Annotated in this window: 44 protein-coding genes and 1 pseudogene; 31 read left to right on the forward strand and 14 right to left on the reverse strand. The window is 63.0% G+C overall.

Annotated elements, in window-relative coordinates; genetic code table 11:
* The first annotated feature begins 159 nt into the window (after positions 1-159).
* Positions 160-360, forward strand: a complete 201-nt coding sequence (locus AX725_RS21320) for a hypothetical protein (protein ID WP_167348216.1) — start codon at positions 160-162, stop codon at positions 358-360.
* Positions 306-1,826 (forward strand): lipopolysaccharide biosynthesis protein, encoded by a 1,521-nt coding sequence (locus AX725_RS14630; protein WP_060978774.1) that lies wholly within the window; start codon positions 306-308, stop codon positions 1,824-1,826. The genes AX725_RS21320 and AX725_RS14630 overlap by 55 nt, the downstream gene beginning before the upstream one ends.
* Before the next feature lie 15 nt (positions 1,827-1,841).
* Here AX725_RS14630 and AX725_RS14635 read toward each other — a convergent pair whose 3' ends face one another.
* Positions 1,842-2,312, reverse strand: a complete 471-nt coding sequence (locus AX725_RS14635; RefSeq protein ID WP_060978775.1) for a low molecular weight protein-tyrosine-phosphatase — start codon at positions 2,310-2,312, stop codon at positions 1,842-1,844.
* 123 nt (positions 2,313-2,435) lie between these two features.
* Between AX725_RS14635 and AX725_RS14640 the strand changes: the two genes are divergently transcribed.
* The 5 genes from AX725_RS14640 to AX725_RS14660 all read left to right on the forward strand — a co-directional run bounded on the left by AX725_RS14640 (position 2,436) and on the right by AX725_RS14660 (position 8,549).
* Positions 2,436-4,040, forward strand: a complete 1,605-nt coding sequence (locus tag AX725_RS14640; RefSeq protein WP_060978776.1) for a spinster family MFS transporter — start codon at positions 2,436-2,438, stop codon at positions 4,038-4,040.
* Positions 4,041-4,221: 181 nt separating this feature from the next.
* A complete protein-coding gene (gene pgmG / locus AX725_RS14645) occupies positions 4,222-5,607 on the forward strand; it encodes a phosphoglucomutase/phosphomannomutase PgmG (RefSeq protein WP_060978777.1) in 1,386 nt (461 codons plus the stop codon).
* Positions 5,608-5,619: 12 nt separating this feature from the next.
* Entirely contained in the window at positions 5,620-6,648 is a 1,029-nt protein-coding gene (gene galE, locus AX725_RS14650; RefSeq protein ID WP_060978778.1) for a UDP-glucose 4-epimerase GalE, read from the forward strand.
* A 2-nt stretch (positions 6,649-6,650) separates the two neighbouring features.
* Positions 6,651-7,472, forward strand: coding sequence for a class I mannose-6-phosphate isomerase (locus AX725_RS14655; protein ID WP_060978779.1), 822 nt, complete (start codon positions 6,651-6,653; stop codon positions 7,470-7,472).
* Between the two features lie 12 nt (positions 7,473-7,484).
* A complete protein-coding gene (locus AX725_RS14660) occupies positions 7,485-8,549 on the forward strand; it encodes a mannose-1-phosphate guanylyltransferase/mannose-6-phosphate isomerase (protein ID WP_066113823.1) in 1,065 nt (354 codons plus the stop codon).
* A gap of 60 nt (positions 8,550-8,609) precedes the next feature.
* Here the strand turns inward: AX725_RS14660 and AX725_RS14665 are convergent, their stop codons facing one another.
* A complete protein-coding gene (locus AX725_RS14665; RefSeq protein ID WP_066113825.1) occupies positions 8,610-9,968 on the reverse strand; it encodes an O-antigen ligase family protein in 1,359 nt (452 codons plus the stop codon).
* Between the two features lie 389 nt (positions 9,969-10,357).
* On the opposite strand from AX725_RS14665, the gene AX725_RS14670 reads away from it, so the two are divergent.
* From AX725_RS14670 to fcl, 14 genes are all read left to right on the forward strand, one after another.
* Positions 10,358-10,723, forward strand: coding sequence for a MarR family EPS-associated transcriptional regulator (locus tag AX725_RS14670; protein ID WP_081097162.1), 366 nt, complete (start codon positions 10,358-10,360; stop codon positions 10,721-10,723).
* An 81-nt stretch (positions 10,724-10,804) separates the two neighbouring features.
* On the forward strand, positions 10,805-11,992 hold the full coding sequence (locus AX725_RS14675; RefSeq protein WP_066113829.1) for a DegT/DnrJ/EryC1/StrS family aminotransferase: 1,188 nt from the start codon (positions 10,805-10,807) through the stop codon (positions 11,990-11,992).
* A gap of 2 nt (positions 11,993-11,994) precedes the next feature.
* Entirely contained in the window at positions 11,995-12,651 is a 657-nt protein-coding gene (locus AX725_RS14680; protein WP_066113834.1) for an acetyltransferase, read from the forward strand.
* A gap of 112 nt (positions 12,652-12,763) precedes the next feature.
* Positions 12,764-13,810: a dTDP-glucose 4,6-dehydratase gene (gene rfbB, locus AX725_RS14685; protein ID WP_066113840.1), complete on the forward strand. Its 1,047-nt coding sequence runs from the start codon at positions 12,764-12,766 to the stop codon at positions 13,808-13,810.
* Between the two features lie 102 nt (positions 13,811-13,912).
* Positions 13,913-14,797: a glucose-1-phosphate thymidylyltransferase RfbA gene (gene rfbA, locus AX725_RS14690; RefSeq protein WP_066113845.1), complete on the forward strand. Its 885-nt coding sequence runs from the start codon at positions 13,913-13,915 to the stop codon at positions 14,795-14,797.
* 127 nt (positions 14,798-14,924) lie between these two features.
* Complete coding sequence (locus AX725_RS14695; RefSeq protein ID WP_060978785.1) at positions 14,925-16,472, forward strand: lipopolysaccharide biosynthesis protein; 1,548 nt, start codon at positions 14,925-14,927, stop codon at positions 16,470-16,472.
* A gap of 48 nt (positions 16,473-16,520) precedes the next feature.
* A complete protein-coding gene (locus AX725_RS14700) occupies positions 16,521-17,450 on the forward strand; it encodes a glycosyltransferase family 2 protein (RefSeq protein WP_060978786.1) in 930 nt (309 codons plus the stop codon).
* A 109-nt stretch (positions 17,451-17,559) separates the two neighbouring features.
* Positions 17,560-18,897, forward strand: a complete 1,338-nt coding sequence (locus AX725_RS14705) for a hypothetical protein (protein WP_060978787.1) — start codon at positions 17,560-17,562, stop codon at positions 18,895-18,897.
* Positions 18,898-19,045: 148 nt separating this feature from the next.
* Positions 19,046-19,903 (forward strand): glycosyltransferase, encoded by an 858-nt coding sequence (locus AX725_RS14710; protein ID WP_066270733.1) that lies wholly within the window; start codon positions 19,046-19,048, stop codon positions 19,901-19,903.
* A gap of 195 nt (positions 19,904-20,098) precedes the next feature.
* Positions 20,099-20,746, forward strand: coding sequence for a class I SAM-dependent methyltransferase (locus tag AX725_RS14715; RefSeq protein ID WP_197417975.1), 648 nt, complete (start codon positions 20,099-20,101; stop codon positions 20,744-20,746).
* 33 nt (positions 20,747-20,779) lie between these two features.
* On the forward strand, positions 20,780-21,685 hold the full coding sequence (locus tag AX725_RS14720; protein WP_060978789.1) for a glycosyltransferase family 2 protein: 906 nt from the start codon (positions 20,780-20,782) through the stop codon (positions 21,683-21,685).
* Positions 21,686-21,693: 8 nt separating this feature from the next.
* Positions 21,694-22,455: a glycosyltransferase family 2 protein gene (locus AX725_RS14725; protein WP_060978790.1), complete on the forward strand. Its 762-nt coding sequence runs from the start codon at positions 21,694-21,696 to the stop codon at positions 22,453-22,455.
* Complete coding sequence (gene gmd / locus AX725_RS14730) at positions 22,452-23,573, forward strand: GDP-mannose 4,6-dehydratase (RefSeq protein WP_060978791.1); 1,122 nt, start codon at positions 22,452-22,454, stop codon at positions 23,571-23,573. The genes AX725_RS14725 and gmd overlap by 4 nt, the downstream gene beginning before the upstream one ends.
* Positions 23,574-23,585: 12 nt before the next feature.
* Positions 23,586-24,554, forward strand: coding sequence for a GDP-L-fucose synthase (gene fcl / locus AX725_RS14735; RefSeq protein WP_081097055.1), 969 nt, complete (start codon positions 23,586-23,588; stop codon positions 24,552-24,554).
* A gap of 84 nt (positions 24,555-24,638) precedes the next feature.
* On the opposite strand, the gene AX725_RS14740 is transcribed toward fcl, so the two are convergent.
* From AX725_RS14740 to nusG, 5 genes are all read right to left on the reverse strand, one after another.
* Positions 24,639-25,847, reverse strand: coding sequence for a hypothetical protein (locus AX725_RS14740; protein WP_060978793.1), 1,209 nt, complete (start codon positions 25,845-25,847; stop codon positions 24,639-24,641).
* A gap of 64 nt (positions 25,848-25,911) precedes the next feature.
* Entirely contained in the window at positions 25,912-28,053 is a 2,142-nt protein-coding gene (locus tag AX725_RS14745; RefSeq protein WP_167348217.1) for a GumC family protein, read from the reverse strand.
* A gap of 11 nt (positions 28,054-28,064) precedes the next feature.
* Complete coding sequence (locus AX725_RS14750; protein ID WP_082730829.1) at positions 28,065-28,769, reverse strand: polysaccharide biosynthesis/export family protein; 705 nt, start codon at positions 28,767-28,769, stop codon at positions 28,065-28,067.
* Positions 28,770-28,928: 159 nt separating this feature from the next.
* Positions 28,929-30,407 (reverse strand): exopolysaccharide biosynthesis polyprenyl glycosylphosphotransferase, encoded by a 1,479-nt coding sequence (locus AX725_RS20985; RefSeq protein WP_066043514.1) that lies wholly within the window; start codon positions 30,405-30,407, stop codon positions 28,929-28,931.
* Positions 30,404-30,931, reverse strand: a complete 528-nt coding sequence (gene nusG / locus AX725_RS14760; protein ID WP_157759172.1) for a transcription termination/antitermination protein NusG — start codon at positions 30,929-30,931, stop codon at positions 30,404-30,406. Before nusG ends, AX725_RS20985 begins: the two co-directional genes overlap by 4 nt.
* A gap of 511 nt (positions 30,932-31,442) precedes the next feature.
* Here nusG and AX725_RS14765 point away from each other — a divergent pair.
* The 7 genes from AX725_RS14765 to AX725_RS14795 all read left to right on the forward strand — a co-directional run bounded on the left by AX725_RS14765 (position 31,443) and on the right by AX725_RS14795 (position 37,518).
* The gene (locus AX725_RS14765) at positions 31,443-32,885 is read left to right on the forward strand and encodes a UbiA family prenyltransferase (RefSeq protein WP_060978798.1); all 1,443 of its coding nucleotides are present in this window, start codon (positions 31,443-31,445) and stop codon (positions 32,883-32,885) included.
* Positions 32,882-33,289, forward strand: a complete 408-nt coding sequence (locus AX725_RS14770; RefSeq protein WP_060978799.1) for a GtrA family protein — start codon at positions 32,882-32,884, stop codon at positions 33,287-33,289. The genes AX725_RS14765 and AX725_RS14770 overlap by 4 nt, the downstream gene beginning before the upstream one ends.
* A complete protein-coding gene (locus tag AX725_RS14775; RefSeq protein ID WP_060978800.1) occupies positions 33,289-34,623 on the forward strand; it encodes an FAD-binding oxidoreductase in 1,335 nt (444 codons plus the stop codon). Before AX725_RS14770 ends, AX725_RS14775 begins: the two co-directional genes overlap by 1 nt.
* A 2-nt stretch (positions 34,624-34,625) precedes the next feature.
* Entirely contained in the window at positions 34,626-35,354 is a 729-nt protein-coding gene (locus AX725_RS14780) for an SDR family oxidoreductase (RefSeq protein ID WP_060978801.1), read from the forward strand.
* Between the two features lie 196 nt (positions 35,355-35,550).
* Positions 35,551-36,231, forward strand: coding sequence for a TetR/AcrR family transcriptional regulator (locus AX725_RS14785; protein WP_066112666.1), 681 nt, complete (start codon positions 35,551-35,553; stop codon positions 36,229-36,231).
* 264 nt (positions 36,232-36,495) lie between these two features.
* Positions 36,496-36,828: a hypothetical protein gene (locus AX725_RS14790; RefSeq protein ID WP_060978803.1), complete on the forward strand. Its 333-nt coding sequence runs from the start codon at positions 36,496-36,498 to the stop codon at positions 36,826-36,828.
* 66 nt (positions 36,829-36,894) lie between these two features.
* Positions 36,895-37,518 (forward strand): TetR/AcrR family transcriptional regulator, encoded by a 624-nt coding sequence (locus tag AX725_RS14795; RefSeq protein ID WP_060978804.1) that lies wholly within the window; start codon positions 36,895-36,897, stop codon positions 37,516-37,518.
* Positions 37,519-37,533: 15 nt separating this feature from the next.
* Here AX725_RS14795 and AX725_RS14800 read toward each other — a convergent pair whose 3' ends face one another.
* Positions 37,534-38,319 (reverse strand): Coq4 family protein, encoded by a 786-nt coding sequence (locus AX725_RS14800; protein ID WP_060978805.1) that lies wholly within the window; start codon positions 38,317-38,319, stop codon positions 37,534-37,536.
* A gap of 391 nt (positions 38,320-38,710) precedes the next feature.
* Here AX725_RS14800 and AX725_RS14810 point away from each other — a divergent pair, with 391 nt between their 5' ends.
* Together AX725_RS14810 and AX725_RS14815 are read left to right on the forward strand one after the other, a co-directional pair.
* A complete protein-coding gene (locus AX725_RS14810) occupies positions 38,711-39,400 on the forward strand; it encodes a helix-turn-helix transcriptional regulator (RefSeq protein WP_060978807.1) in 690 nt (229 codons plus the stop codon).
* A 136-nt stretch (positions 39,401-39,536) separates the two neighbouring features.
* Positions 39,537-39,908, forward strand: a complete 372-nt coding sequence (locus AX725_RS14815; protein WP_060978808.1) for a VOC family protein — start codon at positions 39,537-39,539, stop codon at positions 39,906-39,908.
* A gap of 92 nt (positions 39,909-40,000) precedes the next feature.
* On the opposite strand, the gene AX725_RS14820 is transcribed toward AX725_RS14815, so the two are convergent.
* The 5 genes from AX725_RS14820 to AX725_RS14840 all read right to left on the reverse strand — a co-directional run bounded on the left by AX725_RS14820 (position 40,001) and on the right by AX725_RS14840 (position 44,762).
* Entirely contained in the window at positions 40,001-41,404 is a 1,404-nt protein-coding gene (locus AX725_RS14820; protein ID WP_066045979.1) for an efflux transporter outer membrane subunit, read from the reverse strand.
* Complete coding sequence (locus AX725_RS14825) at positions 41,401-42,333, reverse strand: efflux RND transporter periplasmic adaptor subunit (protein ID WP_230962332.1); 933 nt, start codon at positions 42,331-42,333, stop codon at positions 41,401-41,403. The genes AX725_RS14820 and AX725_RS14825 overlap by 4 nt, the downstream gene beginning before the upstream one ends.
* Before the next feature lie 50 nt (positions 42,334-42,383).
* On the reverse strand, positions 42,384-43,091 hold the full coding sequence (locus AX725_RS14830) for an ABC transporter ATP-binding protein (RefSeq protein ID WP_060978810.1): 708 nt from the start codon (positions 43,089-43,091) through the stop codon (positions 42,384-42,386).
* Positions 43,088-44,224 (reverse strand): ABC transporter permease, encoded by a 1,137-nt coding sequence (locus AX725_RS14835; protein ID WP_060978811.1) that lies wholly within the window; start codon positions 44,222-44,224, stop codon positions 43,088-43,090. Before AX725_RS14835 ends, AX725_RS14830 begins: the two co-directional genes overlap by 4 nt.
* Before the next feature lie 61 nt (positions 44,225-44,285).
* Entirely contained in the window at positions 44,286-44,762 is a 477-nt protein-coding gene (locus AX725_RS14840) for a PaaI family thioesterase (protein WP_060978812.1), read from the reverse strand.
* A 226-nt stretch (positions 44,763-44,988) separates the two neighbouring features.
* Here AX725_RS14840 and AX725_RS14845 point away from each other — a divergent pair, with 226 nt between their 5' ends.
* Positions 44,989-45,438, forward strand: coding sequence for a PaaI family thioesterase (locus tag AX725_RS14845; RefSeq protein WP_060978813.1), 450 nt, complete (start codon positions 44,989-44,991; stop codon positions 45,436-45,438).
* A 39-nt stretch (positions 45,439-45,477) separates the two neighbouring features.
* Here AX725_RS14845 and AX725_RS20990 read toward each other — a convergent pair.
* Positions 45,478-45,697: pseudogene (locus tag AX725_RS20990) on the reverse strand (cytochrome P450); the annotation flags it as partial.

A 45,697-nucleotide genomic window follows, 5' to 3' on the forward strand; every position in this document is an offset into this window, starting at 1 on the left:
CTTCATCTAAACCTACAATGTCAAAGATCTCACCGACAAAAACAGCGGACAACCAGTGTGCCCCGATCTTTAAACCGAGGGATTGGCTATCCGAAGATGTTGGCGACCGGTGGAAGTGCGATGCGTCAGCGCCGCGTCCCGTCCGGTGAGGCGTCATCTATGGCCGACATCGATTCGGGTCAAACCCTTTTTGCAATTTTATTTCAATTTTTTTGGGGCAATGCGTCTGCACCCCGAAAAATCCGGGGTTTTGGCATCCGGCCCCCGGGTGCCTATAACAGCCCTTCAGGGGAACATGGACGTTTATGGTCGAAGATACAGCTGCGGGAATCGCTGATTCAGGATTCGCCAACCGCGTGAGATCCGCGGTTTTCTGGCGTTCCGGCAGCCAGATCGTCAGTCAGGTGGTGATGTGGACCACGACGCTGGCGGTGATTCGGATTCTCGACCCGTCCGATTACGGCCTGTTCGCCATGACCCAGGTGGTGATGGTGATGCTGGCCTTTCTCAACGGCTATGGCTTTGCCAGCTCGCTGATCCAGCAGGAGCAGATCGACACCTTCCGGGTGCGCCAGGCTTTCGGGCTGCTGCTCATCCTCAATCTCGGCATTGCCGCCGTCCAGTTTGCCGCAGCGCCGGCGATCGCCGCTTATTATGGCCAGCCTCATGTGGCCGAGCTGCTGCGCTGGCAGACGGTGATGTACCTCGCGACGCCCTTCATGGCGGTGCCCGAAGTGCTGATGAGCCGCGCGCTCGATTTCCGCAGGCTGGCCATCGTCAATTTCATCTCGGCCTTTGTCTGCGCGATCACGTCGATCGCATGCGCTTTGGCCGGCTGGGGCGTCTGGACGCTGGTCGCCGCGCCGACATCGATGGTGTGGAGCCGGGCGATCGGCCTGTGCATCGCGCAGCGATTCGTCGTCTGGCCCAGCTTCGACTTTCGCGGCACGCGCAGCATGATCGGTTTCGGCAGCGCAATGCTCACCAGCCATCTGTTGTGGAGCCTCCAGACCCAGGCCGATGTGCTGATCGCCGGGCGCGCGCTCGATCCGCATGCGCTCGGCCTCTATGCCGAGGCGCTGTTCCTTGCGCAGATGTTCTCCTCCAAGGTCATTCCGCCGCTCAACGAGGTCGCCTTTCCCGCCTATTCGCGGCTGCAGGCCGAACCCGCCCGGCTGAAGGCAGCCTTTCTCAAGGCCATCGGGCTGATCATGTTGATCTGCTGTCCGGTCTATGCCGGGCTGGCGGTGACCGCGCCTGAAGCCGTGTACACCCTGTTCGGGCCCAAATGGGTGGAGATGGTGCCCCTCGTCCAGCTGTTCGCGCTCGCGATGCCGTTCATGACGCTGCATGTGCTGATCGCCCCGGCGGTCAATGCGCTGGGCGCGCCCCGCATCACGGTGCGATGCTCGGCCTTTGGCGCGGCCTTCATGCCCTTGATGTTCCTGATCGGGGTGCGCTTCGGCGTGACCGGCCTGGCCCTCGGCTGGGTGATCGGCATGCCGGTCGTGCTGCTGTTCTGCCTGTGGCAGTCGTGTCCGGTGATCGGCGTGCGCGTGCGCGACGTGCTGATTGCATGCCTGCCGGGGGTCGGCGCGGCCGCCGCGATGGCCGCCCTGGTCTGGATGATGCGCATCGGCCTCAACGGCACGCTCGACAGCAGCCTGCCCGAGATCATGGCCCGGCTGGCGCTGCTCGCCGCCATCGGCGTGCTCAGCTATGGGCTGCTGCTGCGTGTGCTGGCGCCGCAGATGCTGAGCGATGCGATCGCGCTGTTGCGCCGCCAGCCGCCCGTCATCGCAGAGGAAGAGATCGCCGCCGCCTGACCAGCCGCGATGCGCTCACCGGCGGATGCCGAAGCGCGCGAGCACGGCATCGGCGATCGCTATCGCATCGGCCCAGGTCGCATCGAAGCCCGACGCGTCGCCATAATAGGGGTCGGCGACCGGCTGCCCTTCGCGTCCGGGCACCAGATCGAGCGCAAGGCAGAGCTCGGCGGGCGAGCTCGCCGGGGCGATCCGGCGCAGGCCAGCGAGATTGTCGTGATCCATCGCAAGGATGAGGTCGAACCGCTCGAAATCGTCCGCGCTCACCTGGCGTCCGCGCAAGCCCGAAATGTCGACGCCATGCGCGCGCGCCACCGCGATCGCACGCGGATCGGGCGGGTCGCCGCGATGCCAGCCGCCGGTGCCGGCCGAATCGACCGTCCAGCCCAGATCGAGCTGATGCACCCGGTGCCTGAGCGCGCCATCAGCGAGCGGCGAGCGGCAGATATTGCCGAGGCAGACGAACAGGATCGATGGCGTCTTCACTCACTGGCCCCTTTCCCGCAGCTGACCGCTTCCGGTCGTTTGACGCTTGCGTCACTTCGGGGCTCTGCTAGCCAAGGGCAAGGACGCACACAAGAGACGCCGAAATCGGGGAGAGACACGCGCATGGCTGGGCCGAACGACAATCAGGACACCGCCGCGCCGGGTATCGCGCCCGCCACATCGGCCTCGCCTTATGCCTGGTACGGGCTGTTCATCCTCTTCCTCGTCTATGTGCTCAATTTCATCGACCGGCAGATCATCACCATCCTCGCGCCCGACATCAAGGCGGACCTGGGGCTGGATGATGCCGATATCGGCTTTCTCTACGGCACCGCCTTTGCCGTGTTCTACGCGCTGTTCGGCATTCCGCTGGGACGGCTCGCCGATAGCTGGCACCGGGTGCGGCTGCTCACCGTGGGCCTGGCCATCTGGTCGGCGATGACGGCGGTATCCGGCTTTGCGAAGAACGGCCTGACCCTGGGCCTCGCGCGCATGGGCGTCGGCATCGGCGAGGCCACCGCGAGCCCTTCGGCCTATTCACTGATTTCGGACATGTTCCCCAAGCGCATGCGCGGCACCGCGCTCGCGATCTATTCGGCGGGGCTCTATTTCGGGGGCGGCATCTCGCTGATGATCGGCGGCTTCATCGTCGCAGGCTGGAACAATGCCTATCCGGGCGGCGGTCCGCTGGGCCTGGTCGGCTGGCAGGCGGCGTTCCTAGCCGTAGGCGTGCCCGGCCTGCTGCTCGCCGCCTGGGTCGCGACGATGCGCGAGCCGGTGCGCGGGCTGGTCGACGGGCTGCCGACGCCGCCGTCACCCGAGCCGTTTCGCGGTTTCTTCCAGGAGCTTTTCGCGGTCATTCCGCCGTTCACGATGATCGCGGCGGCGCAGCGCGGTGCCGCAGCCTTTGCCGTCAATATCGGCGCGCTGGTGCTGCTGGGGCTGATCGCAGCCGGCATGATCGCGCTCACCGGCGCGACGCTGCAATGGCTGTGCATCGCCATCGGCTATTATGCCGTGTTTTCCTGGGCAAGTTCGCTGCGCGCGCGCGACAAGGCGACCTTCGCGCTCATCTGGGGATCGCCCGCCTTCCTGTGCACGATCCTGGGTTATGGCTGCGTCGCCTTCCTGTCCTATGCCACCACCGCGTTCGGACCGACCTATGCCGCACAGGTCCTGGGCGAGGACACCGCGAAAATCGGCTTCTGGATCGGCGGCTTCGGCGCGCTCGGCGGGTTCCTGGGCGTGATCCTGGGCGGTCGCATGTCCGACTGGCTGCGTGCGCGCAGCGAATCGGGGCGGATCATGGTGATCGCCTTCGGGCTCATCACCCCGGTCTTGCCCGTGATCCTGGCCTATACCACCGCCAACGATCCGAATTCGGACGCCGATTTCATCCGCTTCACCGTCTTCGCCTCGCTTGCCAACATGTTCGCCAGCTCGGCGCTGGGAGCAGCTGCCGCAACGACCCAGGATCTGGTGATGCCCCGCATGCGCGGCACCGCCACCGCGACCTTCTTCCTGGCGACCACGCTGTTCGGCCTGGCGCTCGGCCCCTATCTCGCCGGGCAGATGTCGGTGATCTCGGGCAGCCTGTCCACCGGGGTGCTCTCGATCCTGGTGATCGTGCCGGTTGGCCTGACCCTGCTGTTCTTCGCCTGGCGGATGGTGCCGCTGGCCGAACGCACCGTGGTCGAGCGCGCGCGGGCGGCTGGCGAGCCGGTGTGACGGAGCGCCCCCGAGGTCATGCCCGGTCCCACCGGATCGGACCCGATCGCCTGTGGTGCCACATATAACCGTGTTGAATTCCGGAGGAGGCAACGGTAACGACGCTGCTCCATGGCCCGTTCAGGGTTGAATTCTGGGCAGCCCGACGCTGCGCAGCACAGTTCGGGAAGCTGACCGATACATGACCCATGCCTTTCACCCCACCAGCCTGCGCGAATACGACATTCGCGGGATCATCGGCGAAACGCTTGGCGAGGCGGATGCCTATGCGATCGGACGCGGCTTTGCGACGCTGATCGCGCGCGCGGGCGGCAAGTGCGTGGTGGTCGGCTATGACGGCCGCGTCAGTTCTCCGGTGCTCGAAGCGGCGCTGATCAAGGGGCTGAACGACAGCGGTATCGATGCGATCAGCGTCGGTATGGGCCCCACCCCTATGCTCTATTATGCCGAGTCAGTGCTGGAAGAGGCGGATGGCGGCATTCAGATAACCGGCAGCCACAACCCCGCCAATTACAATGGCTTCAAGATGGTCTTTCAGGGCCGCCCGTTTTTCGGCGTGGATATCCGCAAGCTGGGCGAGATGGCGGCAGTCGGCGACTGGGCCGAGGGCACCGGCAGCGCACGGCAGGTCGATATTCTCGATCGCTATGTCGACCGGCTGGTCGAGGATTTCGGCGGCACCGCCGCGCGCATCGGCTGGGACTGCGGCAATGGCGCGGCAGGACCTGCGGTCGAAAAGCTGGTCCAGCGCCTTCCGGGCGAACATTTCACGCTGTTTACCGATGTGGACGGCAATTTTCCCAATCATCATCCCGATCCTACCGAGGAAAAGAATCTCGCCGATCTGAAGGCACTCGTCGCGGAAAAGCAGCTCGATTTCGGAGTGGCTTTTGACGGGGATGGTGACCGGATCGGGGCGATCGACGGCCAGGGCCGCGTGATCTGGGGCGATCAGCTGCTCAGCATTTACGCCGAAGTGGTGCTGAAAAACCTGCCCGGCGCGACGATCATCGCCGATGTGAAGGCCAGCCAGGCGCTGTTCGACCGTGTGCGCGAGCTCGGCGGCGAGCCGCTGATGTGGAAGACCGGGCACAGCCTGATCAAGTCCAAGATGAAGGAGACTGGCTGTCCGCTCGCGGGCGAGATGAGCGGGCACGTCTTCTTCAAGCATCGCTATTACGGCTTTGACGACGCGCTCTACGCCGCAGTCCGCCTGATCGAGGCGCAAACGCTGCTCGGCAAGAGCGTGACCGAGATGCGCGGCGCAATGGCGCCGATGATCAACACCCCCGAAATGCGCTTCCAGGTCGACGAGACGCGCAAGTTCGCGGTGGTGGACGAGGTGCTCGAACGCCTCTCGGCCGCCGGTGCCAATGTGAACGCGACCGATGGCGCACGCGTCAACACCGAGGACGGCTGGTGGCTGCTGCGCGCATCGAACACGCAGGACGTGCTCGTCGCGCGCGCCGAAGCGCGCAGCCAGGAAGGCCTCGACCGGCTGATGGCGCAGATCGACGATCAGCTTGCGGCCTCGGGCCTCGAGCGCGGTCCCCAGGCGGGGCATTGAGGAGTTTCGATCATGGGTAGCGAAGCGGTCAGCGCATTCAAGACCCGTCATGCGGTGCTGGTCACCGGTGGTGCGGGCTATATCGGCAGCCATGCCGTGCTGGCGCTCAGGGATGCGGGCTGGAAGGTCGCGGTGATCGACAATCTCGTCACCGGCTTTCGCTGGGCGGTGCCCGTTGGCGTCGCATTCTACGAGGGCGACATTGCCAATGGCGAGCTGGTCGCGCGGATCATCGCCGAACAGCAGATCGGTGCGATCCTGCACTTTGCCGGATCGATCATCGTGCCCGAATCGGTGAGCGACCCGCTCAAATATTACAGCAACAACACGGTGAAGAGCCGCGCGCTGATCGAATCGGCGGTGCACGGCGGGGTGAAGCATTTCATCTTCTCCTCCACCGCTGCGACCTACGGCACGCCCGAAGGCGATGGGCCGATCCCCGAGAACGCCCCGCAACAGCCGATCAATCCCTATGGCACATCGAAGCTGATGACCGAGTGGATGCTCCGCGATGTCGCCTTCGCGCATGACTTCAACTATTGCGCGCTGCGCTATTTCAACGTGGCGGGGGCCGATCCGCAGGCGCGCACCGGCCAGTCGACCGCAGGTGCGACCCACCTGATCAAGGTCGCGGTCGAAGCCGCGCTCGGCAAGCGCGACAGCGTGGCAGTGTTCGGGACCGATTTCGACACCCCCGACGGCACCGGGGTGCGCGACTATATCCATGTCAGCGATCTGGCGAATGCGCATGTGCTCGCGCTCGAGGCGCTGATCGAGAATCCGTCCGAGAGCCACCGGCTCAATTGCGGCTATGGCCATGGCTATTCGGTGCTCGAGGTGCTCGACGCGGTCGACCGCGTCACCAATCTGAAGATCGAGCGCGTGCTGTCCGACCGCCGCGCCGGCGACCCCGCCGCGCTCACCGCCGACAGCAGCGCGATCCGCGCGCGCTTCGGCTGGCAGCCTGCCTTTGACGATCTCGACACCATCGTCACCCATGCACTGGCCTGGGAACGCCGCCTCAGCGAACGGGCTGGATGAGCATGGCAGCGCTGTCTGCCTGCAAGCTTGCCACGCGCCAGGTCGAAAAGCCCTGGGGCCGTGCGGTGCTGCCTGCCCCGTTCCGCAACCCGGGCAGCGAGAAGATCGGCGAGATCTGGTTCGAGGCGGAAACCGGCCCGGCGCTGCCGCTGATGGTCAAATATCTTTTCACCAGCGAGAAGCTGTCGATCCAGGTGCACCCCAGCGATGCCGAGGCGCAGGCCATGGGCCTGGCGAGCGGCAAGGAGGAGTGCTGGCTGGTGCTCGATGCCGAGCCGGGCGCGTGCCTGGGCATCGGCACGCTTCGCCCGCTCGGAGCCGACGAACTGCGCGAGGCCGCGCTGTCGGGCGAGATCGAGGCGCTGATGGACTGGAAGCCGGTCGCGCGCGGCGATTTCTACTATATACCGGCAGGGACGGTGCACGCGATCGGAGCGGGCGTGAGCCTGATCGAGGTGCAGCAGAATGCCGACATCACCTATCGGCTCTATGATTACCGACGCCCGCGCGAACTGCATCTCGACGATGGCGTCGCGGTCTCGCGCGCCGCGCCCTATCCCGCCCAACTGCATCGCAGGGTCGATTTCGCGGCCGACCAGCTGCTGGTCGATGGGCCGTTATTCTCGCTGCTGCTCACCGGCGATGCCGCGGCGCGGCTGGACGGCACGGGGCCGCTCACGGTGATTCCGGTCGAAGGCAGCGTTCGGGTCGAGCAGCCCGAGGGCTTGCTGACCGTCGACGCGGGAGAATGCCTTGCCATCGATCCCGACAGCCGCTTTACCGCCAGCCCGGGCGCGCGGCTGCTGCTTGCGCGCGCGCATTGAAGCGAGACCCCCATGACCCAGATCATCCCCGTCATCCTGTCCGGCGGATCGGGCACGCGGCTGTGGCCGCTGTCGACCGACCAGAGCCCGAAACAATTTCTCGCGCTCGCGTCTGACCGGACGATGTTTGCCGATACGCTCGCGCGTGCCGGCGATTCGACCCGCTTTGCCGCCCCGCTGATCATCGGGGCCGAACGGCATGCCGCGCTGATGGAAGCCGAGCTGGGCGGCGAGGCGCACGAGGGGGCACGCATCATCCTCGAGCCGAGCGCGCGCAACACCGCGCCGGCGATCGCGCTCGCCGCGCTCGCCGCGGGCGGGGGCGATGCGGTGATGCTGGTGATGCCGAGCGATCATGTGATCCTGGATCTGCCTGCCTTTCTGGCCGCGGTCGATACCGCGCTTCCGGCGGCGCGCGATGGCTGGCTGGTCACTTTCGGCATCGAACCCACGGGTCCCGAAACCGGCTTTGGCTATATCAGCATGGGGGACGGGCTTGAGCATGTGCCCGGTGTGCGCAGGGTCGATCGCTTCATCGAGAAACCGGCGCGCGACAAGGCCGAGGCGATGCTGGCCGAGGGCGGCCATGCGTGGAACGCCGGCATCTTCCTGATGCGCGCCGACCGGTATCTGGCCGAGCTGGCGCGCCACGCCCCGAGCATGGATGCCGAAGCGCGCGCGGCGCTGGCGGGCGCGGACCTGACGGCGCGTCTGATTCGCCCGGATGCCGAGCGGTTCGCCGCCTGCCCGTCGGATTCGATCGACTATGCGGTGATGGAGCGCGCCGAGCGTGTCGCCATCGTGCCCGTCGCCTGCGGCTGGTCCGATGTCGGCAGCTGGGATGCCCTGGCGGAGATCGGCAGCGCCGATGCGGACGGCAACACCGTCGCCGGCGATACTGTGCTGATCGACACCCGCGGCTGCCACGTGCATGCCGACGGAATCACCGTGACCGCATCGGGGATCGAGGATCTCATCGTCATCGCCAATGGCAGCCATGTGATGATCGTGCCCAAGGGCCGGTCACAGGACGTCAAGAAGATCGCCGAAGCGCTGAAAGCACGCAGCCAGGCCTAGAGCAGGCTCGCGCGCGGAGAGAAGATGCCGGGGGGATCGCTCGCTCCGGCCGGCATCGCATCAGCCTGACGAGCGGCCCTCGCCCGATCCGGCGCGCACCGCCCTGGCATCCTGGACCACCGCCAGGAACAGCCAGACCAGCACCGCCTGGAAGATCGGGGTGCGCGCGGGATAGTCGACCAGCGACGCCGACCCGATAATGGCGAGCACAGCCAGGCAGAACACCGCCAGCGCCTGATGCTCGCGGCTGCCCAAAAGGGTGCGGACGAACCGGGCCAGCCAGATCAGCAGCCCAGCCAGCAGCAGCGCAGCCGGAATGCCGCCTTCGATCACGATCTGGACCCAGTCGTTATGGGCGTGGTTGAGATAGGATCGGGCCAGCAGATCGTCGGGCTCGTAAAGGCGGTACACGGTGTCGAAGGATCCGAATCCGGTGCCCAGCAGCCAATGGTTGCTCACCATGGTCTGGAAAACCGGCCAGGTCTTCCAGCGCAGATCCTCCATCGAATTGCGGCCCATCAGGTCCTGGAAGGCGGGCGTGCGCTCGAGCCACAAAAAGGCGACGACGATCAGCAGGACAACGAGTGCAAAACCGGCCGTCGCTGCGTAAATCGCCTTTCGGCTGGTTTCGGGCACCTTGACCTTGGCCTTGCCCGAGCCGCGCGAGCGCACCGTCATCCAGCCCATGAGGCCCGATGCAATGATGGCGAACAGGGTCGCCATCAGACCCGCACGCGACGCGCTGATCAGCACCGTGAACAGGATGATCAGAAACACCGGGACGAAGGCAAGCTTCATCCATACCGGACGGTGGATCGGATTGTGATCGAGAAACAGCCGCGTCACCGCGAGCAGCGACAGGGCAGAGAACACCGCCGAATGGTTCTCGTTGGCGAACAGCCCGACCGGCGTATCGATGTTGGTGATGGAATAGAGATACAGGAAGCTGCGCGAGCCGCCGACCACCTGCAACAGGCCGAAAAGCGCGTTGACCAGACCGAGACCCGCGATGATGGTGAGCAGGACGCGCGAGTTGAGCTTCATCGACACGGCGAGCAGCAAGGCGCAGACAGGCACGATCAGGCTGAGCAGCGAATTGAGGCCGCGAAACGGTGCCAGCGAGATCGGACGCCACACGTCGGCATTTCCGGCGAGCCTGTCGAGCGCGACGATGGTCTCGCGATCGGGCAGCCCCTGCCACAAGCCCGGGGGCAGCGGCACGAGCTGAACGACCATCCACACCAGCAGCCCGCCCAGGAACAGCAGCACGATCCTGGCGGGCGCCAGGTCATCAAGCCGGATGTAATATATCGCGGGGATCAGCAGAAGCGCCGTCATCGGTCGCAGCATCGCCAGCTGAGCCGGGTCGGCACGCGAACTGCCGCCCAGCAGCGCCAGCACAACCAGGAAAACGGCCATCCAGAACCATTGCAACTGGGTTGCGCTGGCAGACGATCGCGACCTGCTGTGACGCATCGACTTGCGCGGCGAGGAAATGGATTGATTCAAGATCATGCGCTCCGGAAGGCTTGCTTGCGCCGCTGATAGGCGAGTTCAACAATTTGAAAAAGGGGGCAATGTCACCGCTGCGACCGATCGAGCCCGGGCCCGGCACAAGCGGCGTGCACGATTGGAGCCCCGGCACCGAACCGATCCGATATACCGGTTTTTGCCGAAGCGCGCGCGGAATCGGCTTGCCAAAGGCGGGCTTGGCGCTATGGGTTCAAAATTGAACATAGCGGCGCGACCCAGATGCGCGCCGCCCGATCAACCGGCGGACCCTTCGGGTCGCGCCGTGCGGTAGCTATATGCACACATCCGAACTCGTTTCCAGCCCCGCCAGTCAGCGCCGCGAAGATGCAAGGCTCCGCGTGCTGCGCCTGATCGCCACCAATCCGGAAATCACCCAGCGGGAGATGGCGGAGAAGCTGGGCATCAGCCTGGGCGCGGTCCATTACATGGTGCGCGCGCTCGCAGAGCGCGGCCTCGTGAAATGGGACCGGTTTTCCCATGCCGAAAGCAAGCGCGGCTATGCCTATGTGCTCACCCCCAAGGGCCTTGCAGAAAAGGCTGCGATCACCGCCCGTTTCCTGGCGCGCAAGCGACTGGAATATGCCGCGCTGCGCGCCGAGCTCGAGGAATTGGCGGCGGAGCTCGACAATGACCGCAGCTGAGCCCGGCGCGCGCGCCTGACATCGGACATCCTGTTTACCCCAGCCCGACTCTCACCATCCTTTCGGAAGATATCAGCGATCATGACCCTTCAGAAAACCATTCGGTCTGCTTCGGATCTCGCGCTCCACGGAGCGCCGCCGGCCTTTGCCGCGCCCATTCCTGTCGGCAAGCCCAATATCGGCGATCGCGCAGCCTTCATGGCCCTGGTCGATGGCATCTTCGATCGCGGCTGGCTGTCGAACAACGGGCCGATGGTCGAACAGTTCGAACAGCGGGTCGCGCAGGAACTGGGCGTGAAGCACTGCATCACGGTGTGCAACGGCACGATCGGGCTGGAAATCGCGATCCGGGCGCTGGGCCTGACCGGCGAGGTCATCGTCCCGTCCTATACCTTCATCGCCACCGCGCATGCGCTGTCCTGGCTGGGCCTGACCCCGGTCTTTGCCGAGGTCGATCCCGACACGCACAATCTGGACCCGGATGCGATCGCCCATCTGATCACGCCGCGCACCAGCGGTATCCTGGCGACCCATTTGTGGGGCCGCCCCTGCGATGTCGATCGCCTGCAGGCCATTGCCGACGAGCATGGGCTCAGCCTGATGTTCGATGCCGCCCATGCCTTTCTGTGCAGCCATGGCGGCCGGATGATCGGCGGCTTCGGCCGCGCCGAGGTGTTCAGCTTTCATGCCACCAAGTTCTTCAACTCGTTCGAGGGTGGCGCCATCACCACCAACGACGATGCCCTTGCCGAACGGATGCGGCTTATGCGCAATTTCGGCTTTGCCGCGCTCGACAATTCGGTGATGCACGGCACCAACGGCAAGATGTCTGAAATCTGCGCCGCCATGGGGCTGGTCAATCTCGATAATGTCGGCAAGGTGGTGGAAGCCAACCGCGCGAATTACCATGCCTATCGCGCCGCATTTGACGGCATCGACGGCATCAGCGTGATCGACCCCAGCGAAGAGCCCTTCAATTACCAGTATATCGTGGCGGAGGTCGACAGCACCTTCCCCTGCACGCGCGACACGATCGTCCAGGCGCTGCAGGCCGAGAACATCATGGCGCGGAAATATTTCTGGCCGAGCTGCCACCGCATGAAGGCCTATAGCGAGAGCGAGACCTATGCAGGGCTATCGCTGCCCCGGTCCGAACTGGTGGCAGATCGCGTCATCGTCCTGCCGACGGGCACGGGCCTGCCGGCGGGCACGATCGATGTCATTCGCGATGTCTGCATGGCACTGGCGCGGCAAACGGAGGAGGTTTGATCATGTCGGAGGTCGAGAAGAAGGCATTGGTCGGCATTTTTGGTGCCGGAGGCTTCGGGCGTGAAATCATGCCCTTTGCCCGCCAGAACTGGGCCGACCGGGCGGAGCTGGTCTTTGTCGAGACGCATGCGCGCGAAGGCCTGGTCAACGGACACCGGGTCATCAGCCTCGAGGACTATGCGTCGAGCCCGCATGCGGAGAAATATTTCAACATCTCTGTCGCCGATTCCAAGGCGAGAGAGCGTCTTGCCGGCGAACTCGTCGCTGCGGGCGGCCAGCCGGTATCGCTGATCTCCCCCAATGCGATCCAGTATGACGAGAACGAGATCGGCATCGGCGCGATCATTTGCCCCAATGTCATCATCACCTCGAACGCCAGGATCGGCAAGTTCTTCCAGTGCAACCTCGCCAGCATCGTGGCGCACGACTGCGTCATCGGTGACTATGTCACCTTTGCCCCCGCCGTGCAGTGCCTGGGCAATGTGCATGTCGGCGACCATGCCTATATCGGCACCGGCGCCATCATCAAGCAGGGCGCGACGGGCGAGCCCCGGCGGATCGGCGAAGGGGCGGTCATCGGCATGGGCGCCGTCGTGACCAAGGATGTTCCCCCCTTCACCACCGTGGTCGGAAATCCGGCCAAGCCGATGGGCAAATAGGCCCTATCACTCCCCTTCAGGCTAGCCGCCCGCCATGCCGGGCGGCGCCCCCAGAGCCATTCGATCATCATTCCCCGAGCCGGGCGTGGTGAACCATCAAGGATATGTTCGCATGAAAATCATAGTCACCGGCGGCGCGGGCTTTATCGGCTCGGCGCTGATCAAGCTGATCCTGGCAGAGACCAGCGATACCGTCATCAATGTGGACAAGCTGACCTATGCGGGCTGTCTCGAGACGCTCGAACCGGTCGCGGGCAACAACCGCTACATTTTCGAGAAGGCCGATATTGCCGACCGCGCCGCGATGGAGCGGATCTTCAGCGAGCATCAGCCCGATGCCATCATGCACCTGGCGGCCGAAAGCCATGTCGACCGGTCGATCCATGGCGCGGCCGATTTCGTCCAGACCAACCTTGTCGGCACCTTCATCCTGCTCGAGGTGGCGCGCGCCTATTTCAACGCGCTACCCGACGACCGCAAGCAGGCTTTCCGGTTCCACCATATCTCGACCGACGAGGTGTTCGGCGATCTGGAACCCGATGCGCATCCGTTCACTGAGGAAACGCCCTATCATCCTAGCTCGCCCTATTCGGCGACCAAGGCCGGATCCGATCATCTGGTCCGCGCATGGTTCCGCACCTATGGCCTGCCGATCGTCGTCACCAACTGCTCGAACAACTACGGGCCGTACCAGTTTCCCGAAAAGCTGATCCCCCGCATCATCCGCAATGCCCTGGAAGGCCGCCCGCTGCCGGTCTATGGCGACGGATCGCAGATCCGCGACTGGCTTTATGTCGAGGATCACGCGCGCGCGCTTCATCTCGTACTGACCCGGGGCGAGCTGGGCTCGACCTACAATATCGGCGGCAAGAACGAGAAGAAGAACATCGAGGTGGTCCACCAGATCTGCGATCTTCTGAACGAGCTGCGCCCGGTGGCCGGTCATGACTATCGCTCGCTGATCACGTTCGTCACCGATCGGCCCGGCCACGACCGTCGATATGCCATCGACTGCAGCAAGATCGGAAGCGAGCTCGGCTGGGAGCCGCGCGAAACCTTCTCGACCGGCCTGCGCCAGACCGTGCAATGGTATCTGGATAACGATGACTGGGTGGCGATGATCTGCGCGCGCCAGGAAAAGCAGGACCAGTTCCTGTAAGCCGTCGAGGCAACAGCCGCGCCACCCCTGCGATCTCGCCCCCGGCCCCGCCTTGCGTCGGCACAACCGGGCAGACCAACCAATTCCCCTGTGGAGACACCCATGTCGAATGAATCAGGCACCAAAGGCATCATCCTGGCCGGAGGATCGGGTACGCGCCTGTATCCGCTGACCGAGAGCATCTCGAAGCAGCTCTTGCCGATCTATGACAAGCCGATGATCTATTATCCGCTCTCGGTGCTGATGCTCGCAGGCATCAATGACGTGCTGATCATTACCACGCCCGAGCACCGTGCGTTGTTCGAGAAACTGCTCGGCGATGGCAGCCGCTTCGGCATCACGCTCACCTATGCCGAGCAGCCCCGGCCCGAAGGCCTGGCCCAGGCCTTCGTCATCGGCGAGGAGTTTATCGGCGACAGCAATGTCTGCCTGATCCTGGGCGACAACATCTTCTACGGCCAGAATTTCTATCCGAAGCTCAGTTCCGCCATGGAGCGGCGCGAAGGCGCGACGATTTTCGGCTATCGCGTCGCCGATCCGCACCGCTTTGGCGTCGTCGAGTTCGATGCCGACCGCAAGGTACTCTCGATCGAGGAAAAGCCGGCCGAGCCGCGATCGGATTATGCGATTACCGGCCTGTATTTCCTCGACAATGCCGCCGCCCGTATCGCCCGGAATGTGCGGCCTTCCGCGCGCGGCGAGGTGGAGATCACCAGCGTGTTGCAGGACTATCTCGATCGGGACCAACTGAATATCGAGCTTCTCGGCCGCGGGTTTGCCTGGCTGGATACCGGCACGTGCGAAAGCCTGTTGCAGGCCGCGCAATTCGTCGAGGTGATCGAACAGCGCCAGGGCTACAAGATCGCCTGTCTCGAGGAAATTGCCTGGCGCAAGGGGTGGATCGACAACGAGCGACTGGGTGCGATGGCCAAGGCCTATGGCAAGGCGCCTTATGGCCAGTATCTGCAATCGCTGCTGAACGAATAACTTTTCTCGCTCGGCCAGCGCCGGTTCTGATCGCGCCATGAAGCTGCCCGGCCGGCGGCAGGCGCCTGCCCCATTGCCGCGTCCGGCGGTTGATGGGCGTGCCAAACGTTTTTGAAGTCACCCCCTTATGCTCTTGCGCAACACCATCGCCAACTATGTCGGCCAGGCCTACAACACGGGCTGCGGCATCATCGTGGCGCCGCTGTACCTGCTCTATGTCCCGCCGGAAGAGTTCGGCCTGATCGGTCTGTTTCTGATCCTCAATTCGACCATCTACCTGCTCTCGTCCGGCCTGGTGCCGGTGCTGGCCCGGCAGGCGGCGATCTTCAAGGTCAAGGGCAGGGCTCATGCCGACGAGTTCTTCAACCTGCTGCGCGGGATAGAATGGCTTTCGGTGGTGCTTGCGGTCGTCACTCTCGCCGTCTGTCTGATCGGCGCCGACTGGTTCCTCAACCAGTGGTTGAAATCGGACAAGCTCGATCAGGACGTCGGCATCTATTCGTTGCAGATCATGGGGTTCATCCTGGCCACGCGCTGGGGCATCTCGGTCTATTCCTCCGGCCTGGCAGGGCTCGAGCGGCAGGTCACGCTGAACCAGATCAACGTCCTGTTCACGACCCTGCGCTGGCCGGGCGGGCTGGCGCTGATGGCGAGCGGGCTGTTCGGCATCATGGATTTCTTCACCTATCAGGCCATCGTCTCGCTCCTGGAACTGGCCCTGACGGCGGCCCTTTTCTACCGCGCAATCCCGGCCAGACGCCGCGCCGATTCAGGTGACCGGGTCGCAGCGCCTGAAGAACGCGTCGCCTTCATGACGACGATCCGGAACAACCTGTCCTTCACGCTGGGCACCTTCTACACCGTCATGGCCTGGGCGATGCTGACCCAATATGACAAGATCCTCGCGTCGCGATCGATGTCGCTGGAGCTGTACGGATATTTCGCCTTTGCCATTCTCGTGGCCAATGGCGCCGACCGCATCGCACAGCCGATCGGCCAGGCCATCCTGCCGCGGCTGACCATCTATGTGAACGAGGGCGATGAGGAGCGCGCCAATGCGCTCTATTCGCAAGCAACCCAGTTCATGGCGATCGCCTCGCTTTCAGTGGCGGTCATCTTTGCCTTCTTTGCCCAGCCGGTGATTTTCGCGGTGTCCGGCAACAGCGCCATGGCCGACGGCGGCGCGGTATTCCTGGCATGGTTCGGCCTGGGCTCGGGGGTTTTGACATTGTCCAGCCTGCTGCTGATCCTGCAGAATGCCTATGGCCATATCCGGGTCCATATCCACGCCTCGACGCTGTCGATGGTGGTGCAGGTTCCGCTGATCACCTTCATCGCGCTGCATTTCCAGGCTTATTGGATAGGCATTGCCTGGGCGACGATGCGGGTTCTGGTATTCGCCATCACCGCTCCGATCGTGCACCTGAAGTTCAGTGGCATTCCGCTGTCGCGCTGGCTGTTGCGCGACATCGGCCTGCCGCTGCTGGGCGCCGTGATTGCCGGACTGGCGTGCCTGGCTGCCGACAGTCTGATGCTGCAGGGCGATCCGAACCGCTGGGTCGTGGTGGCGAAGGTCGGCGTCTATTCGGCCTTCGTCATCACCACCGCGTTCGCCTTTTCCGACGAGGGCCGACGGATGATCGCGCGGCTGATGGCCCGCACGATACGCGCCTGACCCTCCGCTGCGCGCTGACCATGGCCGCCCGCTTCTGAAAGCTTTTCGATGACACCCGCACCCCAAGACTGCGAGCCCGATCTGATCACGATCGTCTGCCTCAGCTTCAACACGCGCGACTATATCGCCCGCTGCTTCGATTCGCTGATGGCGCAGCAGACCGATTATCGGCTCCAGATCGTCGTGCACGACGATGCCTCGTCGGACGGCAGCCAGGACGTCATCCGCGACTATGCCGATCGCTTTCCGGACATCTTCACGCCGGTTCTGCAACCGTCCAACCGGTGGTCGCAGGGCTTCTGCCCGCTTCAGGCGTGCGCGCCCCATATCAGAGGGGCGTTTGTCGCGATCTGCGAGGTGGACGATTACTGGACCGAAACCGACAAGCTGCAGCAGCAGGTGGAATATCTTGTCGGATCAGGCCGGAATTTCGTCGGCACCCAATGCCAGTCGTTCACGCACAGCGAGAGCCTGGGGCCCGCCTTCCCCAAGGCCGACGGCTCCGGCCCCGTCACCATCATCCCGGGATCGCACATCTTTGCGATGCGCAAGTACATCCACACCAGCACCTTTGCGATGCGGCGCAGCCTGTTCGACAAATGGGCCGCGGCCTTTACCCGCCAGGTCGTGTCGGCGGACCTCACCATCCTGCTGACCGCCTGTCTGGTCGATGACGGCCTGGCGATGCAGAACCGGGTGACCTCGCGCTATCGCATCCACGAGGGCGGAGCCTGGACGGGCAGCACCCGCGCGCAGCGCTATGCGCGATATGCGATCACCTGGCAGATCATCCTCGAATCGCTGGGGGCAGAACTGCCGCCCCGCTATCTGCGCCAGGCCCGGAGCAATCTGGCCTATTTCGAGATCCTGTCAAAGGAAGGCCGCCCTGCGGTGCTGGCGGAACTCGCGAAGCGCGGACCGATGCCGGTGATCCAGGTCGGCTGGAACATGCTCGCGCGCCGGTTGCTCGGCAACTGAGGCGCGACCGCCGTCATTGCTGTATGCAAGGTTCCAAGCTACACGGGCGGACGAGCGGCCCATGGCGGTCCGGTAACGTGCCCTTGGCGGCTGCCGCCGGAAAACTGAAATGCAGATCATGATGAACCACGCGACACCCCGGACGCCCAAGAAGAGCAAGCTGCTGAACGACAGCCTGTTCGTGCCCTATATCGTCGTGCTGCTGCTGTATTTTCTCGGCCCGGTGACATTTTCGGTCTTCTATGTCGAGGCGGCCTTGTGGTTCATCACCATCCTGATCCTGCTCAAGGTATCGATCAATACCGGCAAGGCGCGGGCCTTGTACGAGCCGGCGCCGGACCTGGCGCACGACCGGATCATCATCAAATATTATACCTATCTTTCGGTCCCCATTTCGGCGGCTGCGGCTTATTATGTCTACTGGCTCTACGGCCAGGGCACCTCGGTCGACGTGGTGCTGACCAACACGGGCGAAGTTCGCGAAATCACTGCCGGTTCGGACATCACCAAGCAGATTGCCGCGATTTTCGCCTATCAGGCCTATGGTTATATCCCGATTTTGCTGACCAAATGGCGCCACCGCTTCCCCATATATGTCAATGCGATGATGGCAGGGGCGATCGTGCTGATGGCGCTGGCGGTGGTGCTGCAGGCCGGACGCACGTTCTTCCTTGTGGCAGGGGCGATCGGCTATGCCACCTTCATGGTGTCCTCCAAGGTGACCAAGGACGCCAAATCCGCCAAGGGAAAGGGCCGGGCCTCCAACGTGCTGCTCTATGTCGGGGTGGGCATCGCGGCGATCTTCGGCGCCGTGGCGATCTATCTGATCGGCGTCCAGCGCGTGTCGAGCGCCGAGATCGCCAATACGCTCCACACGGCCGACTATCGCTATTTCGGCGCCACGCTGAAGCGGATCGCGCCGGATGCCTCCTACTTCATCACGGTGATCTTCCACTATCTCGTCGGGCCGTGGAGCAACTTCAACATCGCGATCGTGTCCGACACCGACTTCTATCGCTGGTCGGCAGGGCCGTTCGAGGCGATCGCGGCCCGCTTCTCGGATGGCTATGACTCGGCCTTTTTCGGTGCCCGCGCCGACAACTACAAGCGCTACATCATGCTGGGCGGACAGCCGACGGGATGGCGCACCGGTTTCGGCAACGTGCTCGACTGGTACGGCTTTCTCGGCATGATCCTCTATACCGTCTTCATCGGCTATGCGGCCGGCAGACTGCTGGTCAAGGCCCGGTCGTCGCAGTCGCTGATCGCGCTGCTCAAGGCGGTCTGGACGATCACCTTCCTGCTGATGTGCCTGTTCTATTTCCCTTCGGACACCATCTTCTGGGTCAATCTCGCGCAGATTTTCCTGATCACGCCGCTGCTTGTGCTGATCTTCGGGTCAAGGCGCCAGCCGGCCAAGTTGCACCATCGGCACAGGCTGGCCTGAAGGCCCGTCCTGCCGAAATGAGCAGCGGCAGGACCCGGCCGGGCGCGGTTGCGCCACGCCGGGGCCAGGCCGTTCCGACCCATCCTCATCGTGCCATTGGACCGCCAGCGGGACCTGGCCACATCTCGTTCGTTTCATGGATCTGCATATGTATTTTTGCATCGTCGTGCCCAATCTGAACTATGGCCAGTTTCTCGATGCCTGCCTTGCCTCGATCGAGGGGCAGGTGGGTGTCGATGTCGGCGTGCTGATCATCGACGGCGGCTCGACCGACAACAGCCGCGCGATTGCCGAGGAATATTGCCAGCGCAACAACTGGACCTTTCTCGAGAAAAAGGGTCTCGGCCAGGCCGCATCGATCGCCTATGGCCTGGCCAGGGAGCAATGGCCCGACGCACCGGATGATGCCATCTATTGCTGGCTGAATTCGGACGATACCTTTTTGCGGTCGGATTCGCTGCGCATCGTCGCCGACCAGTTCGAAAACTTCTTCGACGTCGATATCGTCTCGCTCGGCGGCTATTATCTCAGCGGCGACGGACGTTTCCAGGCGCCGGTCAATTACGACTATCACCCGCTGATCCGGGGTGACGTGTTCCTGAGGGGTGGCGGATTTCTGCAGCCGGCGACCTTCTGGAGCGCCAGGGTGAACCACAATATCCTGATCAACAATGCCTATCGCTATGTGTTCGACGGCGATTATTTCCTGCGAATGCGCGGCGAAGGGTATAATTTCTACGTCAATCCCCGACTGCACGTGGCGGGCTATCGCCTGCATGGCAGCAACCTGTCGCTCAACGTTCCGCCCAAGCGGGTCGCCGAACTGGCCGATCTGTACCGCATCCGGCTGTCGCGGCCAGGGGCGGGCCTGTATCTTTCGGTCATGGCGAAGCTGCTGAGAGGGTGCGAGTTCGTGCCGCTGGTCGGAGAAAAACTCAAGCGGTTGATCCGTTCGGCAAATAACGTTGCGAGCTATTTCACACGCTATTTGATCCCTTCGATCTGATCCGAGCTTTGCGGCCGACCGACGCCCGGTTTTGCGGGCGCATGCCGTAAACCGGAAATTCACCCGATCCTGCATTGTCCCCAGATTGCTGGTGACAATCCCCCTCGGAGCAGCTATCGAACCGGCTCTGTGGGGGAACGACCTGCGGCCCGGTGCGGCCGGAAAGGTGTCCGCAAAATCGAGGATGTGCGGCCGGTGAAGGAACTTCAATCCATATCGGGATATGAGTATTCCGACTTCGAAACCAACCCTTCACATGAGTATCTCCTTCCCACGGTTCTGTCCGAGCTGGAGAAGATTAAGGCAGGTCTCGGCGATCGGGAGCCCCGGCTGTTCGAACTGGGATGCGGCAATGGCAGCGTGGCAGCCAGGATGAGCTCGCTCGGATGGGATGTTACCGGGGTCGATCCTTCGGCGGACGGCATCGAGCAGGCGCAGAAGGCCTATCCGCAGCTCAAGCTCGCGCGCGGGTCTGCCTATGACAATCTGGCCGAAACCTATGGCACCTTCCCGATGCTGGTCAGCCTGGAAGTGGTGGAGCATGTCTATGCGCCACGCGATTATGCCAAGACGGCCTTCAGCCTGCTCGAGCCGGGCGGTGCGGCGATCTTCTCGACGCCCTATCATGGCTATTGGAAGAACCTGGCCATGGCCGTGACGGGCACGATGGATGCCCATTTCACCGCCTTGTGGGACCATGGACACATCAAGTTCTGGTCGGAAAAGACCCTGACGACACTTCTGGTCGAGGCTGGGTTCGAACCGCCGCGGTACCTGAAGGTCGGCCGAATTCCCGCCCTGGCGAAATCGATGATCGCCATAACGCGTCGACCGCGCGGCTGATTGGCACCGGAAAACAAAAAGTTAGATCTTGGAATGACGCTTCTGTCGGTGGTTATCCTCACCAAGAATGAGGAACTGCATATCGAGCGCGCGCTGGACTCGGTCCAGGGCATAGCAGACCGTGTCTTCGTCATCGATAGCGGCTCCAGCGACCGGACCGTGGAGCTGGCGACCGCACGCGGCGCTACCGTGCTGCACAAGCCCTGGGTAAACTATGCCACCCAGTTCAACTGGGCGCTCGACCAGCTGCCGCAGGACACCCAATGGGTCTTGCGGCTCGATGCCGACGAGATCGTCACGCCATCGCTGGCCCAGGAAATCGACGCCAAGCTGCACCAGCTGCCCGGTGATGTCGATGCGGTTTATGTTGGGCGGCGCATGAACTTTCTCGGCGAACGCGTGCGGTTCGGGGGGCTGTTCCCGATCCGCATCATCCGCCTGTTCCGGCATGGCCGCGGGCGGTGCGAGAACCGCTGGATGGACGAGCATATCCTGGTTCAGGGCGCCACCGCGCAATTCGCTGGCGAGATCATCGACGACAACCGCAATTCGCTGACCTGGTGGACCGAAAAGCACAATGCCTATGCCTCGCGCGAGGTGGTGGACCTGTTGAACCTCGAACATGGTTTCATGGCCAGCGAAACGGTCGCCGACCTCAAGGGCGGGCAGCAGGCGGGCATCAAGCGCTGGCTGAAGGAAAAGGTCTATGCGCGGCTGCCGGCGCAGCTGCGCGCCTCGCTCTATTTCTTCTATCGCTTCGTCCTGCGTCTTGGCTTTCTCGACACCAGCGGGGGGCGCGCCTTCCACATCCTCCAGGGCTTCTGGTACCGCTATCTGGTCGATGCCAAGCTGCAGGAGGTGCGCAAGCATATGCGCGATACGCACAAGGACGCGAAGACGGCGATCCGCGACGTGCTCGGCATCGATCTGCAGCGGTGACGGGGCCCATGAAGATTTCCGTCGTCACCGCCGTTTTCAACCGGGTCGCCACGATCGGCGATGCGATGGCCAGCGTCCAGGCGCAGAGCCATGGCACGATCGAGCACATCATCCAGGATGGTGGATCGACCGATGGCACGCTCGACGTGGTCCGGAGCGCCGCGACCGGGGACACGCAGATCGTGTCCGAACGCGATGGGGGCATCTATGACGCCATCAATCGCGGCATCGCGCGTGCCACCGGTGACGTGATCGGCCTGATGCATTCGGACGATGTCTTTGCCGACGATCATGTGCTCGAAAAGGTCGCCAGGACCTTTGCCACGCAGGATGTCGACGGCGTCTATGGCGATCTGCAATATGTCGCCGCCAGCGATCCGACCAGGGTGGTGCGGCACTGGCGTTCGGGAGCCTATCGCCCGGCACTGCTCAAGCGGGGGTGGATGCCGCCGCATCCCACACTGTATCTGCGGCGCGAGGTGTTCGACCGGCACGGTCTTTATGACACGTCGCTGCGCATCGCTGCCGATTATGATGCCATGCTTCGCTACCTCGGAAAGGGCCAGATCCGGCTCGGCTATATTCCCGAGGTACTTGTCAAAATGCGCCTGGGGGGCGAGAGCAACCGCTCGCTGGGACGGATCATCCTGAAGAGTCGCGAAGACCTTCGGGCACTGCGCAACAACGGCGTGGGGGGTATTGCGACCCTGGCCGCCAAGAACCTGAGCAAGCTCGGGCAATTTATCGTGAAGGACGACACATCGACATGACCAAACGCGCCCTTATCACCGGCATCACCGGACAGGACGGCTCCTATCTGGCCGAGTTTCTGCTCTCGCAGGGCTATGAGGTGCACGGCATCAAGCGCCGCGCCTCGTCGCTGAACACCCAGCGCATCGACCATATTTATCAGGATCCGCACGAGCCCAATCCGAAGCTGACGCTGCATTATGGCGATCTGTCGGATACGTCGAACCTCACCCGCATCATCAGCGAAGTGCGTCCGGACGAGATCTACAACCTGGCTGCCCAGTCGCACGTCGCGGTGAGCTTCGAATCGCCCGAATATACCGCCGATGTCGACGCGCTCGGCACGTTGCGCCTGCTCGAGGCGATCCGCTTTCTCGACCTGGGCAACAAGGCGCGCTTCTACCAGGCTTCGACCTCGGAGCTCTATGGCCTTGTCCAGGAAATCCCGCAGCGCGAGACGACCCCCTTCTACCCGCGGTCGCCTTACGCCGTGGCGAAGCTCTATTCCTACTGGATCACGGTCAACTACCGCGAAGCCTATGGCCTGTATGCCTGCAACGGCATCCTGTTCAACCATGAGAGCCCCCGCCGCGGCGAAACCTTCGTGACGCGCAAGATCACGCGCGGTCTCGCCAATATCGCGCAGGGCCTCGAATCGTGCCTGTACATGGGCAATATCGACTCGCTGCGCGACTGGGGCCATGCGCGCGACTATGTGCGCATGCAGTGGATGATGCTGCAGCAGGACCATGCCGAAGATTTCGTGATCGCCACGGGCCAGCAATATTCGGTCCGCGAGTTCATCCGCTGGACCGCGCGCGAACTGGGTGTCGAGCTGGAGTTTACCGGCGAAGGCGTCGACGAGATCGCGACCGTTGCCGCGATTTCGGGCGACATGGCGCCGGCGCTGAAGGTGGGCGACGTGATCGTGCGGATCGACCCGCGCTATTTCCGTCCGGCTGAGGTGGAAACCCTGTTGGGCGATCCCAGCAAGGCGCGCGAGAAGCTGGGCTGGGAGCCCGAGATCACCGCGCAGGAAATGTGCGCCGAAATGGTCGCGGCCGATCTCAAGGAAGCCCAGCGCCACGCCTTCTTGAAGGCCAATGGCTTCGACCTCCCGGTGAGCATCGAGAACTGAGGAATCCGCACGGTGAAAATCTATGTCGCAGGTCATCGCGGAATGGTGGGCAACGCCATTCTGCGCAAGCTGGAAGCCCGCAAGGCTGCGGGCGAACCGATCGAACTGGTGACCAGGACCCATGCCGAGCTGGACCTGACGGATCAGGCCGCCGTCCGCGCCTTCATGCGCGAGCAGCAGCCTGATGCCGTCGTGCTGGCGGCGGCCAAGGTCGGCGGGATTCACGCCAACAACACCTATCCGGCAGATTTCATCTACGAGAATCTGATGATGGAGGCCAATGTCGTCCATCAGGCGTTCGAGGCAGGCGTTCAGCGGCTTCTCTTCCTGGGGTCGTCGTGCATCTATCCCAAGCAGGCGCCGCAGCCCATGGCCGAGGATGCCCTGCTCACCGGGCTGCTCGAATCGACCAACGAGCCCTATGCGATCGCCAAGATTGCCGGCATCAAGCTGTGCGAGAGCTACAACCGCCAGCACGGCACCGATTATCGGTCGGTGATGCCGACCAATCTCTACGGCCCGGGGGACAATTTCCATCCCGAGAACAGCCATGTGCTGCCTGCGCTGATCCGGCGCTTCCACGAAGCGCAGAAGGCCGGGCTCGACAAGGTCGTGATCTGGGGCACGGGAACGCCGCGGCGCGAGTTCCTCCATGTCGACGACATGGCCGAAGCCAGCCTGTTCGTGCTCGACCTGCCGCGCGACATCTATGCCGCCAATACCCAGCCGATGCTGAGCCATATCAATGTCGGAAGCGGCGTGGACGTGTCGATCCTCGAGCTGGCGACGCTGGTGGCCGAGGTGACCGGCTTTGCCGGGAAGATCGAGACCGATCCGACCAAGCCCGATGGCACGATGCGCAAGCTCATGGACGTGAGCCGGCTCGAAGCGATGGGGTGGCGCGCCTCGATCGAGCTCGGCGAGGGCGTGCGCGAAACCTATCGCTGGTATCTTGAGAATATCGACAGCGCCCGCGTCTGATCGCAAGATCGGGCGTGGCCAGCCCTGACAAGGGTCAGGATCGGTTGGTCAGGCTGAGGCCGGCGCAATGCCCGGCCCCACGCCCTATCTGCCTGGGGTCAGACGCGGGGTGGAGAGCGTTCCGGTGAGCGCCCTGCCACCGGTCCAGGAGCGCCCGACAATCGCCAGCTCGACGAACGGACAGGCCGGGAAACTGCTGACCTGGACGTAATTCTTGGTCAGATTGAACGGCTGTTCGAAAAAGGGCGTATCCTGGCCCCAGCACGACATTTGCAGCTTGAGATCAGCCACCTTGTCGACCGGCTGCATCGCCACGTCGAAGGCGATGTTCAGGCCAGCCGCTGGCCGCTTGAGCACGCGCGAGGCCAGCACCCCGCCATTGCCCGGCTCGATATAGAATTCGAGGCTGTCCTGGCTGTAATCGGGCTGGGCGCGCATCGACCGCGCGTCTGCAAGCTTCCAGTCGAAGGGCGGATAGGCTGCGACCCAAGCGCGCGCTGCCGTGGCAGCACGCTTGTCGGTCGCGCCTGTCACGCGGCGATAGAGCCGCTCGGCCGCCTGCATCTCGCCCTTCTGTGCCAGACCGGCGATCAGGCGCTGGTCGAACTCCGTATTGTCGATCGTAATCCGCTCGCGGACATAGGCCAGATTCTCGAGCGCGCGCTTTTCCCCGACTGCGAACACCAGAAAATCGTCGCGCCAAGGCAAGGGCTTGCGGAACATGGTGGCGAATGCAGGGCGCGTTTCCGGCAGCGTGATGGCGCTGACGAGTAGCGGGAAGAGCTCCTCCTTCCGCTCGGGATGGACACGCAGGATCTGATCCAGGGTCCCGATGGCTCCAGCAAAATCACCATTGTCGCGCTTCTGCTGCAGCGCGAGGCCCTGCAGAGCCGAATCGCGGCGCGTCAGCCGGGTGGCGAGCTCGATGATCTCGCGCCGCCGACCGGGATTGGTTTCGGCCAGCGCCAGCAGCACATAGGCTTTGGGCAGCATCGGCTCGAAGGCCAGCGCGCTGACCGCTTCGCCGGACGCCTGGCGCGACAGGCGTTGCAGGCGCACTTCGAGATCGGGCGCGGCCTGGACTGCGGCCGCAGGTGCCGCCTGGCTGCTTCCATTGCCGCTGCCCAGCTTGGCGACCTTCTTCACATCCTCGACGAACTGGCCATAGGCCACCCGCTCGATGGCCGCGCCGTTCCAGGGGAAAATGGCTTGGGCAAGCTCGGGCGCGCGGCGCACGCTCACGCTGCTCAGCGCATGCGCTCCGGAGAGCAATGCCAGCGGCACGGCCACCATGCACGCAATCGCCAGTCGAGAGGTTTTTGAAGACACCTGCAATATGCTTCCCGTGGCTCAGGCCTCAAGCCGTCTGCGTATCTTCTTTCGGGGTCTCGCCATATTTGTAGCCATAGCCGTACCCATAACCATAGCCGTATCCGTAACCATAGCCGACCGAATTCGAATCCAGCTTAGTGACGATGGCACCATAGACGCGCGCGCCGGTGCGGGTCAGACGGTTGAGGGCGTTCTCGATCGCCCGGACCTTGATACGATCGGATTCGATCACATAGACCACGCCGTCGACGACGCGCGCAAGCTCGACCGCGTCGGCCAGCGCCAGCATCGGGGCGCTGTCGATGAGGATCTGGTCATAATTGGCCTTGACCTCCTCGAGCAGCTCCTTGAACCGGTTGCTTGCCAGCAGTTCGACCGGGTTGGGCGGCGTGTAGCCGAAGGTGAGATAGTCGAAGCCGAAATCGTCGATCCGCACCACCTCGTCGCTGAGGCTCGTCGCGTTGCCGGTCAACAGCCCCGAAAGACCGCCACTCTTGCTGAGATCGACCTCGAGGAAGCCCTGCATCCGCGAGTTTCGAAGGTCGGCGTCGATCAGCAGGGTACGCTTGCCCAGATGGACGAAGCTGGTCGCCAGCGCGATCGTCGAGACGCTCTTTCCTTCCGATGGCACCGAGGAGGTTAGCATGAGCACCTTTGGCGCGCCCTGCGGGGTCAGGAAGGTCAGGTTTGTTCGTGTCGACTTGTACGCTTCGCTGATCTCCGACGAACGCGTCACGATTTCGGCCCTCAGGTCGGGCGAGGTGTTCCGCGGAATGAGGCCGAGCACCGGGAGACCCAGACGACGCGACACATCCTGCGGATCCTTGATCGTCTGGCTCAGCGTGACGCGGAGATAGACCAGCGCGATGCTCAGCGCGACACCGATGGCGCCTGCCAGAAGCAGGTTGATCAGCAGCGACGGCGCATAGGGGAAGAGCGGAACTTCGGCCTTGTCGATCAGCGTGATGTTGTTCTGGCCGGCACCCGATGCCTCGAGCTCCTTGTAGCGCTGCAGCAGCGCGTCATAGAGCTGGCGGTTGGTATCCACCTCGCGCTTGAGAATGCCGTACTGGATGCTCAGTTCCTGCTGACCCAGGAAGCGCGACTTGGCTTCCTCGAGCTTGCGGCGCAGCTCGCGTTCGCGGCTCGAAGCGGCCGACAGGCTGGCGCGCGAAGCGGTTGCCAGCGAAGCCTTGAGCGACGCGACTTCGGCTTCCTTTTCGAGCACCGGGGGATAGGCGGGGCCGAAATTGGAGCGCAGACGCGCCACTTCGGCTTCGAGCTTGGCGAGTTCGGCGCGCAGCGAGTTGCGCGCGTCCTGCGCCGGGATGTCGCCAGAGGCCTGCGATGCTTCCGCCGTGATCCGGTCGGTCACGGCCTTGGCCAGCGCATCGTTGAGCGCGGTCAGGTCAGAAGCGATCAGCGTCTGCGCGGCGGTTTCGGGGCCCTTTTCCTTGCCGCCCGATTCCAGCACGAGGATGCCCTTGGCGTTGGCATATTGCACCAGATCGCGTTCGGAAGTGGAAAGCTTCTGCCGAAGCTCCTCGATCTGCTTGTTGAGGAACTCGCGCGCCTCGATATTGGCGCCGAAACGCTTTTCGTAGTTCGCAGCGATGAACTCTTCGGCCCAGAGATTGGCGACCTTGGCCGCGACCGAGGCCGACGGGCTCGAGAACTGGATGTCGACCAGGCTCGACTGCCGGATCGGCTCGATCGAAACATTGTCGAGCAGGATTTCCTCGACGTCGCGCGGCGTCAGCCGGACTTCGGGATCAAGCGCGAACGCACGGATGAATTCCTCGTCGCGCTGCAGATTCCCGGCCCTGGCGACCCGGGTCGCCATGAAGTTCGATTCCAGCAGTTCATACTGGGTGTTGAGATACTGGATCTCGGACACCTTGGATTCGTTCTCGAGCGGGTCGATCGCCGTCACGTTCGACGTGATCTGCGAGACCTCGATCCGCGAATTCGCCTTGAACAGTTCGGTCGACAGCAGCGTCACCAGCAGCCCGACGAGAAGCGCAATCGCGATCAGGCCTGCCAGCCAATAGCGCAGCGCCTGCGCCTCGCTCAGATACCGTTCGATGACCAGGTAGAAACCGCCCGCCGGCTCGGCATCAAGCTTGGTTTCGCCAGCATCGGCTGCGGCGGGGTTTTGGTTGGTCATGGTATCTTGCATCACTGTTGCACAATCAGAATGGTCGCGGTCGTCAGAAGTGGCGGTACTAGCTGCAACAGCAGATCGAGACGTCGGCGCTCGGGCGAGTCACCGACAATGACGATGTCATTGGGGAAAAGCTGGGGATCGGCATAATTGCCGCGCTGAATGGCCCGAATATCGTAGACGCCGATATAGCGCTGGTTCTCGACCGTTCGCAGGACGAGCACGTCGCTCTGCTTGGCATATTGGGTCATGCCCTCGGCCTGGTTCACCGCGCGCAACAGCGTGGGACGTCCGGTCGCAGGATAGCTGCCCGGCTTCTTGACCTGGCCGCCCACCGAAATCGTCGGCTCGGGAAACTCCTCGGGAATGACGCGCACCTGCGGATCGCGCAGATAGCGACCGCGCAGACGATCGGCGATCTCGCGCGCGGCTTCGCTCGGCGAGCGCCCGTCCAGCTTGACGTTGCCGATCAGCGGAAAGGCCAGATCGCCGTCGACATCGGTGAGATAGGTCCCGCTCAGCGATTCGGCACCGACCACCTGAATTTCAAGCTTTTCCTGCGGGCCGATCACATAGGAAATGTCGAGACGCGGTGCGGGAAGGTTTTCGAGCTGCGTGACTTCGATGTCTTCCGCGAGCCCCACGGACCGGTCAACCGCGCAGGATGCGAGCAGCCCAGCCATGCCCAGAATTAGCAGATTTCGCAGAATAATTACCATATGGCCTCGCCGATTGAGGCAGCACCTTTAGAGAGTTTTTTACGGTTGCCAACCACTTTTGCGCCGGAAAACCGGCGGTTGAGACAGCCCGACTGGTCTTGCGACCGATGCAAAGAGCAGCGCGCAAGTGACGGGTTTGCCGCGCTGTTGCCGCCCTATTTATTTCGCGCCGACACCGGTCGTGATCACCCTCAAGGTCTTGAGGACAATCAGCAGGTCAAGCCACAACGACAGGTTCTTGATATAGTAAAAGTCATAGCGAAGCTTGGACAGCACATCGGTCACGTCGGTAACATGCCCCTGGTTGACCTGCGCCCAACCGGTAATGCCGGGGCGAACGATATGGCGATAGGAGTAGAAGGGCAGCTCCGCATTGTACCATTCGGACAGCGAGCATGCCTCGGGCCGCGGCCCGATAAGGCTCATGTCGCCCAGCAGCACGTTGAACACCTGCGGAAGCTCGTCGAGACGCGACTTGCGCAGGAATTTCCCGATCTTGGTGATCCGGTCGTCGTCCGACTTGGTCATCGCGTCCTCGCGCTTGGCGAGATTGTCGTTCGAGACCTCGCGATCGCGCATGGTGCGGAACTTGATCATGCGGAACTTCATTCCCCGGAACCCGATCCGTTCCTGAATGAAGAACACGCTGCCCGGCGAATCGAGCTTGATGATCAGCGCCAGCAACGCAAAGACGGGAAGGCACAGCGGAATGAGGCACACGGCGCCGACGATATCGATGCCGCGCTTGATCGACGCATAGGAGACATTGGGAATCAGCGAACCCAGCTCGTTCTCGCTGAGATGCGAGATCTTGACCTGGCCCGACTGCATCTCGGCGATCTGGCGGTAGTGATAGACGGGTATGCCGGCCAGCGCCGCCTGGGCAAAGAGCCGCTCGCCGCGTTCGGAATGCATATAGTGCAGATCGGCAACGATCGACCAGTCGCGGCGGCCTGCCTGGATCAGCGCCTCCATATCGGCGAGCGACGGCGCCGGCATGAAGTTGCCGGTCAGCTCGATCTCGTTGGCGCGCCCACCCGATACCACGACATGCGGGTTGAGCATGCGGCGACTGTACACGGCCGCCAGGAAGCTCGCCATCACGCCGGACACGGCGCCCGCAGCGAAGAACGATCCGGAATATTCGATGCGCATCAGCGCCATGACGGTAAAGACGCCGGTGAAGACGATCAGGTTGACCGGGAGCACATAGGACAGATGCCGGGCGTTGGCATGGTCCTTCAACCGCGACAGGATGTACCAGCTGATCGTGATCGACAGGATGAGCGCCGTGATCGTCTCTTCGAAGGCTCCGGTGAAATAGGCGCGGTCGAGCAGCGACCAGACCGCCAGCGCCGGTGCCAGCCCGGCGCTCAGGATCAGCGGCAGCTCGAACCGGTGCAGGAACTGGTTGCCCCGGCGAGGCGGGACCGCAGAGTATTTCTGCGCGTCGGCGTCTGCCTCGCCACGGTCGGGGCTGGCAGCGGTGACCGTCTCGCTGGTAGTTCCGGCAGTCGATTGTTTCATAAGATGCTCTTCAAAGGATGAGGTTGCCGGATCGAAAGTGACCGTCGGCCGGCGCTCCGCGTCCGACTGTTCCGCCATGGTGCTGGCCTGCTGGTCGATAAGCGTGCTCATGGTGTCGCTCCCATCGGAGACATATGGCCCGATGCGGCCTTGAGTTGGACGGTAGGAACCGAAACCCGCGTCTGCTTGCCCATGAAATCGAGCAGCACCAGCGCGCGCTGATTGGGGGACAGCCGCTCCACTTCGCCCAGAAAGGTCGTGGCAGGCCCCAGCGTCACTTCCACAGCGTCGCCCGGGCCCAGATGCGTTCCCAGGAAGATGGTGTCGGCATGGTCGCAGGCATCGCGAAGCTCGGTCATCACCTGCGCAGGGACAGGCGTGGGCCGGTCGCCGAACCTGACCAGCCGGGCAACGCCATAGGTCGAGTTCACCAGGGACCAGGGCGCAGCCTCGCCAGGATAGCTTACGAAGATATAGCCGGGAAAGAGCGGCCGGGCCTGCGCGGTCGGCACGCCCTTGCGCGCCACCAGTCGCTGCTCCATCGGCTGAAACGTGACAAAACCCTGACGCTCGAGATTGCGCTTGGCGACGTGGTCAGCGCCTGGCTTGGCTTGGGCTAGAAACCACTCGTTCACGCTCATGTCCTTATGCAGATTCATTCCGCGCGTCGGCATTCGTCTTGTGACCAGCTCAGGTACGATTTAGCGAGCCAGACAGAGCATCGGCTGCCGAAAAGCACCAACATTCATCAGCTGGTTGCACAGCAAACCGATATCAACGCGGCTAGCCAACCCCTTCGCAGCGTGGCAGCCAGCCTCTCCTCGCACGGAACCTCTCCAAAACGCGCGACTCGTTTTATCCGGGGTGCCCTGTTGAACATACCGTAACGAGTTGTCAATGCCAGTTGAGATACCGTGACGGCGCAGCGGCATGCTCCGAAAACGTCCAGCGCGCGGCCCATACCCTGGCCACCGGGCGCGCTTCGGTCCTGCGAGCGGCCGCGGTCGAAGACCCGAACCGCCTGCTGGCCGCAAGCTTCGACAGCCGCAGATAGCAGCAACTTGTTAACCATATTTAAGTTTTCGTGCATTTAGATGGCGGCGATCTGCTGGCCTGCCCGTTGCTGGACCGGGCATGGGGGTATGGATGAGCATCGCCAACTGGAATCCTGCGAAGCTGACGCTGGTTGTCGATCTCGACGACACGCTGATCCGCACCGACAGCCTGCTCGAAAATTTCTGGGGCGCCTGGTCGGTGCGATGGCACACCCCGCTCGAGGCAGTGCGCACGCTCGCCCGGGGCAAGGTCGCCCTCAAGCAGAAACTGGGCGAGATCAGCCGGGTCGATCCCGCGCGGCTGCCCTATAATCCCCATGTTCTCGAGATGATCGAGCAATGGCGCGCGCGCGGCGGACGCACGGCGCTGGTCACCGGTGCCACTCAGCAGATGGCCGACGCGGTGGCCGGGCATCTTGGCCTGTTCGATGCTGCCTATGGATCGAAGGATGGCATCAACCTGACCGGAGCCCGCAAGGCGCAGTTTCTCGAGCAGACCTACGGACCTGCAGGCTATAGCTATATCGGCGATGCACCGGCCGATTTTGCGGTCTGGCAAGGCGCGGCGGCGGCCGTGACGATCAATTCCAGCAAGGCATTCCAGGCCAGGGTCGAAAAGCTTGTCGCGGATGCCACGCACCTTCCGGCGGATCGTGCGGGCCTGCGCGACTATCTCGAGGCCATGCGCCCGCACCAATGGCTCAAGAACGTCCTCGTCTTTCTGCCGATGCTCGCCGCGCACGCGCTCAATCTGGTGACCGCATTGCAGGCGGTGCTGGCCTTTGTCGCGTTCAGCCTCGTGGCATCGGCCACCTATATCCTCAACGACCTGCTCGACCTGTCAGCGGACCGCGCCCATCCGCGCAAGTGCCAGCGCCCGTTTGCCTCGGGGCGCATCCGGCTGATCCACGGAACCTGGATGGTGCCGCTGCTCGCGCTGGCAGGCGCGGCAATCGCGCTGGCGGGCGGGATCGAGCTGTTTGCCGTGCTGCTGATCTATGCGGGTGTCACCCTGCTCTATTCGGTCAAGCTCAAGCGCCTGGCGATGATCGACATCTGCGCGCTTGCTTTGCTCTATACGCTGCGCGTCCTGGCAGGCAGCGCGGCGACCGGCATTCCCTCCTCGCTCTGGCTGCTCGCCTTTGCGACCTTCTTCTTCTTCTCGCTGGCCGCGGTCAAACGCTATGCCGAGCTGGTCGACGGTGCGGCATCGGGCCGGACGATGGCGACAGGGCGCGGCTACCGGGTCGATGACCGCATGATCGTCGGCCATATCATGGTCTCGTCAGGGCTCGTCTCGGTGCTGGTGCTGGCGCTCTATGCCAATTCCGAGCCGGTCCAGAGGCTCTACCATTATCCCGAATTCCTCTGGGGCGTGTGCCTGGTGCTGCTGTTCTGGACCAACCGCATCGCGCTGCTCACCCATCGCGGCGAGATGCACGATGATCCGGTCGTGTTCGCGATGCGCGACCGGGTGAGCCTTTGCTGCGGCCTGGTCGTCGGCCTGCTCGCGCTCGCAGGAGCGCTTGCGTGACCGGACTGATGCTCGTCCTTTCCTATGCCGGGTTCGCCGTGCTGGCGACACTCGCCAATCTGGCGAGCCAGCGCGCGGTGCTGGCGCTCTGGCCGGGCGGGCTGCTGGCCGCGCTGGCGGCGGGGACGCTGGTCGGCCTGGTCGTCAAATACTGGCTCGACCGGACCTGGATCTTTGCGGGCGCGAGCAATCAGCGTGCTGGTGAAGCGGGCACGTTCGGGCTCTATGCCGCAACGGGGGTCATTACCACGATGATCTTCTGGGGGTTCGAAAGCGCCGCCTGGCTGGTCTGGCATTCGCATCTCGCGCGCGAAGCGGGCGCGATTGCGGGCCTCGCAATCGGCTATCTGGTCAAGTACCGGCTCGACCGGCGCTACGTGTTCGCACCGGCGAGGCCAGCCTGATGCCGCATGTCGAGCCGCTTTCGGGCTGGGGCCGCTATCCGGTGCGCGATTGCGCGGTGTGGCAGCCGGTCACCGCCGAGGCGCTGCATGCCACCCTGCCCCCGCTCGGGCGCAGCATCGCTCGCGGCAATGGCCGGTCCTATGGCGATGCCAGCCTCAACCCCGAGGCCACCATCGACATGCGGCGGCTCGACCGGCTGATCGCGTTCGATGATGCCAGCGGCGAACTGGCCTGCGAGGCGGGCGTGCTGCTGTCCGACATCATCGACGCCTTCGTGCCGCGCGGGTGGTTCGTCCCGGTGACGCCGGGTACGCGCATGGTGACGATCGGCGGCATGATCGCCAGCGACGTGCACGGCAAGAACCATCACGGCGCAGGCTCATTCTGCGAACACCTGCTCTGGCTCGATCTCGATCTCGGCGATGGCCGGGTGCTGCGCTGCTCACATCAGGAAAATGCCGACCTGTTCGCCGCGACCTGTGGCGGCATGGGGCTGACCGGGATGATCGTGCGAGCCGCTTTCAGCCTCATCCCGATCGAGACCGCCTGGATGCGCCAGCGGACAATACGCGCACCCGACCTCGCCGAGGCGATGGCGGTGTTCGAGCAGTCGCACGCATGGACCTATTCGGTCGCCTGGATCGATTGCCTGGCGCGCGGGCGAGATCTCGGTCGATCGGCCATCCTGCTTGCCGAGCATGCGCCGGCCGATGCGCTGGATGCCACCCGCCGCGCCGAGCCCCTGGCAAGGCCGCCGCGCCAGCCCCGCGCGGTGCCGGTCGATCTGCCAGGCTTCGCCTTGAGCCGCTTCAACGTGCGTGCGTTCAACCAGCTCTATTACGCGCTTCAGCGCCCCGGCGAGGCGCTGGTCGCGCTCGACCCCTATTTCTACCCGCTCGATGCCCTGTCCGACTGGAACCGGATCTATGGGCGCCGTGGCTTTGTGCAATATCAGTGCGTGCTGCCGCTGGCCGAGAGCGAACGCGGCCTTCGCGCCCTGCTCGAGACGATCGCAGCTGCGGGCAGCGGTTCGTTTCTCGCGGTGCTCAAGCGCATGGGCCCGGCATCGTTCGGCCTGCTGAGCTTTCCGATGCCCGGCTATACGCTCGCGCTCGATTTTCCTGCGACACCCGCCAATCTTGCGCTGCTCGACCGGCTCGACGCCATTGTCGCCGATCATGGCGGACGCATCTATCTGACCAAGGATGCCAGGCTGACGGCGCCCATGCTGGCGCTCGGCTATCCCGGGCTCGCCCGGTTTCGCGAGTTGCGTGCACAACACGGGCTCGACCTCCGCTTTTCCTCGCTTCTTTCGCAACGTCTGGAGCTTTGAAGATGATCGCTTCTCCTGTCCTCATCCTCGGAGCCCGGTCCGATATCGGCAAGGCGCTGGCGCGTGGCTATGCGGCACAGGGCTGCGAGGTGATCCTCGCCGCGCGCAGCGACATTGCCGCCGATGCGACCGACCTCATGCTGCGCACCGGCGTCCAGGCGCGCGCGGTTCTGTTCGATGTTACCGATGGCGAGCCAGACCGTTTCTTCGAGGGCCTCGGGGCGATGCCGGGCACGGTCGTGATGGTTGCGGGCCTGCTGGGCGATCAGGCCGAATCGGCCGCCGTCGACGCTGCGGCGCAGCAGGTGATGGACAGCAACTATAATGGCCCGGCGCGCTATCTGCTCGCAGCGGCCCGGCGCATGACAGGCGTGCCGGGAGGCTGCATCATCGGAATCAGCTCGGTGGCAGGCGAACGTGGCCGTGCCTCCAATTTCGTCTATGGATCGGCCAAGGCCGGGTTCACCGCCTTTCTGTCCGGTCTGCGCAATGCGCATGCCAGGGCCGGGCTGCATGTCATGACAGTGAAGCCCGGCTTTGTCCGCACGCAGATGACGGCAGGCCTGAAGCTGCCCCCGGCGGTGACCGCAGAACCCGAACAGGTCGCCGATGCGATCATCCGAGCCCACCGGGCCCGGCGCGACGTCATCTACACGCTGGGGCGCTGGCGGCCGATCATGGCGATCATCCGCGCGATCCCCGAGGGGCTGTTCAAGAAGCTGTCGCTTTGAAGGCTCATCCGCTCCGGGCTTATATAGTATTAGCTATATTCTAATTATCGCTATCTTGATCCAGAACCGTGGTATTTTAACTAGCTTGCACGACCCGCTGCTGGCATTCTAACCGCCTGAAAACGCAGACATCGTCCCCCCTTCTAACGATCGGAGACGTCGCGTTGAAACTCGCACCGCAGCCGGAGAAGAAACCATGCCGCCGCACAGTGGTCAGTCTGTCGAGCTTGACCCCAAGGTCACCCCCTTGCAGGACCGCGCCCGCGCGACCTACGAGCAGATCATTCAGGCGACCGGGGAACTGCTGCCCGAAGTCGGCATCGAGCGGCTCTCGACGAACATGATCGCCGAGCGCGCCGGACTGACTCCGCCCGCGCTCTACCGCTATTTTCCCAACAAATACGCTATTCTGAGCGAGATGGGCCGCCGCCTGATCACCGCCGAGAACGAAACCGTCGAGCAATGGCTGCGCAGCGACGAATTCGCCATCGGCAGCGATCTGCAAGCCGAGATCGAAAGCTTCGCCGCGTTGCTCGATCGCTTGCGCGACGTGGTCTTGGCGCATCCTGGCGGCGCGTGGATCTATCGCGCGATGAGCGCCGTGCCCGTGCTGCAGGAGATGCGGCGGCGCGCGTCGAAGGATTTCATCAAGGTGATCCTTGCGGCGGTGATCGACGATTTCCCGAAAATCGATCAGGAGCGTGTCCGCGGCGCGGTGATGCTGACGTCGATCGTCAACCATGCCGTCACCGAAACCATGGCCGACGATTATCCGACTGCAGAGCTGTTGCGCCGGGAGGCCGCCAAGATGATGAGTCTCTATTATCGTGACGTAGTGATTTCGCGGGCTTCAGCGACATCGAACGAGGATGCATAGGCCAGAACGCGGCCAGAAACCTGTTGACAGTATACGATTTTGAATTTTAATAGTCCTCGCTAACGGGGCGGGACTTTGATGTACGAATTTTCAGCGGGTTGGTGCGTGTGCGGGCACGTCGGACCTCAACGATCAACGGGGCCTACGGCAGCATTTTTCCGGGCTTGGCGAGCTGCTTTGTCCGAAAAAGCCGCGATCGGCCTTTCCAAACGAGTTCTGTACCCGCTTCACGCCTCCCCGTCCTTTCGCGAACACGCCTAGACCATGGCCCGCATCTCGAGCGCCGCACGGCGCAGCACAATGCGCTCGGCGCTCCGCGCTCGTCGCCCCGCAAGACCCGTCCAGGCCGGGCCGGGCACCGGCACGGATGCCAGTGCGAATGGTGCAGGGCCGGTCAGCGAAGCCGAACCGCACGAAAGCCCCCAACGGGCGGCGCTGCAACGCAAACGGATCAAGGCAGCGCGGGCTTCGCTGCGCGCGCACAAGCGGCGCACCGGCTTTGGCAGGGCGCTGCGCAGCGAGGTTCGCGCGAAACATCGCGCATCGGCGCGGAGAGCAAGGCTGCGTGCCGCCGCCAGACGGCGAGCGCAAGCCTAGTCCGAGACGGACCGCCCCGGGCCGGCAGCGTTGCGCGTTGCGCCAAACCGCTGCTAAGCCTTGGCGATGCCCGATCTGGACCTGATACCCCGCAAGCTGCCGCAACAGAGCCGAAGCCGCGAAACGATGCAGCGTGTGCTCGACATGGCGGAAACCCTGCTCGTCGAACTGGGCGTGGATGGCTTCAATACCAATATTCTGGCCGAGCGTGCAGGCGTCGGGGTGCGCGCGATCTACCGCTATTATCCGAACAAATGGGCGATCCTGGTCGAACTGGTCGATCGATCCTATGCGCGCGAGCGCGAATGGGTGGGGCATCTCGGCGCGCTGAAGCCGGGCGATGACTGGCGCCACGCCACCGACCGCATGATCGACGGCTTCTTTGCCGGGGCCAGCAGCAGCCCAAGCTATGCCGTGCTGCGCGCCGCATGCCAGGTATCGCCCCAATTGCGCGAGGTGGAGGCGCGCAATGTCGCGCGCTTCGAGGCCGATGTCGCCGAGACGCTGGTCGCGCTGGGCATGGCCAATGAACCGCGCCGGTTGCGGATCGTGGCCCAGATCGTGATCGAGGTGTCGGGACGGCTTATCGACCTCGCGTTGCGGGCGGGCGATCCGATCGAGGCCGATCTGCTGCTCGGCGAGCTCAAGCGGATGCTGCACGACCTGCTGGGGCCGTATCTGCCCGGCTGACCGATTGCTTCGCGCTCAGGTCGCGAGCGGACGGGCAGGCCCACCGATGCGATAGGGATCGATCCCGGCTGCACGCAGCCGGTCATGGGCCCGTCGATAGACCTGCGGATCGGCAATGCCCATGCGCGCCCGCGCCGCAGCGAGCGGCTCGGCCAGCAGGGCCCGGATATCCTGGGCAAAGATCGCCTGCGCCGCACGGCCATGCCGCCGCGCCTCGGCGACCGCGCCGACAAAGGGCGCATCGCTGCGCAGCCGCAGCGCAAATTCGGCGGTGCCGGCCCAGGCGATGATCGTCTCGGTCCAGTCGCGACACTGGCTGCTGGTAAAGCCGAGCACGCACTGCTCGCCCAGCGGATCGCGGCCATAGCCGGTCAGCACATGCGCCAGATCATGCGTGTCGCGCAGCCGGTCGTTGAACCATCCGAACTGGTCGGCATGGGTCGCCTGACCCGGCAAAGTGCTTGCCTCGACCAGCCCCGCCGCCGACAGACCTTCGGCGCGCATGAAGCGGACATAGGCATGGGCTACGCTCTGCGGGCCATGGCCGAGCAGCCTTTCATGATCGTCGAGCATGGCCGCAAGGCTCGGTTCGGATTGCATCCGCGCGCGTCCCTCGGCGCTCGCGCAGAAGCGTTCGGCAATCCGCCGCATGCTGCGATTGGGCAGGCATTCGCCCATATGGAAAACTTGCGCGGTATCCTCGGCATCGCGCATCAGCGCGCGGAAATGGCGCAGCGCCGATAGCGGCCGCATCCGGCGCGGTGGTCGGGATGCGGCGAGAAAGGGCAGGTCCTGGATCATGACGGAAGCTTCCGGTTCGAGCGGGAGGCACAAAAGAAAGTAATTGCTTCCATACTCGCCGTCAAGGCGCGCTTTCATCGCTGCGCTCGGCCATGGGATCAGGCAATATCCGACCTGCCGAATTCAGGAACTCCCGCGTCCTCGATTTGTCCACAAGTCGAAAGGATACCGATTTGAAGGTTGCAGAGGTACAGAACGTCCTCGCGCTCATGGGCGTTCACGATAAATCGGATAAACAGGAGGCAAAGCCATGCATTGCCGGGCTGGATTTTTCCCGCAATAGTTCGAGCCATGTCGATATCGCACAACAAGCAGTACCAAATGCTGTAAAATCGGGTAATTCATTCGAGTTCAGCGAACGAAACCGTCTGGCCATCAGGGATCCACGCCTTTGTCTCGCGCCGAGCGCCTTCTTGACCTTATTCAAGTGTTGCGCCGTCATCGGTTCGCTGTCCCTGGCGCGGTGCTGGCGGAGGAATTGGGTGTTTCGCTGCGGACCATCTATCGCGATATCGAGACGCTCAAAGCGCAAGGCGCTAATATCGAGGGTGAAGCGGGTGTCGGCTTTGTACTGCGGCCGGGTTTTGTCCTGCCTCCGCTGATGTTCTCGCAAGAAGAAATTGAGGCGTTGATCCTCGGATCGCGCTGGGTGAAAGATCGCGCCGACGGCCAGCTGGCCAAGGCGGCGGAAGAACTGCTGGCGAAGATCGGCGCAGTGCTTCCAGAAGAACTGAAGAACAATCTGGACGAGTCGGGTCTTCTCATCGGCCCTGCACCGCCGATCCCGACCGGCAGGACCGGATTGGCATCGATCCGCAAGGCAATCCAGTCAGAACACAGGCTGCAGATCGAGTACCAGAATGAGCAAGGCGACAGCAGCTCCCGGACGATCTGGCCGATCGCTCTGGTCTTTTATGATCGGGTGCGCGTGCTAGTCGCGTGGTGCGAGCGGCGCGGGGGATTCCGTCATTTTCGCACCGATCGCATCGCCACCTACCAGATTAGCGAGCAACGCTATCCCCGGCGCCGGGCGATACTGCTGCAGGAATGGCGCAGGACCCTGCAAATTCCCCGATGGTGAATGCCGTCACTTTCCGCAGCGATTTCTTCACGTTGCACTGGCCCATCGAAGCGCTGCTGACGGAATCTGACGCAGATGGATCGTACCGCATTTCTGCCGGCATCAACTGACATGCCGCAATTGAGGAGACGCGATCATGACAGACTTTAGCTTCCTGAACCTCTACGTGAGAGACAACGCCGCCAGCGCGGGTTTCTACAGCGAGCTGCTCGAAATTCCGATCATCGAGGAGAAAGAAGGCTTCTCGCTGCTTCCGCTGAAGGACGGAGTGATGCTTGGCCTCTGGATGCGCGAGGCAGTCGAACCGGAGACAAATGAAAAGCCGGGCGCCAACGAAATTGCCTTTGCCGTCTCCGACCCGGCTACAGTGGAAGACATGCACGCCGATTGGTCGGAGCGCGGAGTGACGATCACGCAGGAACCAACGGTGATGAGCTTCGGCACCACGTTCCTAGCGCTTGATCCCGACGGCCATCGCCTCCGGGTATTCGCCCCTCTGGCGGCCTGATCCATGCCTCTGGGCGGGGTGGAGCGACAATGCGCCACTCCGCTTGGCAGGATGTTACTTGAATAAGCCTCCAGCCATGTTCGGATCAGCCGTTACCCCGTCGGGCCACCCAGGCTCTGCCAAAGCACCAGCCTCGCACGAGCCGCTCGGGCTTCGGAGGCAATCGCAGCCTGGCGTGCAGCATAGGCATTGCGATCAGCATCTAGCACCACGATGAAGTTTTCCAAGCCTGAGCGGTAGCGCGTGGCCGCGAGCGAAGCGACGTCGGCATCACGCTCGGCCTGCTGGCGCAGCATGCGCGCTTCAGCATCGGCAGACGACAGCCGACCGAAAGCTTCTTCAGTTTCGCCCAGAGCGGCGAATGTGTCTCGCCGCAGCTCGGCAAAGGCGATCCGACCCTGCGCGCGGCTTTCGTCGATCTCGGCTTCTACCCTCCCGAAATCGAGCAGCGGGCCAGCGACTTCGCCACCCAGCAAACCCACGATCGCGTCGTTGGAAAAGAGTCCGCCAAACGAAAGGCTCAGCAGGCCGAGCGCAGACGAAAGCGTAAACCGGGGAAACCGTTGCGCCGCGACCGCCGCCAAGTCGGCGTCGGTTGCTGCCAGTCGTGCTGCTGCCGCCTGGATATCCGGCCTTGCAGCCAGCACGGTCGATGGCACTGCAGATACAGACGTCCTGCTGCGCCACGTGCCCGGGGATTTGTTCAGATCTTCAAGCACAAGCTCTGCCGGCGCCCCGGTCAGCGCAACCATGCGCGCAACGATTGCCGCCTGCTCGCCCTCCAAGGCCGAAAGTTGGGCTTTCAGGGATTCGACCAGCGCTTCGGCACGCAGGCTATCGAACCCCGGACTGATTCCGGCCCTGACGCGCGAAGCGATCAACTGTGCCCGGTCCTCAGCAGATGCGATACTGCTGGCGAAAACGGCCTGCTGGTCGCGCATATTCTGCCAGTCGACGACTGCAGCAGCCACCTCAGCCTTGATTGCAATGCGAACTGCCTGAGCTTCGAAACCGGCCGCGTCGAGCCTATGCTGGGCGGCAAGTTCGGCATTGCGCAGGCCGCCGAAAATGTCGGGGTCCCATCTTGCGCTGATCTGCCCTCCTAATTCGAGCTGGGTCGCATCGAGGGAAATTCCGGCAGGGAAAGTGCCGAAACGATTCGGGTTTGTCTTCACCCCGCGCGCAGAAGCACCCAGGCCAATGTCGGGCTTTCGCTCAGCCTTGGCCCGCGCTGTGACGGCTCGTGCCGCATCGATCCGCGCGAGCGCCAACTCGAGATTGGGCGCCTGTTCGGCTCGCACCAACAGACTCTGGAACGCAGGGTCCTCGACCGGCAATAGCGCCGACAACTCGCGGCTCACCGCAAGCGTTCCGGCGGGCGCGAAATGAAACTCTGCAGGTGCGACAATCTCTCTGTTTCCCTCCGGCGCCATACCGATCGTCGAACAGCCGGAAACGCAGAGCATCGAAACGGCTGCGAGGCTCCACCTGCTCATTGGCTCGACCTGGTGTAGATGAAGGCATCGACCTGCTGCCCAACGCGCAGGCTGGTATCGTCCGGCGGCACGGAATAAATAAGCTGCATCACGCGGACGTCGACACGCTCGTTGGTTGAATTGGTCAGCGAGCGCTTCGGAACGATGAGGGGCTGAATACGCACAAAGCTGGCGCGGATATGCTTGTTGGCGTTGCCGCGCGGCGTCAGGATAGCTTTGGCGCCCGCAACGATCTTCGATGCCTCCATCTCGTCGACATCGATGCGGACATGAAGAGGCTTTGTTTCGCCAATCTGCAACATGGGACCGACATTGCCGCCCGCTGTTCCGGCCGAGGCAAACTCGCCCGCATGGATTCCAAGATCCAGAATTTCGCCGCTGATCGGTGCACGGACAATGTGCCTGGCAAGCTCGGTGGACGCGCTGGCATCGCGCGCAAGAGCTGAAGACAGCTGCGCGCGCGCCGTTCGCAGGCGGGCTCGAGCATCGGCGACATCGCCTTCGGCCGCGATAACCTCGGCAGCCGAAATTGCGCGTGGGTCGTCGACATTTCGATACAGCGAGAGCCGCCGCTGCGCTGTCTCTATCGCCGTCTGCGCTTCGGCAATCCGGGCCCGTGCTTCACGCACGTCGGCGCCTGCTTCTCCCAGGCTTGCAGCCGCCATTCGACGGTCGATTGCAAACAGCGGCGCACCGCGCTCAACGCGTTGACCCACGCTTACGTAAATCTCGCTGACGATGCCTGAGACTCCTGTGCCCACATCGGTGATCTCGCTCGATGGCTCCACGACGCCCGACGCGGCTATACCCGGCTCGGAGCCGATAGCCTGGGAGGCTCTCGGCGGGGTCTGCGCAGGAGCCGCCAGCGAACGATCGGGTAAGCCGGTCGCAACAAGCCACACAGAGATCGCAAGCGCGAGGACCGCCACGATGGGCAGGATTTTGCGAGAGATGCTCGGACGAGTGATCGGACCTCTCCTCAATGAACCGACTTGCTTCGCCGGTCGTCGGTTATGCGGCCGTCTTCGATGGTCAGGATCCGATCGGCGAGATCGAAAATGCGGTTGTCGTGCGTGACAATGATGACCGAGCGGTCACTCGACAGGGCGACTTCTCGGAGCAAGTCCATCACCCGGCGGCCCGAGTCCGCATCAAGCGCGGCCGTCGGCTCGTCGCAAACGATCAGACGGGGTTGATGCACCAGTGCCCGCGCGATCGCCACGCGTTGCTGTTGCCCCCCCGAAAGCTGGTTCGGGAACTTGTTGGCCTGGTCGGCAACCTTGAGCTGCTCAAGGACCGCGATGCTCCGACTCACGGCTTCTGTGCGTTCCATGCCCGCGGCAATAAGAGGTACGGCTGCATTTTCTGCCGCAGACAGCGAGGGGATCAGGTTATACTGCTGGAAGATGAAACCGATATTGGCCAGTCGGAAACGTACCAGATCACTGTCTCTGAGCCGGTAGATGTCCTTGCCGAAGAGCAATACTGCCCCCTCAGTCGGATAGAGGATGCCTGCGATGATCGAAATCATCGTGGTCTTTCCCGATCCAGACTCGCCAATCAGAAAGGTCAACTCGCCCGGATAGATATCCACGCTGATGCCGTTGAGGACACGTAAGGTCTGTTCACCGGCGCGAAAGTCTCGGCAAATGTTCTGTACCGAAATGGCAGGGCTGCGATCGCTCATTTGAAGACCGATGCCGGTTCTGTTTTCAATACCGTGCGCAATGCCAGAAGCCCGGTGAGCAACAGCATTGTCAGCACCGCAGCCGCCACCATCGGGGGTATCTGCCAGGGTGTGTAGAATCCTTTGAAATCGTCTTGCGATTCATTCAGCGAAATGAACGACACCGCCATCAAGGTACCGAGGCAATAGCCGATTATACCTACCAGCCCAGCCTGCGCGGCAACCATCAGGCGAATCTTGTCATTGGTCACACCAATGGCCTTGAGCGCTCCGAATTGCTTGATGTTGTCGCGAATGAACAGATTGAGCGTCAAACCAAGGATTGCGAGACCAACGATCACTCCAAGCGTCACGGTGATGCCAAAATTCGCGGGAATGCCGGTATTCTCGATCAAGAAAGTGCGCGCATCTGCGGCAAATTCATCGCGTGTACGCACCTTGAGCCCGGTTTGCGTCGAAATGCGGGTGGCCAGGGCAGCAAGATCCTCACCCGGCGCGGAACGTGCGACGACGAAATTGAGCCGATTGCGTGTTCCGGGAACGAAGCCGAGAGCGTTTGAATAGCGAGTGTGCAGCATCACTTGGCTGGTAAAGCTCGGCAGCGGGTCAGTTACGCCGCGAATGACGGCTCTCCGGTCGTTGATTTCCAGGAGCAGGCCAACGGGATCGACGCCCTCGCCAAAGAGCTTCTTGGCCCCGACTTCGTCGATGAAGATGGCATCCGGTTCGTAGAGCGAGCGCATCTCGCCCTTGAGCATGATGGGCGGAAGGCCAATCAACGAGCCGTCATCGACACCGACAAGGGTTGCTCGTTCAAGATCGCCCTGCTCGGTACGGATCGAAACGCCCGACTGCAAATAGGGTGCGGCCCAATCGACCCCCAGCACGCTGCGGACCCGTTCGAGCGCGGTCGTCGGCATAGGCGAGTTGATTTCCGGCGTGCGCGATGCCGGATCCATGATCCACAGATCGGCAGTATCGACATTGAATACCGCCGATGCGCCGCGATCGATCAGACTTACGAAGATCGTCAGTTGCTGAGTCATCAGCAGCGTGGAGAAGGCAACGCCGAATATCAGTCCGAAGAACTTCTGACGATCTCCCGTCAGCATCCTGATCGCGATCCAGTTCATGGCTGCGGGACCCTCTTTGCGCCACGCTTGCTTGCCGGCGGAAAGCCGAGATGCTTCATGCTCAAGCAGGGCGGCCGGTTAGACCCCCAAGTGCGACGAGCTTGAACGAGGCGCTCGACTTGGCGAGCAGTTTTCCTTCGCTGTTCCACAGCTCAGCTTCGACAAAGGCGATGCTTTTCCCGAGGTTCGCAACCCGGCTGGTGGTGGTCAGCGTGCCAAGCATCGCGGGACGGATGAATTCGGTGGTCGCGCTGATCGTGGCGCCGATGCTCTCCCCGCAGGTCGTCGCAAGGATCGCGGATCCCATCGATTCATCCAGCATGCTGCCAACAAACCCTCCATGGATCATACCCATCGGGTTGCAGAAAAAGGGTTTCGGAGTAAATGCCAAGGTCAGCTCTCCGTTCGCAAACCCGACGCAGTTCCAACCGACCATATCGGCCATGGGCCCCCGCGGAAAACGCGCAAAGAGTTCGTGGACATCCGGCATCGCGGCTTCCGCGTCCGGGCGCGTAATTGTCTTTTCAAGCACGTTCATCCTGGCCTCCCGTTTCTTGCGCAGAACCTGCTGCGGTGACGGGGCAAACATCCGTTCTGATGGCCGGGAGCGCCATTGTAATTTCTTACAATTTCGTACCGCACGGCGTAACAATGGCTGTCGTTCCTTTTTGGAAACCTGGTGATATTGCTGCTGGACTGAAGAATCTGACTACTTTACTCCTTGAAGCAAGCAAGTCGATCCGTACTGGAATGGGAATTGGAACATGCCCAAATCGGTTTTTGATGATCTCGGAAACAAGCCCCCCGCTGCAGAGTTGATTGGCTGGGAACTGATGGAATCGGACAAGCAGCGAAAATGGGTGAAGATCGCTTTCGCGGGCAGGCCCGAATTCACCAATCCGACCGGGTTCGTCCAAGGCGGTTTGCTTGCGGCCATGCTCGATGAACTCATGGGTTCTGCGATCATTGTTGCCACCGATGGGGCAGCGCTTTCGACAACGATTTCCCTCACTGTCGATTTCATCCGGCCCGGCCCGGTCGACCGGCTCATTGGAGAAGGCCAGGTGACCAATCTCGGCAAGAGCATCGCCTTCGTTGAAGGAAAGCTGTTCGACACGGACGGCAAGTTGCTCTCGCGAGCTACAGCAAGCTGCAAGCTGCTGCCGATGAACCCCGATTGGATTAAGAAGGCCGGGGCGCAAGCTTCGGTCTGACCCGAGCGATCGGAGCTCACGGTTATAAGGGCAACGGAATCAGTAGACCACGTTGCAATCCGTAACCCGGCGGATACCGCTGAAGCCGGTGCAGCTGACCGGATCACCATTCAGACGAATGTTCGGGATCATGTCGGCGATCGCATCGATCGTTTCGAATATCTCGATCCAGGCCAGGCTCTCGCCCAGACACCGATGCACGCCTGTGGACCGGCGTGCAAAAGGGACCCCGTTAGCGGGGTGATCGGCGTCTAAAAGG

Source organism: Blastomonas sp. CCH9-A1 (assembly GCF_001557175.1).
Classification (GTDB): domain Bacteria; phylum Pseudomonadota; class Alphaproteobacteria; order Sphingomonadales; family Sphingomonadaceae; genus Blastomonas; species Blastomonas delafieldii_A.

What these genes read in the sequence shown, in the direction of transcription:
- AX725_RS21320 (WP_167348216.1), top strand. Translation starts at nt 160, where the DNA reads ATGGCCGACATCGATTCGGGTCAAACCCTTTTTGCAATTTTATTTCAA.
- AX725_RS14630 (WP_060978774.1), top strand. Translation starts at nt 306, where the DNA reads ATGGTCGAAGATACAGCTGCGGGAATCGCTGATTCAGGATTCGCCAAC.
- AX725_RS14640 (WP_060978776.1), top strand. Translation starts at nt 2,436, where the DNA reads ATGGCTGGGCCGAACGACAATCAGGACACCGCCGCGCCGGGTATCGCG.
- pgmG (WP_060978777.1), top strand. Translation starts at nt 4,222, where the DNA reads ATGACCCATGCCTTTCACCCCACCAGCCTGCGCGAATACGACATTCGC.
- galE (WP_060978778.1), top strand. Translation starts at nt 5,620, where the DNA reads ATGGGTAGCGAAGCGGTCAGCGCATTCAAGACCCGTCATGCGGTGCTG.
- AX725_RS14655 (WP_060978779.1), top strand. Translation starts at nt 6,651, where the DNA reads ATGGCAGCGCTGTCTGCCTGCAAGCTTGCCACGCGCCAGGTCGAAAAG.
- AX725_RS14660 (WP_066113823.1), top strand. Translation starts at nt 7,485, where the DNA reads ATGACCCAGATCATCCCCGTCATCCTGTCCGGCGGATCGGGCACGCGG.
- AX725_RS14665 (WP_066113825.1), bottom strand. Translation starts at nt 9,968, where the DNA reads ATGGCCGTTTTCCTGGTTGTGCTGGCGCTGCTGGGCGGCAGTTCGCGT.
- AX725_RS14670 (WP_081097162.1), top strand. Translation starts at nt 10,358, where the DNA reads ATGCACACATCCGAACTCGTTTCCAGCCCCGCCAGTCAGCGCCGCGAA.
- AX725_RS14675 (WP_066113829.1), top strand. Translation starts at nt 10,805, where the DNA reads ATGACCCTTCAGAAAACCATTCGGTCTGCTTCGGATCTCGCGCTCCAC.
- AX725_RS14680 (WP_066113834.1), top strand. Translation starts at nt 11,995, where the DNA reads ATGTCGGAGGTCGAGAAGAAGGCATTGGTCGGCATTTTTGGTGCCGGA.
- rfbB (WP_066113840.1), top strand. Translation starts at nt 12,764, where the DNA reads ATGAAAATCATAGTCACCGGCGGCGCGGGCTTTATCGGCTCGGCGCTG.
- rfbA (WP_066113845.1), top strand. Translation starts at nt 13,913, where the DNA reads ATGTCGAATGAATCAGGCACCAAAGGCATCATCCTGGCCGGAGGATCG.
- AX725_RS14695 (WP_060978785.1), top strand. Translation starts at nt 14,925, where the DNA reads ATGCTCTTGCGCAACACCATCGCCAACTATGTCGGCCAGGCCTACAAC.
- AX725_RS14700 (WP_060978786.1), top strand. Translation starts at nt 16,521, where the DNA reads ATGACACCCGCACCCCAAGACTGCGAGCCCGATCTGATCACGATCGTC.
- AX725_RS14705 (WP_060978787.1), top strand. Translation starts at nt 17,560, where the DNA reads ATGCAGATCATGATGAACCACGCGACACCCCGGACGCCCAAGAAGAGC.
- AX725_RS14710 (WP_066270733.1), top strand. Translation starts at nt 19,046, where the DNA reads ATGTATTTTTGCATCGTCGTGCCCAATCTGAACTATGGCCAGTTTCTC.
- AX725_RS14720 (WP_060978789.1), top strand. Translation starts at nt 20,780, where the DNA reads ATGACGCTTCTGTCGGTGGTTATCCTCACCAAGAATGAGGAACTGCAT.
- AX725_RS14725 (WP_060978790.1), top strand. Translation starts at nt 21,694, where the DNA reads ATGAAGATTTCCGTCGTCACCGCCGTTTTCAACCGGGTCGCCACGATC.
- gmd (WP_060978791.1), top strand. Translation starts at nt 22,452, where the DNA reads ATGACCAAACGCGCCCTTATCACCGGCATCACCGGACAGGACGGCTCC.
- AX725_RS14740 (WP_060978793.1), bottom strand. Translation starts at nt 25,847, where the DNA reads ATGGTGGCCGTGCCGCTGGCATTGCTCTCCGGAGCGCATGCGCTGAGC.
- AX725_RS14745 (WP_167348217.1), bottom strand. Translation starts at nt 28,053, where the DNA reads ATGACCAACCAAAACCCCGCCGCAGCCGATGCTGGCGAAACCAAGCTT.
- AX725_RS14750 (WP_082730829.1), bottom strand. Translation starts at nt 28,769, where the DNA reads ATGGTAATTATTCTGCGAAATCTGCTAATTCTGGGCATGGCTGGGCTG.
- AX725_RS20985 (WP_066043514.1), bottom strand. Translation starts at nt 30,407, where the DNA reads ATGAGCACGCTTATCGACCAGCAGGCCAGCACCATGGCGGAACAGTCG.
- AX725_RS14765 (WP_060978798.1), top strand. Translation starts at nt 31,443, where the DNA reads ATGAGCATCGCCAACTGGAATCCTGCGAAGCTGACGCTGGTTGTCGAT.
- AX725_RS14775 (WP_060978800.1), top strand. Translation starts at nt 33,289, where the DNA reads ATGCCGCATGTCGAGCCGCTTTCGGGCTGGGGCCGCTATCCGGTGCGC.
- AX725_RS14780 (WP_060978801.1), top strand. Translation starts at nt 34,626, where the DNA reads ATGATCGCTTCTCCTGTCCTCATCCTCGGAGCCCGGTCCGATATCGGC.
- AX725_RS14785 (WP_066112666.1), top strand. Translation starts at nt 35,551, where the DNA reads ATGCCGCCGCACAGTGGTCAGTCTGTCGAGCTTGACCCCAAGGTCACC.
- AX725_RS14790 (WP_060978803.1), top strand. Translation starts at nt 36,496, where the DNA reads ATGGCCCGCATCTCGAGCGCCGCACGGCGCAGCACAATGCGCTCGGCG.
- AX725_RS14795 (WP_060978804.1), top strand. Translation starts at nt 36,895, where the DNA reads ATGCCCGATCTGGACCTGATACCCCGCAAGCTGCCGCAACAGAGCCGA.
- AX725_RS14800 (WP_060978805.1), bottom strand. Translation starts at nt 38,319, where the DNA reads ATGATCCAGGACCTGCCCTTTCTCGCCGCATCCCGACCACCGCGCCGG.
- AX725_RS14815 (WP_060978808.1), top strand. Translation starts at nt 39,537, where the DNA reads ATGACAGACTTTAGCTTCCTGAACCTCTACGTGAGAGACAACGCCGCC.
- AX725_RS14820 (WP_066045979.1), bottom strand. Translation starts at nt 41,404, where the DNA reads ATGAGCAGGTGGAGCCTCGCAGCCGTTTCGATGCTCTGCGTTTCCGGC.
- AX725_RS14830 (WP_060978810.1), bottom strand. Translation starts at nt 43,091, where the DNA reads ATGAGCGATCGCAGCCCTGCCATTTCGGTACAGAACATTTGCCGAGAC.
- AX725_RS14835 (WP_060978811.1), bottom strand. Translation starts at nt 44,224, where the DNA reads ATGAACTGGATCGCGATCAGGATGCTGACGGGAGATCGTCAGAAGTTC.
- AX725_RS14840 (WP_060978812.1), bottom strand. Translation starts at nt 44,762, where the DNA reads ATGAACGTGCTTGAAAAGACAATTACGCGCCCGGACGCGGAAGCCGCG.
- AX725_RS14845 (WP_060978813.1), top strand. Translation starts at nt 44,989, where the DNA reads ATGCCCAAATCGGTTTTTGATGATCTCGGAAACAAGCCCCCCGCTGCA.